At 45.8% G+C, this 57671-nt stretch carries 52 protein-coding genes and 2 riboswitches (1 of these 54 running past the window's edge); of the genes, 26 read left to right on the forward strand and 26 right to left on the reverse strand.

The window, feature by feature from the left end; all coding sequences use genetic code 11:
* From MBO_RS00450 to rsmD, 7 genes are all read right to left on the reverse strand, one after another.
* Positions 1-2015: ESPR domain-containing protein (locus tag MBO_RS00450; protein WP_036361929.1), on the reverse strand; the 2015-nt coding region annotated here is incomplete at its 3' end.
* Between the two features lie 265 nt (positions 2016-2280).
* Positions 2281-3003: a cytochrome c1 gene (locus MBO_RS00455; protein WP_036361935.1), complete on the reverse strand. Its 723-nt coding sequence runs from the start codon at positions 3001-3003 to the stop codon at positions 2281-2283.
* The gene (locus MBO_RS00460) at positions 3003-4208 is read right to left on the reverse strand and encodes a cytochrome b (RefSeq protein ID WP_173944188.1); all 1206 of its coding nucleotides are present in this window, start codon (positions 4206-4208) and stop codon (positions 3003-3005) included. Before MBO_RS00460 ends, MBO_RS00455 begins: the two co-directional genes overlap by 1 nt.
* A gap of 23 nt (positions 4209-4231) precedes the next feature.
* Positions 4232-4816 carry a ubiquinol-cytochrome c reductase iron-sulfur subunit gene (gene petA / locus MBO_RS00465; protein ID WP_036361942.1) on the reverse strand — a complete coding sequence of 195 codons (585 nt, stop codon included), beginning with the start codon at positions 4814-4816 and terminating at the stop codon, positions 4232-4234.
* Positions 4817-5304: 488 nt separating this feature from the next.
* Positions 5305-5691, reverse strand: coding sequence for a 30S ribosomal protein S9 (gene rpsI, locus MBO_RS00470; RefSeq protein WP_036361945.1), 387 nt, complete (start codon positions 5689-5691; stop codon positions 5305-5307).
* A gap of 10 nt (positions 5692-5701) precedes the next feature.
* Positions 5702-6133 (reverse strand): 50S ribosomal protein L13, encoded by a 432-nt coding sequence (gene rplM, locus MBO_RS00475; RefSeq protein ID WP_036361947.1) that lies wholly within the window; start codon positions 6131-6133, stop codon positions 5702-5704.
* A gap of 216 nt (positions 6134-6349) precedes the next feature.
* Positions 6350-6967 carry a 16S rRNA (guanine(966)-N(2))-methyltransferase RsmD gene (gene rsmD, locus MBO_RS00480; RefSeq protein WP_046696829.1) on the reverse strand — a complete coding sequence of 206 codons (618 nt, stop codon included), beginning with the start codon at positions 6965-6967 and terminating at the stop codon, positions 6350-6352.
* Between the two features lie 217 nt (positions 6968-7184).
* On the opposite strand from rsmD, the gene MBO_RS00485 reads away from it, so the two are divergent.
* The 6 genes from MBO_RS00485 (at position 7185) to adk (ending at position 13871) form a co-directional block, all read left to right on the forward strand.
* The gene (locus tag MBO_RS00485; RefSeq protein WP_036361950.1) at positions 7185-8495 is read left to right on the forward strand and encodes a membrane protein; all 1311 of its coding nucleotides are present in this window, start codon (positions 7185-7187) and stop codon (positions 8493-8495) included.
* 189 nt (positions 8496-8684) lie between these two features.
* Positions 8685-10712 (forward strand): heme lyase CcmF/NrfE family subunit, encoded by a 2028-nt coding sequence (locus MBO_RS00490; RefSeq protein ID WP_046697989.1) that lies wholly within the window; start codon positions 8685-8687, stop codon positions 10710-10712.
* Positions 10699-11280, forward strand: coding sequence for a DsbE family thiol:disulfide interchange protein (locus MBO_RS00495; protein WP_036361953.1), 582 nt, complete (start codon positions 10699-10701; stop codon positions 11278-11280). The genes MBO_RS00490 and MBO_RS00495 overlap by 14 nt, the downstream gene beginning before the upstream one ends.
* A 10-nt stretch (positions 11281-11290) precedes the next feature.
* The gene (locus MBO_RS00500) at positions 11291-11785 is read left to right on the forward strand and encodes a cytochrome c-type biogenesis protein (RefSeq protein ID WP_406812846.1); all 495 of its coding nucleotides are present in this window, start codon (positions 11291-11293) and stop codon (positions 11783-11785) included.
* Positions 11782-13041 carry a c-type cytochrome biogenesis protein CcmI gene (ccmI, locus tag MBO_RS00505; RefSeq protein ID WP_036361956.1) on the forward strand — a complete coding sequence of 420 codons (1260 nt, stop codon included), beginning with the start codon at positions 11782-11784 and terminating at the stop codon, positions 13039-13041. The genes MBO_RS00500 and ccmI overlap by 4 nt, the downstream gene beginning before the upstream one ends.
* A gap of 173 nt (positions 13042-13214) precedes the next feature.
* Positions 13215-13871, forward strand: a complete 657-nt coding sequence (gene adk, locus MBO_RS00510) for an adenylate kinase (RefSeq protein ID WP_036361959.1) — start codon at positions 13215-13217, stop codon at positions 13869-13871.
* 87 nt (positions 13872-13958) lie between these two features.
* Here adk and MBO_RS00515 read toward each other — a convergent pair whose 3' ends face one another.
* Entirely contained in the window at positions 13959-14621 is a 663-nt protein-coding gene (locus tag MBO_RS00515) for a hypothetical protein (RefSeq protein WP_052585192.1), read from the reverse strand.
* 136 nt (positions 14622-14757) lie between these two features.
* On the opposite strand from MBO_RS00515, the gene MBO_RS00520 reads away from it, so the two are divergent.
* Together MBO_RS00520 and MBO_RS00525 are read left to right on the forward strand one after the other, a co-directional pair.
* On the forward strand, positions 14758-15180 hold the full coding sequence (locus MBO_RS00520) for an HIT family protein (RefSeq protein ID WP_036361962.1): 423 nt from the start codon (positions 14758-14760) through the stop codon (positions 15178-15180).
* Positions 15181-15186: 6 nt separating this feature from the next.
* A complete protein-coding gene (locus MBO_RS00525) occupies positions 15187-15666 on the forward strand; it encodes a pyrimidine dimer DNA glycosylase/endonuclease V (RefSeq protein WP_036361964.1) in 480 nt (159 codons plus the stop codon).
* 106 nt (positions 15667-15772) lie between these two features.
* Here the strand turns inward: MBO_RS00525 and MBO_RS00530 are convergent, their stop codons facing one another.
* Positions 15773-16546 carry a ferredoxin--NADP reductase gene (locus MBO_RS00530; protein WP_036361967.1) on the reverse strand — a complete coding sequence of 258 codons (774 nt, stop codon included), beginning with the start codon at positions 16544-16546 and terminating at the stop codon, positions 15773-15775.
* Positions 16547-16715: 169 nt separating this feature from the next.
* Between MBO_RS00530 and tsaA the strand changes: the two genes are divergently transcribed.
* From tsaA to MBO_RS00545, 3 genes are all read left to right on the forward strand, one after another.
* Complete coding sequence (gene tsaA, locus MBO_RS00535; RefSeq protein WP_036361971.1) at positions 16716-17426, forward strand: tRNA (N6-threonylcarbamoyladenosine(37)-N6)-methyltransferase TrmO; 711 nt, start codon at positions 16716-16718, stop codon at positions 17424-17426.
* Between the two features lie 77 nt (positions 17427-17503).
* Positions 17504-18599, forward strand: a protein-coding gene (gene prfB, locus MBO_RS00540) for a peptide chain release factor 2 (RefSeq protein WP_118873333.1) whose coding sequence is annotated in 2 segments (ribosomal slippage) — positions 17504-17575 and positions 17577-18599 — 1095 coding nt in all. Because the reading frame shifts where the segments join, the coding sequence is not laid out codon by codon here.
* A 183-nt stretch (positions 18600-18782) separates the two neighbouring features.
* Positions 18783-20309 carry an acetyl-CoA hydrolase/transferase family protein gene (locus MBO_RS00545; RefSeq protein ID WP_080702121.1) on the forward strand — a complete coding sequence of 509 codons (1527 nt, stop codon included), beginning with the start codon at positions 18783-18785 and terminating at the stop codon, positions 20307-20309.
* A gap of 76 nt (positions 20310-20385) precedes the next feature.
* Here the strand turns inward: MBO_RS00545 and MBO_RS00550 are convergent, their stop codons facing one another.
* From MBO_RS00550 to MBO_RS00560, 3 genes are all read right to left on the reverse strand, one after another.
* Entirely contained in the window at positions 20386-20898 is a 513-nt protein-coding gene (locus MBO_RS00550; protein WP_036361980.1) for an adenine phosphoribosyltransferase, read from the reverse strand.
* A 135-nt stretch (positions 20899-21033) separates the two neighbouring features.
* Positions 21034-22632 (reverse strand): carbon starvation CstA family protein, encoded by a 1599-nt coding sequence (locus tag MBO_RS00555; protein WP_036361983.1) that lies wholly within the window; start codon positions 22630-22632, stop codon positions 21034-21036.
* Positions 22633-22918: 286 nt separating this feature from the next.
* On the reverse strand, positions 22919-24205 hold the full coding sequence (locus tag MBO_RS00560; protein WP_036361986.1) for an acetyl-CoA C-acetyltransferase: 1287 nt from the start codon (positions 24203-24205) through the stop codon (positions 22919-22921).
* 241 nt (positions 24206-24446) lie between these two features.
* Here MBO_RS00560 and MBO_RS00565 point away from each other — a divergent pair, with 241 nt between their 5' ends.
* The 4 genes from MBO_RS00565 (at position 24447) to hpt (ending at position 28698) form a co-directional block, all read left to right on the forward strand.
* Positions 24447-25808, forward strand: coding sequence for a 3-oxoacyl-ACP reductase (locus tag MBO_RS00565; protein WP_036361989.1), 1362 nt, complete (start codon positions 24447-24449; stop codon positions 25806-25808).
* A 46-nt stretch (positions 25809-25854) separates the two neighbouring features.
* Positions 25855-26733 (forward strand): MaoC/PaaZ C-terminal domain-containing protein, encoded by an 879-nt coding sequence (locus tag MBO_RS00570; RefSeq protein ID WP_036361992.1) that lies wholly within the window; start codon positions 25855-25857, stop codon positions 26731-26733.
* A 103-nt stretch (positions 26734-26836) separates the two neighbouring features.
* Positions 26837-28090, forward strand: a complete 1254-nt coding sequence (locus MBO_RS00575) for an EstA family serine hydrolase (protein ID WP_036361995.1) — start codon at positions 26837-26839, stop codon at positions 28088-28090.
* Between the two features lie 89 nt (positions 28091-28179).
* Positions 28180-28698 carry a hypoxanthine phosphoribosyltransferase gene (gene hpt / locus MBO_RS00580; RefSeq protein ID WP_406564567.1) on the forward strand — a complete coding sequence of 173 codons (519 nt, stop codon included), beginning with the start codon at positions 28180-28182 and terminating at the stop codon, positions 28696-28698.
* Between the two features lie 112 nt (positions 28699-28810).
* Here hpt and ilvD read toward each other — a convergent pair whose 3' ends face one another.
* On the reverse strand, positions 28811-30712 hold the full coding sequence (gene ilvD / locus MBO_RS00585) for a dihydroxy-acid dehydratase (protein ID WP_036362001.1): 1902 nt from the start codon (positions 30710-30712) through the stop codon (positions 28811-28813).
* Positions 30713-31209: 497 nt separating this feature from the next.
* Between ilvD and MBO_RS00590 the strand changes: the two genes are divergently transcribed.
* Positions 31210-32844 (forward strand): BCCT family transporter, encoded by a 1635-nt coding sequence (locus tag MBO_RS00590; RefSeq protein WP_036363015.1) that lies wholly within the window; start codon positions 31210-31212, stop codon positions 32842-32844.
* Between the two features lie 117 nt (positions 32845-32961).
* Positions 32962-34113, forward strand: coding sequence for an AI-2E family transporter (locus MBO_RS00595; protein WP_227712636.1), 1152 nt, complete (start codon positions 32962-32964; stop codon positions 34111-34113).
* A 124-nt stretch (positions 34114-34237) separates the two neighbouring features.
* On the opposite strand, the gene nth is transcribed toward MBO_RS00595, so the two are convergent.
* Positions 34238-34882 carry an endonuclease III gene (nth, locus tag MBO_RS00600; protein ID WP_036363017.1) on the reverse strand — a complete coding sequence of 215 codons (645 nt, stop codon included), beginning with the start codon at positions 34880-34882 and terminating at the stop codon, positions 34238-34240.
* A 214-nt stretch (positions 34883-35096) separates the two neighbouring features.
* Between nth and MBO_RS00605 the strand changes: the two genes are divergently transcribed.
* Complete coding sequence (locus MBO_RS00605; protein WP_160169645.1) at positions 35097-35705, forward strand: 4'-phosphopantetheinyl transferase family protein; 609 nt, start codon at positions 35097-35099, stop codon at positions 35703-35705.
* Positions 35706-35817: 112 nt separating this feature from the next.
* On the forward strand, positions 35818-37110 hold the full coding sequence (gene brnQ, locus MBO_RS00610; protein WP_036362007.1) for a branched-chain amino acid transport system II carrier protein: 1293 nt from the start codon (positions 35818-35820) through the stop codon (positions 37108-37110).
* Positions 37111-37225: 115 nt separating this feature from the next.
* Here the strand turns inward: brnQ and gcvP are convergent, their stop codons facing one another.
* The 5 genes from gcvP to gcvT all read right to left on the reverse strand — a co-directional run bounded on the left by gcvP (position 37226) and on the right by gcvT (position 43621).
* On the reverse strand, positions 37226-40090 hold the full coding sequence (gene gcvP, locus MBO_RS00615; RefSeq protein ID WP_036362010.1) for an aminomethyl-transferring glycine dehydrogenase: 2865 nt from the start codon (positions 40088-40090) through the stop codon (positions 37226-37228).
* Between the two features lie 228 nt (positions 40091-40318).
* Complete coding sequence (gcvH, locus tag MBO_RS00620) at positions 40319-40699, reverse strand: glycine cleavage system protein GcvH (RefSeq protein ID WP_036362012.1); 381 nt, start codon at positions 40697-40699, stop codon at positions 40319-40321.
* 66 nt (positions 40700-40765) lie between these two features.
* The gene (locus tag MBO_RS00625) at positions 40766-41521 is read right to left on the reverse strand and encodes an SDR family NAD(P)-dependent oxidoreductase (RefSeq protein WP_036362015.1); all 756 of its coding nucleotides are present in this window, start codon (positions 41519-41521) and stop codon (positions 40766-40768) included.
* A gap of 78 nt (positions 41522-41599) precedes the next feature.
* Positions 41600-41980 carry a glycine cleavage system protein GcvH gene (gene gcvH / locus MBO_RS00630; protein ID WP_036362018.1) on the reverse strand — a complete coding sequence of 127 codons (381 nt, stop codon included), beginning with the start codon at positions 41978-41980 and terminating at the stop codon, positions 41600-41602.
* A 546-nt stretch (positions 41981-42526) separates the two neighbouring features.
* On the reverse strand, positions 42527-43621 hold the full coding sequence (gene gcvT / locus MBO_RS00635) for a glycine cleavage system aminomethyltransferase GcvT (protein WP_036362021.1): 1095 nt from the start codon (positions 43619-43621) through the stop codon (positions 42527-42529).
* Positions 43622-43761: 140 nt separating this feature from the next.
* Positions 43762-43867, reverse strand: a riboswitch (glycine riboswitch).
* A 19-nt stretch (positions 43868-43886) separates the two neighbouring features.
* A riboswitch (glycine riboswitch) is annotated at positions 43887-44022 on the reverse strand.
* Positions 44023-44141: 119 nt separating this feature from the next.
* Between gcvT and MBO_RS00640 the strand changes: the two genes are divergently transcribed.
* From MBO_RS00640 to rplI, 5 genes are all read left to right on the forward strand, one after another.
* Positions 44142-44462 carry a YcgL domain-containing protein gene (locus MBO_RS00640; protein ID WP_036362024.1) on the forward strand — a complete coding sequence of 107 codons (321 nt, stop codon included), beginning with the start codon at positions 44142-44144 and terminating at the stop codon, positions 44460-44462.
* A gap of 148 nt (positions 44463-44610) precedes the next feature.
* On the forward strand, positions 44611-45096 hold the full coding sequence (locus MBO_RS00645) for a hypothetical protein (protein WP_036362026.1): 486 nt from the start codon (positions 44611-44613) through the stop codon (positions 45094-45096).
* Positions 45097-45292: 196 nt separating this feature from the next.
* Positions 45293-45694, forward strand: coding sequence for a 30S ribosomal protein S6 (rpsF, locus tag MBO_RS00650; RefSeq protein WP_036362029.1), 402 nt, complete (start codon positions 45293-45295; stop codon positions 45692-45694).
* Positions 45695-45710: 16 nt separating this feature from the next.
* Entirely contained in the window at positions 45711-45938 is a 228-nt protein-coding gene (rpsR, locus tag MBO_RS00655) for a 30S ribosomal protein S18 (RefSeq protein ID WP_036362032.1), read from the forward strand.
* A gap of 16 nt (positions 45939-45954) precedes the next feature.
* Positions 45955-46428, forward strand: coding sequence for a 50S ribosomal protein L9 (rplI, locus tag MBO_RS00660; protein ID WP_036362035.1), 474 nt, complete (start codon positions 45955-45957; stop codon positions 46426-46428).
* A 39-nt stretch (positions 46429-46467) separates the two neighbouring features.
* On the opposite strand, the gene MBO_RS00665 is transcribed toward rplI, so the two are convergent.
* The 7 genes from MBO_RS00665 to MBO_RS00695 form a co-directional block, all read right to left on the reverse strand.
* Positions 46468-46632, reverse strand: coding sequence for a hypothetical protein (locus tag MBO_RS00665; protein WP_160169646.1), 165 nt, complete (start codon positions 46630-46632; stop codon positions 46468-46470).
* Between the two features lie 52 nt (positions 46633-46684).
* Positions 46685-46825, reverse strand: a complete 141-nt coding sequence (locus MBO_RS00670) for a hypothetical protein (protein ID WP_160169647.1) — start codon at positions 46823-46825, stop codon at positions 46685-46687.
* 79 nt (positions 46826-46904) lie between these two features.
* Positions 46905-47609, reverse strand: a complete 705-nt coding sequence (locus tag MBO_RS00675) for an esterase/lipase family protein (protein WP_080702123.1) — start codon at positions 47607-47609, stop codon at positions 46905-46907.
* Positions 47606-47830 (reverse strand): hypothetical protein, encoded by a 225-nt coding sequence (locus tag MBO_RS00680; protein ID WP_152545070.1) that lies wholly within the window; start codon positions 47828-47830, stop codon positions 47606-47608. The genes MBO_RS00675 and MBO_RS00680 overlap by 4 nt, the downstream gene beginning before the upstream one ends.
* 345 nt (positions 47831-48175) lie before the next feature.
* Positions 48176-48829, reverse strand: coding sequence for a hypothetical protein (locus tag MBO_RS00685; protein WP_152545071.1), 654 nt, complete (start codon positions 48827-48829; stop codon positions 48176-48178).
* Positions 48830-48997: 168 nt separating this feature from the next.
* Positions 48998-49960, reverse strand: coding sequence for a hypothetical protein (locus MBO_RS00690; protein ID WP_152545072.1), 963 nt, complete (start codon positions 49958-49960; stop codon positions 48998-49000).
* Between the two features lie 147 nt (positions 49961-50107).
* Positions 50108-51433: an MFS transporter gene (locus MBO_RS00695; RefSeq protein WP_036362038.1), complete on the reverse strand. Its 1326-nt coding sequence runs from the start codon at positions 51431-51433 to the stop codon at positions 50108-50110.
* A gap of 146 nt (positions 51434-51579) precedes the next feature.
* On the opposite strand from MBO_RS00695, the gene MBO_RS00700 reads away from it, so the two are divergent.
* Together MBO_RS00700 and MBO_RS00705 are read left to right on the forward strand one after the other, a co-directional pair.
* On the forward strand, positions 51580-54426 hold the full coding sequence (locus MBO_RS00700) for an autotransporter assembly complex protein TamA (protein WP_052585195.1): 2847 nt from the start codon (positions 51580-51582) through the stop codon (positions 54424-54426).
* A 70-nt stretch (positions 54427-54496) separates the two neighbouring features.
* Positions 54497-57671, forward strand: partial view of a translocation/assembly module TamB domain-containing protein gene (locus MBO_RS00705; protein WP_036363030.1) — the 5' portion only. 1865 nt of this gene lie beyond the right edge of the window; only the first 3175 of its 5040 coding nucleotides appear in the window; its start codon is at positions 54497-54499; the stop codon falls past the right edge of the window.

Here is a 57671-nt window from a genome sequence, read left to right on the forward strand (position 1 = left end):
GGTTGCGGCTCAGGTTTGGTGTCTTGTGCCTTTAATTTTAGATGCACTTTATTAGCATCAGAGTAGTCCGCTTCAAAATCCACAAGTGGACTGTTGTCATCTAGGCTGGCAAATTGACCGTTTAGCGTACCTGCTGATACCACATCACGCCAGACGCTGTCTTTGGGAGCGTCTGTGATAAGCTCTTCGGCATACACTTTTAGATTGCCTTTGCTGATGTCGGCAGTGCCTGTTACGACAAGTTTGCCATATTCGTTTGTGGTATCTAGTACGCCATTTTTATTCCAATCTAAAATGCCAATAACAAAATTTTCACCATTCATGGTGTAATTGCCATTGATTTTTAGTACACCTTGTGTAACAGCAATGTCCCCTGTGAACTTTTTAGAATCTTCATTGATTTCAAGCGTGCCCGCACCCGACTTCCAAAAACCAGCTGAATCATCGGGGTTGTTTATATTAATGGCACCAACATGACCTGTCAAAACCGCATTGGGATTAATAGCGACATTTGTACCCGACTGTACATTTGCTGTTTCAAAATAAACACCCTTATTGCCAAGCTCAATTTTATTGTCTTTGGTAAAATTGGCAAATAGGTTGGGCTGATCGGTGGTAATACCAATCTCTGCCCCATTGATATAAATCTCAGACAGCCTAGAGCCGGCATTGCGGCTGATTTGGTTGGTATACAGCCCTGTCAGATAGTCATCGGTATTTTCTGCTTCGAGGCGAAGTGTGCCGCTGCCTGTGTTGCCAACAATAACTTCTTTGGTAACAAGCGTGCTGTCTTTTAGGTTGAGTGTGCCTGTGCCGCCCTGTGTCCCAGCTGTACCGCCATCGCTACCACCACCAACATAAACCGCACCTGCTCTAACGTTCCCAACATGATGAAGTGATGTTTTATCCAAAGTTAGCGAACCTGTGCCACCATTGGCAATGATTAATTCATTATCAATTTGGAAATTGGAATCACCTCCCTTGATGACCACATCGGCTTGCGAGCCATCAAAAATTCCTAAATTCATGTCCTTAACGCTCATATTGTTATTTTCAAAACTAACATTTCCTTTTGAGTCTGCCATTTGTCCAACAATTAAGCTCTTTTGAATGCGATAAGTGTCATTGCTGCTGTTTAAGTTTGCATTACCCGTTGTGGCAATGACGGCAGATTGTGCCAATATCGCACTATTCACACTCACAACATCAGCAGTCGAGCCTTCACTGTCCGCTAAAATGTAACTGTCGCTAAGATTAAGAGTGCTGCTAGTCAGTTTAGCAACACCATCACCATAAACACCTACAGCCATGGAATCAGCATCGATACTAGCATGATTGGCATTAAGTGTGCCCGTGGCTTTGTTGCCACGACCAATCAACAACTGATCAGCCTTAATATTTGCTTTATCGCTAAGCGTTAGTGTGCCTTTTGCACCTGCTTGCTCGCCAACATTGATGATTGTACCTGACAGCAATGTATCTTGCCCTGTAAGTTCAACCGTAGCAGTACTATTATCTATATTAGCAATACTCACAATGCCAGAAGCGGTAATTTTTGCACCATTTCCACCAATCAGTTTGGCAGTATTAGATGGCGTCAATCCCAAGGCTAAAATGCCGCTTTTATTTGCTAGGCTAGCATTATCAACAACAACCGTTGCGTCTTGTCCAGCAGAAATCGCAATGTCATTATTGCTTTCAACAACAGCTTGATTTGATATGGTGGCATTAGTATCATCACCGTTACCAAATACTAACTGCCCTTTAATGGTTGCTTTAGTATTGGGGTTGTTGATAAGCACCTCGCCATCAAAAGCTCTGTTGCCCTCAATGGTGTGCGTTCGCCCATCTGTGAATTCAATATTTGCCCCAAAGCTAATCCCACTCACAACAAGCGAACTTGCCAACGCCAACACCTTAATCGACTTAGTTTTGCCTTTTGCTTTGGCAAACTCTGATACGCATTGGTAAGTGCCTGTAGCGTGGTTAAAAATCACACGATAACTTTTGTTCATAACAAAATCCTTAATATTTGTAAAATAATGAAACCATATGTTAATATAGATATTGTCATAAAATCAAAAAAATTGATTTTTTTCTTAAAAAATCAAGAGAAAAGTCTGTTTTTTTTCTGGCTGCATTTTGCAAGAATGGCATCAATCTTAGATGCGCCTAAATGCCCGTTGAAAATATCTTTTTTTATGACTAAAAGGGTGGTGATTGTCTTAAAATAACAAAATAAAGCCAGTGTATTCACACTGGCTTTATAGTCACTTGGGATTATTTTATATCTTTCCAGAATTCTTTGTTGAGTAGATATACTGGAATCAGTAGGACAAGCAAAAACAAAATCACAAACGCGCCATAGATTTTACGATCATGACGGACAGGCTCTGCCATCCATGCCATGAAGTTCACAAGGTCACCAACACGTGCTTTATATTCTTCTTCACCAAGCTCTTGCTGTAGGTTATGAAGAACGTGTGGCATTGCTGCATTAGCAAGTACTAGGTTGTTCGCACCCCAAGGGCGGCTTGGATCTTCGTAGAATGATAGTAAGTAAGTATATACCCAATCATCACCACGCAGACGAGTCTCTAAAGATAGGTCTGGAGGTGCGGCACCGAACCAAGCACCTTGTAGTTCAGGATCGATGTTCGCAGTAACGTGATCACCGATCTGATCTGATGTTACCATCAAATACTTCTCAACAAGCTCTGGCGGCACGTCCAAATCCTGTGCGATACGAGAGTGACGTACGTACTGGGCTGAGTGACAGCCCACGCAGTAGTTCATGAACATGGCAGCACCACGTTGTAGTGAACCTTTGTTTGTAAGATCGATCGGAGCTTTGCTACATTCTAGAGTGGTGCTTGTACCATCAGCTTCAGTATATGTACCGCAGCCGTGACCACCTGCAGCCATTGCGCTAGGGCTTGCCACCAAAGAAGCGCCCGCCAGCAGTAGACCTGCGCCTAGTGTTTTTAGGTTAAATGCTTTCATTAGTGACCTCCCGTAACACGTTCTGGTGGTTGTTTGCATTTTTCGATAGACGTGTAGAACGGCATCAGAAGGAAATACAAGAAGTATAGAATGGTGCAAATACGACCAACGATGGTAGAAGTTGGGGTAGATGCTGTACCACCTAGGTAGCCTAGAATTAGGAAACTTACCACGAAGATTGCTAGGGCGATTTTCGATAGAATGCCTTTATAGCGAATCGAGCGTACTGGTGAGCGGTCAAGCCAAGGCAATACGAACAACACGGCAATCGCTGCACCCATTGCGATAACACCACCTAGCTTACTAGGAACGGCACGCAAGATTGCATAGAATGGCATGTAGTACCATACAGGTGCGATGTGCTCAGGCGTCTTAAGAGCGTTCGCAACTTCAAAGTTTGGTTTCTCTAGAAAGTAACCACCACCTTCAGGTGCGAAGAATACCACTGCAAAGAAGCAGATGAAGAATACCACGATACCAACCATGTCATGCACAGTGTAGTAAGGGTGGAAAGGTACTCCGTCTAGAGGCACGCCATTTTTATCTTTTAGTTTCTTGATGTCGATACCGTCTGGGTTGTTAGAACCAACGTGGTGCAGTGCAACCAAGTGCATGAATACCAAACCTACTAGGATCAATGGAATTGCAACAACGTGTAGAGCGAAGAAGCGGTTTAGTGTGATGCCGGAGATTAGGTAGTCACCTTTAACCCATTCAGCAAGACCGTCACCAATCACAGGAATGGCAGCAGGTAGGTTAAGAATAACCTGAGCACCCCAAAATGACATGTTACCCCAAGGTAGCAAGTAACCAAAGAAGCCTTCAGCCATCAAGCATAGGTAGATCGCCATACCGATCAGCCATACCAACTCACGCGGTTTTTGATATGAACCATATAGCAGACCACGGAACATGTGCAGATAGACAACAATGAAGAACGCTGAAGCACCAGTTGAGTGCATGTAGCGGATTAACCAGCCGCCTTTAACATCACGCATGATGTATTCAAGCGAGGCGAATGCACCTTCAGCGCTAGGGTTGAACATCATGGTTAGCCAGATACCAGTAACTAACTGGTTAACCAACACAACCATTGACAACACGCCAAAGAAGTACCAAAAGTTAAAGTTTTTTGGTGCGTAGTACTTTGACATGTGGTATTCGTAAGTTTCGGTCGCAGGGTAACGTGCATCTACCCAGCCCATAAATTTCTTAGCGATACTCATGATTACGCCTCCCCAACGGTCAAGATGCTGCCATCAATGCTGTATTCTGGAATAGGTAGGTTGGTAGGGGCAGGTACGCCACTATAAACACGTCCAGATAGGTCATACAAAGAACCGTGGCAAGGACAGAAGAAACCACCAAACCAATCAGCACCACCTAAGTCAGCTGCACCCACTTCAGGACGGAAGGTTGGTGCACAGCCAAGATGCGTACAAACACCCTCAACCACCAATATCTCAGGTTGGATTGAGCGAGTTTCGTTTTTGCAGTATTCAGGCTGAATTGAAGCTTCTGAATCAGGATCGCTTAGTTTTGGGGTAACTTTGCTAAGGTTTGCCACCATTTCTTCGGTGCGTTTAACGACAAAGATTGGTTTGCCACGATATTTTACAGTGATCATTTGACCATTTTCGATGCCGCTGATGTCGGTAATAACAGCAGCGCCCGCGGCTTCTGCTTTGGCGCTTGGATACCAAGAACGCACAAATGGGGTGGCTATCGCGCCCACACCAACTGCACCGATGGCAGCGGTAGTCGCGATTAAGACTCTACGGCGTTTAATATTCACGCCTTCGGCATGGCTCATTAAAACTTCCTCCAGAATAAAGAATGGGAATCTATCCCATACTGGGTGTGTGGACATGATAAAACAGTTTTATCACAAATCCACATTTGCTGTGCCTATTTTACTAGTTTACTAAACATGACTATTTTAAGCTATTTTTGTCATAAAATAAATTGTTCTATTGCGCTAATGTGAAAAAAAGTCGCAAAATTTTTAATGAATTGACAAAAAAGTGCAGTTTTTTGTAAAAACCCTGCAATATCCAAGTAGAGCGGTGGGAATTGGTAAGGGTATTAAATTAATAAAAATTAACATTTAATTTATTTTTACTAAAAAATAAATTGGCGGTTTTTATTAATTTAGATCAATATTTTGAGCAATTATTACCACTTGATAATTGTTAATTTATTAAGAATTTATCCTTTGGACAAATTATTTTAATCGTGATTAGCAGGTATAAAAAAACTCTCGCAAAACGAGAGTTTTTTGTAAATTCGCAATCGTAAGAATTAACGTTTTGAGAATTGTGGACGACGACGTGCTTTGCGTAGACCCAATTTTTTACGTTCAACTTCACGAGCATCACGAGTAACGAAGCCAGCTGCTTTTAGAGCAGGTTTTAGGCTTTCATCAGATTCGATAAGCGCACGAGTGATACCGTGACGGATTGCACCTGCTTGACCGCTTGCGCCACCACCAGTAACGGTGATGTATAGGTCATAGCTGGTAGCTACGTCTAGTAGTTCTAGTGGCTGACGAACGACCATACGAGAAGTCTCACGACCAAAGTATTCGTCTAGTGATTTACCGTTGATTACGATGTTGCCAGTGCCTTTAGACAAGAAAACACGGGCAGTAGAAGTCTTACGGCGACCTGTACCATAATTGCGTTCCATGTTTATCTCCTTAGATGTCTAAAACTTGTGGCTGCTGTGCTGCGTGTGGGTGTTCAGTACCCGCATACAGTTTTAGCTTTTTGATCATCGCATAGCCCAAAGGACCTTTTGGTAGCATACCTTTAACGGCTTTATGCAATACGTCTTCTGGCTTGTGAGCAAGAAGCTTAGTGAAGTTAGTCTCTTTGATACCGCCTGGGTAGCCAGTGTGACGATAGTACTTCTTGTCTTCTGCTTTTTTGCCAGTAACGGCGATTTTGTCAGCGTTAATAACAACGATATAATCGCCAGTATCAACGTGTGGAGTGTACGATGGCTTGTGCTTGCCACGTAGACGAGAAGCAATCTCAGAAGCTAGACGACCTAGCGTTTTGCCTTCAGCGTCCACGACATACCAGTCATGTACAACTTCAGCGGGTTTGGCACTGATAGTAGTAGTCATATAAAACCTATTTAGTTGAGTTTGAGAGTTTACAAATAAAAAATCAGCCAAAAGGCTTAATTTTACTTGCTTTAAGAGTTGGGAAACGAAGGGCTCTCAAAAAACAGTTTCGGATTATACCAAATGATATCCAATCTGGCAAGTATTTTTGATAAAAACTGCTGTGATTGCTTTTGGAGTTTTGAAGGGGGAAATGCACTGTTAATCTGCTTTATATTATAAGGTATTTAATTGAAAAATTCCTGCAAAAACTTGCCCGACTTTGGCGGATTTTACCCAATGAACATCGAAGCTGTTTAATAGCGGTTCTAGTGCCTGATCGCTTTCCACATAAAACAGTGTATCAACATGATATAACTTGTGTGTGATGATGGCATTAATAATATCATGCCATAGGTTCAGCGCGTACGGCGGATCGATAAATATGATGTCGTAAGATGAATCAAGGGTGGGTAGGGCGTTTTGGGCGGTATTATTGATAATCTGAACATCGGACTTGGTGAGCTTTAGGGTGTCGGCTGAATATTTTAATTGGCTAGCCTGTGCGGCATTTGTCTCAATCAATGTCGCAAAAGACGCGCCACGAGACAGGCATTCAAATGCCAGTGCGCCCGAACCTGCGCAAACATCCAAGACTCGAGCATCCTGAAGCTCACCCATGAGCCAATTAAAAATCGTCTCGCGTAGGCGGTCGGGGGTAGGGCGAAGACCGTCAGCGTCGATAAAGCAGATGTTACGACGCTTGAACTGCCCGCCGATGATACGAACTTGATTGGTGGGTGTATTGGATTTATTTGATTTGTTATTCTTTAGGGTTCTTGCGCTACGATTCATACTTGATATGATGGTGATTAAGATGATGCTTATTATAGCATTTATTCGATTGTAATGATGGAAAAATGGGCAAGTCTTTATATAAAATCCGTACAAGTCTGTAACGCTTGTGGGTTGGTTTATCTTATCAGAATGTGCTGATTTATCAATCAGGAAAATCTGACAGTTCGATGAAATTGTGATAAAATACCAAACGCTTTTATTTGGTTTTACTGATATGTTTACGTCCATTTGGCAAGCTCTCGCCGAACATCCTGAATTTATAGCAATGTTAACCATTCCTCCCGTCACGGCATTCGTGACTTGGGCGCATGTTTGGATGGCGCTAGAGATGCTGTTTCGCCCGATTAAGTTTTGGGGTATTCCCATTGATGGCATGCCTTTTGGCTTAAAGGGCTTGGGCTGGCAGGGCATCGTACCGGCTAAGGCTGGCAAAATCTCAGGTGTGATTGTCGATCAGACTTTGTCGAAGCTGGGCAAACTTGATGAATTTTTTCAGGCGATGGAGCCTGAAGAGATGGCGGATTTTATCACCAGTACGGTTGATAAAAATCTTGAGCAGCTGATTGATGAGATTATGCTAGAGCGCTATCAGGGAATCTGGAATAACATGCCGTATGCGATTCGCCGCCGCATCTATGCGCATGCACATAAAGAGCTTGCGACGGTGATGAAATCCTTAGTGCTGGATTTGACTTATAATGTCGAGAGACTGGTGGACATGCGTCAGATGATCGTCCGCAAGATGGAAAGCGATCGCAAGCTGATGGTTGATATGTTCTTAAGGGTGGGCAAAAAAGAAATTAACTTTATCTGGAAAATCAGTGCCTTGATTGGTTTTGGGTTTGGTATTATTCAGATGGGGATTTTTTATTTTGTACCGCAGCATTGGACAGTGCCATTTTTTGCGGCGATCTGGGGTGCGTTGACGAATTGGATTGCCATTTGGATGGTGTTTAATCCTGTTGAACCGCGCTATATTTCCTTTATTCGCATATTCCGCCGTGATGAAGAGGGTGTGCATCTGATGCTGCCGCACATTCATCGTTATTCTTGGCAGGGGGGCTTTATGAAGCGCCAAGATGAAGTATCCAGTGTGTTCGCTGAGATTGTGGTAAATGAGCTGGTCACGCTAGAAAATATCATGCATGAGATGATGTATGGCGCCAAGGCAGATGAAACTCGTACCCTGATGAAAAAGCACCTGTATGATCTGCTAGAATCACCTGTGGTTGCCACAACCCTAAAAATGGGCATGACAAGCCGTGAGCTTGATGAATTTAAAGATACAATCATTAATAAATCAATCGATGCGACCATGGTGCCAATTCGCAGTCCTGAATTGAACACATCGCGGGCAAGCAAGATATTTGGATTGTTTGAGAGTCGTATTCGTGCGCTGTCACCCCAAGAATTTCAGAATTTATTAAGACCTGCCTTTAAAGAAGACGAGATGACGCTTGTCGTACTGGGCGCGATCACGGGTCTGTTGGCAGGATGGCTGCATTTGGTGGCAGTGTTTTTCTAGAGCGCATTTTGATTTAAAGGTGTGCAACCGGGCTATGGCTTGGTTTTTATTTGATTTTATGAATAACTATAACAAGGCTGTTGGTGATGAGATTTCATTGGCTGATGGCTTTGTTTTTTGTGTTAATTTTGAAAAAAAGCCAGCATTTGCAAGCTCGCTGTTATTAATACCAAAAAGAAGGTATGTACTATGTTAATCACAGAATTGGGCTACTTTGCGCTGATTTTGGCGTTGGTGCTTGCGTTATTGCAAGCAATTTTGCCCACCGTTGGGGTCATAAAAAACCAAGTGCAGTGGCAGCGCCTTGCGCCAAGCCTCTCGGTGGCGCAGTTCTTGACGATGATGATTTCGTTTTGTGCGCTCGTAGCAGGTTTTATTTATAATGATTTTAGTCTGGTGTACGTGGCCAGTCATTCTAATAGCTTGCTGCCTTGGTATTATAAGATATCAGCGACTTGGGGTGGTCATGAGGGGTCACTGCTGCTGTGGCTGACTATTCTTGCGACTTGGTGTATGCTAGTGGCGGTGTTTAGTCGTGCCTTACCTTTGGATATGCGTGCTCGCGTGCTGTCTGTATTGGCGATGGTGCAGGTGATGATGCTGCTTATGCTGATTTTTACCTCAAATCCATTTGATCGTACATTACCAAATATTCCTGTGGACGGTACAGATTTAAATCCACTACTTCAAGACCTTGGGTTGATTTTCCATCCGCCGATGCTGTATATGGGCTATGTAGGTCTAGCGGTGCCATTTGCCTTCTGTATGGCGGCGCTGTGGGCAGGGCGACTAGATGCAGTATGGACGCGTTGGTCTCGCCCATGGACAGTGGCTGCTTGGGGCTTTTTGACATTGGGCATCGCGATCGGTTCTTGGTGGGCATATTATGAGCTTGGCTGGGGTGGCTGGTGGTTCTGGGACCCTGTGGAGAATGCTTCCTTTATGCCTTGGCTTGCGGTAACGGCTCTCATGCACTCCTTGGCAGTGACTGAGAAGCGTGGCGTGTTCAAGGCATGGACGATGATGTTGGCGATTTTCTCGTTTGCATTATCGCTTCTAGGTACTTTCTTGGTGCGTTCGGGTGCGATTACTTCAGTGCATTCTTTCGCGGCAGACCCTACACGTGGTCTTGCGATTCTGGCAATTTTGGGCATGGTGATCGGTGTGGGTCTGTTGATGTTTGCTTTACGCGGATGGCGATTGACGGTTGAGAGCACTTACCAGCTCAAATCTCGTGAGACGGTATTGGTGATTAATAACATCATCCTGCTCGTGGCGACGCTTGTGGTGCTGTTAGGTACGCTCTATCCGATGCTGGCAGATGTCTTTAAATGGGGTCAGGTGTCGGTGGGCCCTCCGTATTTTAATGCTTTATTTGTACCATTGACGTGGATTTTGCTTGCCTTTATGGGTGTTGGCTCAAACCTACGCTATAAATACGACAGCCGTCCACTATTAACGACCGTCATGACCTGTGCAGTGAGCGCACTTGTGCTTGGTGCTGTTGTGACCTATATGATGAGCATGCTAGAAGAATATGCGCATTTTGATTATGGTGCATATATCACAGCGGCGCTTTGTGTGTGGGTACTTGCCTTTATGGTGGTGGACATCAAGGATAAGATACGTCATGCTAAGAATCTTGGTGAAGGCTTAAGAAAGCTTACACCAAGCTACTATGGGATGCAGCTTGCTCACATCGGTGTGTTGGTCACTGCGCTTGGGGTGGCTGGCGTATCAGCGATGAGCCTAGAAAAGGACGTCGCCATGACCGTGGGCGATAGTGTGCATGTTCAGGGTTATGATTTTTATCTACAAGAATTTGATGAAGTTAAAGGGCCAAACTACGATGCCACACGAGCAACCGTACAAGTCAAAAAAGCCGACAAGCTCATCACCACGTTATACCCTGAGAAGCGCAATTATGTCGTATCAATGATGCCGATGACAGAAGTTGGCATCCGTCCAAGCTTATTGAACGAGCTGTACATCGCATTGGGCGAGCCGATTGTCGACGCTGCAGGTAATGCCAGCAATGACACTTGGGCTGTTCGTGTGTATGTTAAGCCAATGGTGCGCTGGCTATGGCTTGGGGCGATATTAATGGCACTCGGCGGACTGATCGCCATGTTCGATAGGCGTTATCGCATTAAGAAACTTGATAAATCTCTCATCCAATCTCGCTCGACCACAGGAGGCGATCATGGCAGCATCTAACAAACGCGCTTGGATTTTTATTTTGCCGCTTTTGATTTTTATTTTGGCAATGGTGATGTTTTATTTCCGCCTTGGTAAAGAGACGGATGTGAAGATCACTACCGCGATGAATAAGCCTTTGCCACAATTTAGCCTGCCTTTATTGTCTGATACCACGCGCACGATGACGAATGCAGACCTACCAAAGACGCCATTTTTGCTGAATGCTTGGGGTTCATGGTGTCCGACTTGCTTTGTAGAGCATCCTTTTTTGATGCAGTTGCACGCTCAAGGTGTGCCTATGATTGGCATGAATTATAAAGACGAGCTGTCTGATGCGTTAGGCTATCTCAATGAGCACAAAGATCCGTTCATCTATTCGATACAAGACTTAGATGGTAGCTACGGTCTTGATTTGGGATTGACGGGTGCACCTGAGACTTTCGTTGTGGATGGGCGTGGCATCGTGTTCAAGCACGTCACAGGCGAGATTAATCAAGAGAATTGGAAAGCTCAGATTGAGCCGTGCATGATCGCACTTGCTGATGATAAGTTGACCGACGATGCTAAAATCAACGCGTGTAACTAGGAGGCTGAAAATGAAAAAAATCATGATGGCGACTTTATTTATGGGCGTGATGATGCAAGCGTCGGCAGGTATTGAAGTGTATGAGTTTAAGACCTCCGAAGATGAGACGCGTTACCGAGCGCTTATCGAAGAGCTTAGATGTCCTAAGTGTCAAAACCAAAACTTGGCAGGTTCTGACGCGCCGATCGCTCTAGATTTAAAGCAAAAAACCTATGAGATGATTAACGACGGTCGCAGCGATACCGAGATTCGTGATTATATGTTTGAACGCTATGGTGACTTTATTAGTTATAAGCCGCCTGTGCGCCCATCGACGTGGATTTTATGGTTCTTTCCGCCGATTCTGCTTGTCTTATTGGTCATCGGCTGGCTTTATAAAGCCAAAAAAGGCCGCACGCCTGTTACTCAAGGCGTGCCCAATCAGCTAAGTAAAAGCGAAGAAGAGCAGCTTAATAAGCTTCTAAATAACCATCAACACAACAAAACGCCAGAGGATAAATCATGACGCCCAGTTTATTGTTATTTTTTACATTGTGCGCTCTGTTGTGTGTGCTGATTGCGCTTGTGGTGATCTACCCTTGGTTAAAAGGACGCGTGGTTAATGACAACCGCCTGATGTCAGTCAATGTCGAGGTGTTCAATAGTCGCATCGCTGAACTTGATGCCGATAAAGCTGTAGGGGCGATTGATGAAGTTTATTATGAAGCCCAGTCCACTGAGCTAAAGCGCCAACTATTGGCAGCACAAGCCCAATCACAAAGTTATGCGCCTGTTGGCTTTAAGTCACGTCTGATTGTGATGGTGTGGATTCCGCTGTTGGCAGCGTTGGCGTATTTGACCACGTCTGATCGCACTTCTGTGTATAAGCTGTGGGAAGCCAAAGACTCGGTAGGGCAGGTGGCTGATGATCTATTGACGGGTAAGATTGACGTGCCACCAGAGTGGGCAACCAAGGACAGTGCTGCGCTGATTTCCGCCATGCAGACCAATGTTCATGCCAATGCCTTTGATGCCAATCGTTGGATGCGTCTGTTTGAGCTGTTTACGGCGCTAGAGGCGAAACCGCAGGCATTAGAAGCCTTGTCGCGTGCGCACCGCCTAGACCCTGATAATATTGAGATTGCCATGACCTACGCGCAGTCTAGTTTTTTTGCCAATAATGGCAAGCTTGATACGACAGCGCGCAATGTCTTGATTGACATTCTGCGTAAGAATCCCGATCATGAAGGCGCGCAGATGCTGATGGCGATGGGCGAGACGCGTGCGGGTAATTTTACCAATGCTAAGGCGTGGATACATAAACTTCGCTCAAAAATCGCCGCCTCTTCGGGTAATAGAAGCGAGGCATTGGCAAGCTTGGATGAGCTATTGGCGAACATCGAATCCCAAGAAGCCAAAGCAACCCAAGGCGTTAATGTGACGGTATCGGTATCGGATCAGATGCTGCCACAGATTAAAGAATCAGATGCGTTATTCGTATCCATCTCTTCTGTTAATGGTGGCGCGCCTTATGCGGTGAAACGCTTGCCAGTAAGTAGCATTCGAGGCGGACGTGCGGTCGTGTCACTAAGCGATCTGGATGCCATGATGCCAACCCGCACGCTAACACTAGGGCGAGAAAGCGACGAGCTGGTGGTGAATGCGCGCATCAGCCATTCTGGTGGTGCGGTCTTTGAGTCAGGCGACATGGCTGCCAACCCCGTGGTGCTTAATAAGACTCAAAATGCAGTTAATCTGACCATCTCGCAAATCGTACCATAACCCAAAAAGCAGCGTTAAATGACGCTGTTTTTTTATTGTCTGTTTGCTATTGCCTAGCCTAAAGGCGAAAAATAGACAACTTATCAAAAAGCACTTGAACAATCTTAATGGGTGGTTTATAGTGTAACATTGTATTGGCGGTGAGCCGTTTTTTAATTATTTGGAGAAAGAGCATGCTTCGTATCATCTTATTAGGACCACCAGGCGCAGGTAAAGGCACACAGGCGCAACTGATTTCAAAAGAGTTCGGCATCCCACAAATTTCAACTGGTGACATGCTACGCGCTGCCATCAAAGAGGGTACTGAGCTTGGTAAACTTGCTAAAAGCGTCATGGATGCAGGTCAGCTGGTGTCTGATGAACTAATCATCAACTTGGTTAAAGAGCGTATCGCACAGCCTGACTGTGCTAATGGATGTATCTTTGATGGCTTCCCGCGCACCATCGCTCAGGCAGAAGCTCTGGCAGAAGCTGGCGTGGATATTAATCACGTGATTGAGATCAGTGTTCCTGATGATGAGATCGTAAGCCGTATGTCAGGTCGACGTGCGCACTTGGCATCAGGTCGTACTTATCACATCATTCACAATCCACCAAAGGTCGAGGGCAAGGATGATGTTACGGGCGAAGACTTAGTTCAGCGTGATGATGACAAAGAAGAAGTAGTGCGCGATCGCCTAGGTGTGTACCATGCTCAGACTGCTGCCTTGATCGATCACTACCAATCGGTTGCAAAATCAGGCGAAAATGCCCCAGAATACCACGACTTTGACGGCACTAAAGACATTAACACCGTGCGTGATGAGATCTTCGCTGTACTAAAAGGCTAATCGCAAGCTGATAAAAAGACCTTGTAAATGCAAGGTCTTTTTTGTGGGCGGTTATTTTAATTTACCAATGCATAGCTTAAGACTAAATTAACTGCCAAACTGATCGTGATAATGCGACATGATTTTATATTGGATAGATTGTTGTAGATATGACAGGGCTTGAGGGGAGTTGTCCTTTAGGGTATTGAGTGTGTACGTGGTAGATAGTGCGTGCGCATTGGGCAGGCGCGTGTAGCCATCACTGGGCTCGATGATGTATTCTTCTTCGCTAAAATCTACACTGGTGAGTGTCTTGGTGGTGCTCTTGTGCAGAACATTGACGTTGCCAGCAAACACAAAATTGCCAGCTTCAGCGCTTAGCGATTGATCGATGTCTAAATGGTAGGTCGCTTGTGACTCTTTGGCGGTATTGGTGAATGATAAATGCAGCGCCAATGGGAAGTCATCACAGACGATGACGGTTGTGCCACTAATTTTTATGTGGGTGGCGGCTTGGATCGTGCCTGCGGGCAATTCTAAAATCCGGCAGGCTTCTTGGGCGGTAACTTTCTCGTTCATCATCTTTAATAAAGACAGATCAAGCGGTTTTTGTGTCTTGATGTCATCGGGTAGACTGTCATAATGCGCCAAAAACATCATGGGGAGATTTTTTTGGATGATGAATTTATCAATTTTAACGTTGTGTGTGCGAAAGATAAAATCAGGCGTGGTTAATATGTCTTGCAAGATAAAAGAAGGCGTGTCGTTCATAAATAAATACTCAAAAATCTGTTTTTACTATATCATAAAACCAAAGAATTGGTGGTAAAAGTTCTCAAAAATTTCTCAAGCGAAATTTAAAATAATTATGCTACAATGCTAAAACCAGCCCTATAGGAGAGACAAAATGAGCTACGATACCAATAATATTTTCGCCAAAATCCTGCGTGGCGAAATCCCTTGTCATAAGGTCTATGAAGACGACAATACCCTTGCCTTTATGGATGTCATGCCGCAGGCGACAGGTCATGTGTTGGTCATTCCAAAGTGTGAAGCGGTGGAGCTGTCTGATTTGCCGTGCGAATATGCCTGTGCGGTATTCAAAACCGCCCAAAAAGTCATCACTGCCCAACGCAAAGCCCTAGGCGTGGACGGCATTGTGCAGATGCAACTTAACCACGCCAAAGCAGGGCAAAGCGTGTTCCACTATCACATGCACCTAATCCCAACGCACGTCCACGAGCTTGGCAAGCACGAGAGTGTCATGGCAGATCAAGACGAGCTGGCAGAACTGGCAAGTAAAATCCGTGCTGTGATTGACGGCAAATAGAGCATTTTGAATATTTTCTACCTTGACCATGACCCGATACGCTGTGCTAGTTTTCATGGTAATAAGCACGTGGTCAAGATGATATTGGAATACGCGCAGCTCCTTTGTACTGCTCATCATCTGTGTGACAATGTCCTTTGCGATGATGAGCAGGCGGTGCTGTATAAATGCACGCACCAAAACCACCCATGTGCGGTGTGGGTGCGTGGCTCAAAGTCGCATTATGACTGGCTTTATCGTCTGTTTATCGCCCTGTGCGATGAGTACACGCACCGCTATGGCAAGGTTCATCTGACCGACCAAAAGCTCCGCCACATTCTGCTAAACTGCCCCATCTCCACCAACACGCCTTTTATCGCACCCCCGCAGGTCATGCCCGATGAGTATCAAGGCGATGATACCGTTGGTGCCTATCGTACCTATTATCGCTGTGGCAAGGCGGATGTTTTGGCGTACACCAACCGTCCAACTCCTGATTGGTTGTGAGTGCTTAAGTATTGGAATAAAATCTAATCACAATGCTGTGAATGAAAAGCAAAAAAGACGCGCTCAACATGGCGCATCTTTTTAATTGGCACTGCAAAGCGATGGATTAACCCACAAATGCACGCTCTAGCACATAGTCAGCAGGTACGCCCATGCGTGGCGATACTGTTAGACCAAAATCATCTAGAATAGCAGCGGTGTCGGCATTCATCGCCATACTACCGCAAAGCATCGCGCGATCATCGTCTTTGTTGATCGGTGGTAGTCCGATGTCCTCGAACAGTTTGCCTGATTTTAATAGATCGGTCACACGACCTTGGTTTTTGAATTCGTCACGCGTTACAGCAGGGTAGTAGATGAACTTCTCGCGTACCCATTCGCCAAAGATTTCATCATTTGGCAGCTCATTTTCAAAGAAATCACGATAAGCAAGATCTTCGACATGGCGCACACCATGCACCAAGATCACTTTCTCAAAGCGCTCATAAACTTCTGGCTCACGCACCAACGACAAGAATGGTGCTAAGCCTGTGCCCGTGGCGAGCATGTATAAGTGCTTACCAGGTAGTAGATCATCTAATACTAGAGTGCCCGTGGGTTTTCTGCTGATTAGTAGCTCATCGCCAACTTTGATGTGCTGTAGGCGTGATGTCAAAGGACCATCTTGAACTTTAATGGAATAAAATTCAAGCTCTTCTGCCCATGCAGGACTGGCGATGGAGTAGGCACGCACCAACGGCTTACCATCCACCATTAAGCCGATCATGGCAAATTCGCCGCTGCGAAAACGCAAACTGTCGCTGCGGGTGGTTTTGATGGTGAATAAGGTGTCTGTCCAGTGGTGAACATAAGTCACGGTTTCGCTGATGAATTTTGACATGAGGATTTCCAGACTGTATAAACGAAAATGAGTTTGATTTAAAGATAAAGTTTAGCACAAAATTGGGCTAACACAAAATTTGTGCTATGATAGCGATTTTTGCCATGGAATGTTATTAACTTTTTGGCATAAGGAACTTATATTTTATCATAAACCGCCCAAAAACACCATGAACACACACCATACTCTCCCCGTCATCGGCCATCATCATTCGCCCTTAACTCAGAAATTTGGCATCCCGCGCCAGCCGAATTTGGTCGCCATAAAAAGCCATATTCGTTTTGTTGCACCTTTTAATAATCCAGATGCTTTTGTGGGCATTGAGAATTATAGCCATCTTTGGATTTTGTGGCAGTTTCACCATAATAAAGAGCAGGTGAATTTCCGCCCGCAAGTGCGTCCGCCAAGGCTAGGCGGCAACGATAAAATTGGCGTATTTGCCACGCGCAGCATGTATCGCCCAAGCCAAATCGGTCTGTCGGTGGTGCAGCTTGATAGGGTGGAGGTTGTTGATAATCAAGCGATTCTGCACATCATTGGGGCGGACATGGCGGATGGTACACCCATCTTTGATGTTAAGCCATATCTGCCGTATGTGGACGGCGTGCACGAAGCGATGGGATTTGACAAGCCAAGTGTTCGCGATGTGAAGATAAGTGAGCGGGCGGAGGGTGATTTTGAGGTGTTAATATTAAATAACACCCTACAAAACGACGACAAAGACATTATTCTAAGCCTTATCGCTCAAGATCCGCGGCCCGCCTATCGCCAAAATGAAATGGGCGTGATGTGCAGCATGAGATATAAGACGGTCGATGTTGATTTTATAAGGGCTGAAGATATGCTGGTGATCGAGCACATCAGGCGGGTCAAACCTTAAAAATACATTCTCAAAATCGCCAAGATTTGATATAATTTCTTGTTATTTATTAATTTTTTAAGCTTAAGGTAATCATCATGGAAATCGCCCCATATCAAGAACAAATTAAAGACCTGACCGAGCGCGGTCAAGACCTTCGGAGGTATCTTTGACTTCGAAAGCAAAAAAGAACGCCTAGAAGAAGTCAATCTAGAACTAGAGAACCCCGACATCTGGAACGACCCTGAGCTCGCCACTAAGATCAGCAAAGAAAAATCCGTCCTAGATGGCATCATCGGTGTTATCGAGGGGCTGGATGCTGCACTAGAAGATGCAGCCGCCATGCTTGAGCTTGTGGTCGAAGAAGATGACGAAAGCCTGCTTGCTGATGTGCAAGCCGAGCTTGATGACGCGAATGCAAAAGTCGAAGACTTGGAATTTAAGCGTATGTTTAGCGGCGAGATGGATGCTAATAACTGCTACCTAGACATCCAAGCAGGCTCTGGCGGTACCGAAGCCCAAGACTGGTCAGAGATGCTGCTACGTATGTATCTGCGCTGGTGTGAGTCGCACGGTTTTAAGGCGGAAGTTTTGGAGGTGTCTGATGGTGGTGTGGCAGGCATTAAGTCAGCAACCATCTCGGTTAAGGGCGATTATGCCTTTGGCTGGCTTCGCACTGAGATTGGTGTTCATCGTCTGGTGCGTAAGTCGCCATTTGACAGTAATAACGGTCGTCACACGTCATTCTCAGCGGTGTTTGTCTCTCCTGAGATTGATGACAATGTAGAGATTGATATTAATCCAGCTGACCTACGTATTGATACTTACCGTTCAAGCGGGGCGGGTGGTCAGCACGTTAACACCACCGACTCTGCCGTGCGTATCACGCACCAGCCTACAGGTGTGGTTGTGGCGTGCCAAAACGAGCGTTCACAGCACGCCAACAAAGACACCGCCATGAAAATGCTCCGTGCCAAGCTTTATGAGCTTGAAATGCAAAAGCGCATGGAAAAACAGCAAGCCCTAGAAGATAGCAAATCTGACATTGGCTGGGGATCGCAAATCCGCTCCTACGTGCTTGATGATTCACGCATTAAGGACTTGCGTACAGGTGTTGAGATATCTAATACAACGGCGGTGTTAAATGGCGATTTGGATAAATTTATCGTGGCAAGCCTGAAAGCGGGATTATAATTTATATGCATTTATACATTAGTTATCAATATTAATGATTGATTTTTCTGATTGAAAATCGGTACAAATGTTGTAGCGAGCTATTTATTTTATTGCCATCTAATGCTAAAATCATCATAATTTACAGTATTTGTAAATTTATCGCCATTTTATTGGAAAATTATTATCAAGAGGACAATGACTATGTCAATCGATCGTATTCGCCACGCGGGTCTGCGTGAGAAAGTAATGAGCGCTGGTCAAGCGGCTGAATTTGTTAAAGACGGTATGATGCTTGCCGTCACAGGCTTCACAGGGGCGGGCTACCCTAAGGCGCTACCAACTGCCATCGCCAACAAAGCAAAAGCGGCACATGCCAAAGGCGACAAGTTCAGCATCGGCATGGTGACAGGTGCATCTACCGCGCCTGAATGCGATGGCGTATTGGCCGAAGCGAACGCAGTACATTTCCGCTCCCCATTCCAATCTGATCCAACGCTTCGTAATGGCATTAACGCTGGTAACGTTGTTTATCAAGACATGCATCTATCGCATGTTGAACAGCAGATGCGTCAAGGTTTCTATGGCGAATTTGACATCGCCATCATCGAGGCAGCAGGCATCACTGAAGATGGCAAAATTATCTTTGCCATGGGTATCGGTCACGGCGTAGAAGCAGTTAAGAACGCCAAGAAAGTTATCATCGAGATCAACGCTGCACTAAGCGAAGGCCTAGAAGGCATGCACGACATCTATGGCGATGTTGGTCTACCACCTCATCGCAAGCCAATCCCTATCGTGGGTGCGTTTGACCGTATCGGTACGCCAGCACTGGAGTGCGATGCCGATAAGATTCTTGGTATTGTATTGACCAATGCAGGCGACCGCAACTCTAAATTTGCAGAGCCTGATGATGTGTCTAAGCGCATCGCTGCTCAAGTGATCGACTTCTTAGATCATGAAGTGAAAGCAGGCCGTCTACCTAAGAGCCTACTACCACTTCAATCAGGCGTGGGTAACGTGGCAAACGCGGTAATGGCAGGTCTGCTAGATGCGCCATTTGAAGATTTGACCGGATATACAGAAGTACTACAAGACGGTATGCTTGATCTGATCTTGGCTAAGAAGATGAAAACCGCTTCGGCGACCGCTTTGTCATTTAGCCCAGATGCGTTAGCTCGCTTCAACGAGAACATCGAATTCCTAAAAGACAAAATCATCCTACGTCCAATGGAAATCAGCAATAACCCAGAGCTTATCCGCCGCTTAGGTGTGATCGGCATGAACTCAATGATCGAAGCTGACATCTATGGTAACGTGAACTCTACCCACGTCATGGGTACTCGTATGATGAATGGCATCGGTGGTTCGGGTGACTTTACTCGTAACGGTTTCTTTAGCTTCTATGTCAGCCCATCTACTGCTAAGGGCGGTGCAATCTCTGCGATCGTGCCAATGGTATCGCATCATGACCACACTGAGCATGACGTGATGTTCATCGTGACCGAACAAGGCATGGCTGACCTACGTGGTAAGTCTCCACGTCAGCGTGCGAAGCTAATCATCGAGAACTGCTCACATCCTGACTATCGCGACATGCTGCGTGATTACTATGATCGCGCTGAAGTGGCAAGCAAAAAGGCAGGCGGTATCCACACGCCACACCTACTGCTAGAAGCGCTATCATGGCATCAACGTTTCATCGAAACTGGTGACATGCGCATCAAATAAGCCATCCGTTTAACCAATAAAAACACCCAAGTTATCGCTCGGGTGTTTTTATTTGGTGTGCTGATAAGATAAGGGGTTAATTGTGCGTCACTCGATAAACAGGTATGCCGATGTCGTCATGAAGTGCGGTTAAGTCCAATAGAACCAATGCGCCGAGCACTTCATGACCTGCTTTTTGGCACAGAGTCTTACTCGCCTTTAATGTGCCGCCAGTAGCTAACACGTCATCAACCAGTAGCACTTTAGAGGCTGGTAAATCTGCCTTAATCTCTAGCGTATCATTGCCGTATTCTAGCCCGTAACTTTCGCTAAATAAAGGTGGTGGTAGTTTGCCTTGTTTGCGAATCAGTATGAGTGACTTACCTGTGCGCCCTGATAATAAGCTACCTATCACAAAACCACGAGCTTCTGTAGCAGCGAAGCATTCGACGCTGTTCATTAAGTCGTTAGGCAAAGCCTTTAATAATTCGTCAATCAGTGCATCCACATGACCGTATAGCAGTGGTGTGATGTCATAAAAATCAATACCGTCTTTTGGGAAATTAGGAATCGTTTGAATAAACTGCCAAAATGGATGATCGTTTGTCATAAAAGTACCAAAGATAAAGTATTAAAACCGCTCAGTATACCAAAATTCTATCATGAATTTATAGAGTTATATGAGCAAGCAATAAAAAATGCAGACCTTGAAATCTGCATTTTTATAAATTTATAAAGGGGCTAACTAAGCTTTTGATGCGATCGGTTGATCATTCACCAGTGCATCAGGGTCGCCTGCGATGCCTTCGCGTTTCACGAACAAGAAGAACGCAGCGGTCGTCAGGACAGTCAAGCCAATACCGATATACAGTGACAGCGTGTAATCAAGACCGAAGCCGATTTTGTTGTAGGCGAGAAATGTATAGCATGCAGCGCTCATGAAGATGGCTGGTAGCGTACACACCCAATGCAACTTGCGATAGCGATACAGATAGCCTGCCGCTGTCCATAACATCACCACAGCAACGGTTTGGTTTGCCCAGCTAAAGTAGCGCCATAGGATTTGGAAGTCTACTTTAGAGATGACAAAGCCAATCACAAATAGCGGAATCGCGATCCAAAGACGCTTCATTAGCGTGCGTTGTTCCATGTTTAGGAATTCAGAGATGATCAGACGTGCCGCACGGAATGCTGTATCACCCGAGGTGATTGGTAGAATAACCACGCCAAGCACCGCAAATACACCACCAATCGCACCTAGGTAGCCGATAGAGCTGTCATAGACGACTTTAGAAGGTGAGCCTGCAGAGATGGCTTCTTGTAGTGATACTAGATCAGGGTAGAATGACAGACCAACTGCACACCAAATAAGGGCGATTACGCCTTCAGCAATCATCGCGCCATAGAAGATAAAGCGACCTTCGGATTCGTTCATTGCACAGCGTGCCATAAGTGGCGTCTGCGTAGCATGGAAGCCTGACAGTGCACCACAAGTAATGGTTAGGAATAATAAAGGCCAGATTGGCAGATCGCCTTTAGGTTGGAAGTTTTGGAAGAAACTCTCTACCGTCAGACCGCCCATGCTATTAAAGAAATAGCTCTCAGCGCTACCAAGCTCGTTAGCGACCAGACCGTAAGTCATGCCAAGTGACATGAACAGTAATAGACCGCCAAAGAATGGATAAACACGACCGATGATTTTGTCGATTGGTAGCAAAGTTGCGATGATGTAATATAAGAAGATGATTGCTGTCCAAGCTACGATGATACTGTCTTTAGTTAGACCAAAGGCGGTATTGGCAACATCGCCTGCAGCCACTGCCATACTTTCTGCATTATTGATAGATACCGTGCCTGTGGCTTGGGTGCCGAACACATCTAGCGTGATTGAGCTTAATAGCTGAGCTGGGCTGGCAACGAATACTACGCCAACCAGAATCAGCAGAACGACCGCAAGCAGGTTAATGAAATGCTTAACCGGTGCACCTAAGTATTTGCCCGTCAGATAAGGCATACTGGCGCCACCGTTACGCACAGACAACATGCCGCACATATAATCGTGTACCGCACCGGCAAAAATACAGCCGAGAACAATCCATAGCATCGCCACCGGCCCATAAAGCGCACCTAAAATTGGGCCGAAGATTGGACCTGTGCCAGCGATGTTTAATAATTGAATAAGCCAAATTTTGCCTTTTGACATCGGAATGTAATCCACGCCGTCAGCCATTGTGTAGGCGGGCGTGTTTTTGTTTGGGTTGATGACAAAGATTTTTTCGATGATTTTACCGTAAACGAAGTAACCGATGACCAGTACGGCAACACAAAAAAAGAACCATAACATGAGTGTTATTCCTAAAGATCTATGACGATTGTCACAATAGATAACTGCTTTATCAGCGCAGTTTAATCATTGGCTAAAATAACTAAATTTTATACAATTGTAAAGCAAAAATTAACCAAAACATAACAATTTAATTAAATAATTTTTAGACTGTCTAAATTTTAGGCAAGCTCATGATATTTATCAAAAATTCATGATTTAAACCGTTTGATACGAATTCGGTGATTGGAGTGTCAAAATAAAAACACGCACTATATTTAGTGCGTGTTTTTGGGTAAAGCGTATATCAGCGTTCTAAGATACAAGTAACGCCTTGACCGCCTGCGGCACAGATGGATATTAGCGCGCGACCTGAGCCTTTTTGGGCAAGTAGTTTGGCGGCGGTCGCAAGGATGCGTCCACCAGTGGCAGCAAAGGGATGTCCTGCTGCCAGACTTGAGCCATTAACGTTAAGCTTGCTGCGGTCAATCGAGCCAAGTGGCACATCTAGACCTAGGCGGTTTTTGCAGAATTTTTCGTCCTCCCAGGCTGCTAAGGTTGATAACACCTGAGAGGCGAAGGCTTCATGAATCTCATAAAAATCAAAATCTTGGAGGGTTAGGCCAGCGCGCTCTAGCATCTTTGGCACGGCATAGGCAGGTGCCATGAGCAGACCTTCAGTGAGACCTTGCTTGCCCACAAAATCAACCGCTGCTGTCTGCTGGTGTGTGATATAGGCAAGTGGTTCAAAGTCATGCTCTGCTGCCCATTCTTCGCTGGATAGCAGTACGCAAGAGGCGCCGTCAGTCAGAGGCGTGGAGTTTGCGGCGGTCATGGTGGGGTTGGCATTCTTTTTGCCAAATACAGGTTTTAAGCTGGCAAGTTTATCAAGAGTGGTATCAGCTCGTAAGTTATTATCACGGCTTAGACCCTTGTAGGGGCTGATGAGATCATCAAAAAAACCTTCATCATAAGCACGAGCCAAATTCTGATGGCTGGCATAAGCCAAGGCGTCTTGGTCGGCGCGATTGATGTCCCACTCTAGCGCGGTGATGGCTTGGTGTTCACCCATGGATAGGCGTGTGCGCGGTTCGCCATTTTGAGGGAAGGCGAGTAGATTTTTTGGGTTGATGCTGCTGAGTGCAGACAGACGAGATTTGGCATCTTTGGCATTGTTAAGGCGCAGTAGGGGCTTTCTGATGCCATCGCCAAGCGCGATCGGTGCATCCGAAGTGGTGTCTGTACCGCCTGCGATGCCGCTGTCGATATGGCCTAAGGCGATTTTGTTTGCAACGGCAAATGCTGCCTGCAATCCCGTTCCGCAAGCTTGTGAGATGTCGTAGGCAGGTGTGGTCGGTGCCAGAGTGGTATTTAATAGGGCTTCACGAGTAAGATTAAGATCACGGCTGTGCTTTAGAACCGTGCCTGCTACCACTTCACCGATGTCTTTATCAGACAGTTCAAATCGGCTAACCAGCCCTTCAAGAGCAGCGCTTAGCATGTCGATGTTGCTTGCGTCAGCATAGGCGCCATTCGAACGGGCGAAAGGAATGCGATTGCCACCTAGGATAGCGACTTTCTTAATAGCGGTCATGAGTTTCTCCTTAAAATTATCATGTCGATTCTGTTCAAAATCTGCCTTAGATTAGCATTATTTTTTATAAAATGGCATATTTGACTTATTTTGTAACAATAATTTTAGCAATTTACGTTAAATGATAAATTTTAGTTTATAAAAATGTGATTCTATATGGGTGGCATTGGTGAATTTTTGTGTTAGAATGGGGTACTTTCAGGTTAAATAAAGACATTAAAAACAGATAAGGATTCATGTCATGAGTGATCGTTACGGTGAATTGGTACAATCGCCACTGGGTAAAAAAGTCGCTAAAAATCTGGGTTTGCCACTACCGACCAGACTGGACCGCTACGAGGTGGGACAGCCCATCATTCGTGGCGAGGTGGTGCTTGGCGTGGCGGCAGGCGAGGATGCTTCGGTTGGTGAGGCGATTCGTGAGACATTGACCGCCCTAGATGCTAAAATCACCACACAAGACAAGCTTGAAGCCAAGCTTAGCGATGAGAATGCACGATTTAAGGTGGCGATCTTTGATGCGAGCAACATCAAGGACGTGGATGGCCTAAAGCAAGTCTATGAGTTCTTTCATGTGATTGCACGTCGTATCAAGCCATCAGGGCGTATTATTATCGTTGCACGTCCTGATTGTTGTACTGGTGGTGATATTGGTTTTGCATTGGCTCAGCGTGCGCTGCTTGGCTTTGCCAAATCGGTTGCCAAAGAATTCAAAAAAGGCATCACAGCGAACGTCCTATACACACAGGTTGGTGCTGAAGCGCATTTAGATCACGCCCTAAAATTCTTCATGTCTGCCAAGTCCGCCTACGTGTCAGGTCAGCCAATCTATATCAAGACAGGCGGTGTCATTAATGTAGGTGAATCCAGCGATGCTAAGCCACTACTGGGTAGAAAAATCCTAGTGACGGGTGCATCTCGTGGCATCGGTGCTTCTGTGGCAGAAGTGTTGGCACGCGATGGGGCACAGTTGTACTGCCTAGACGTGCCACAGAGTCTGGCTGATCTTCAGGTCGTCGCGGGTAACTTGGGTGCGCGTGCGCTACCATTAGACATCACCGCTGATAATGCCGCAAGTGAGATATTAAGTGAGTGCGGTGTGCTAGATGGCATCGTGCATAATGCAGGTGTGACGCGTGATAAGACCTTGGCGAACATGAGCGAAGATAAGTGGGATCTGGTGCTAAACATCAACCTAAAAGCAATCCATGACATCAATGAATATCTGATCGCTAATAATGGTCTTGGTGATGATGCGCGCGTGGTATGTGTGTCATCTATCTCGGGCATCGCAGGCAACCTTGGGCAGACCAACTATGCCATGAGTAAGGCGGGTGTGATCGGACTGGTTGAAGCAACCGCCAAAACCTTTAAAGACACCAACAAAACAATCAACGCTGTCGCTCCTGGATTCATCGAGACGAAGATGACAAGCTTGATGCCATTTGCCATCAGAGAGGCAGGGCGCCGCATGAACTCAATGAGTCAAGGCGGTGAACCTATCGATGTGGCAGAGACCATTTCTTGGCTGTTATCTCCAAAGGCTGCAGGGCTTAATGGCAACATCGTACGCGTCTGTGGACAAAGCGTGCTTGGTGCGTAACGCTTACTAAATACTCTATAAATATTGGAAATTAAATAGGTAACCCATGGCAGAACAACATTTTAAAGAATTGCCAAAAATGCACACCACTTATGCCAATGTCATCAAAAGCCTGATCCCTATTGGCGATAATAAGGCGACGACGTTACCAGAATCGGTGTATCAGGTGGATAGCCTTGCTATTGATGAGCATAACTTAAAGGAATATCGCAAGATCTGTGGCTTTATTAATGATGGACGTGTGCCGCCGACTTATTTTGCGGTGCTGTCTCAGACGTTGCAGATGAATATGATGGCTAAGCCCGATTTTCCTTTTGCGATGCTTGGTCTTGTGCATATCGAGAACAGTGTTACGCAGCATCGTATCATCTATGACAGCGAGACCGTCGCACTTGCCGTTCGTCTTGACAACCTAAAGGCGCACGACAAAGGACAGCAGTTCGACTTCATCACGACGGTGACCATCGATGATGAGCTGGTCTGGGAAGGGGTATCGACTTATCTGTCACGCCAAAAAAAGACCGCCGAAGAGCGTGCCCGCGCCAAATCCATCGAAGAGCCGCAGCCACGACTAGAAGCTGATGAGAATCATTGGGCGGAGCTAATTAACATCCCAGAAGACATTGGGCGTCGCTATGCTTTCGTGTCAGGCGATTTTAATTTGATTCATCTTCATCCGTTGTCAGCGCGTGCGTTCGGTTTTCCCAGAGCGATTGCGCATGGCATGTGGTCGAAGGCGGCGAGCATCGCTCAGTTCCATGATCTGCCTAAGGCTTATCGTGTGGATGTGTCTTTTAAGACGCCAATTTTCTTGCCATCTAAGATTGACTTCGTGGCACGCGCCGAGACCGATGGCCGACAGTTTGCGCTGTATGCCGCTGGCACGGACAAGCCGCACTTGTTAGGTCGCATTACATTCTTATGATGTTCTGCCACCACCTCAAAAACTGGAGCTACTCCAGTTTTTGTGTTTTTGATGATTTAATAATCGTCATTCATTATCCATAAAGATTCATAAAGAGTAAGCTATGACAAATTGGCAAGATTTTTCTGATGTTTTGAAGAGTTTGCAGTTCAATGATGCACCTGCGGGGGGTGCGCTTGTGATTTATCAAGATGGCGACGAAGTTGTAAACACCGCTGTTGGACAAGCGCTGCCAGGTCAGTCATGGTCCGATACCACGTTGTCAGTGAACTTTTCGATTGGAAAAGGGGTCATGGCGACATTAGTGGCAATCTTGGTGTCTAAGGGTTTGCTTGATTATGATGTGCCGATCGCTCGTTATTGGGAGGAATTTGGCACTAATGGTAAGCAAAATATCACGCTGCGCCACATATTAACGCACACGTCAGGGCTGTTTAACATCACAACACTCACGCAGTCGCTTGATGATTTACTTGATTGGCAAGCGATGGGCGAGCTTGTGGCAAGCATGACTATAGATACCCCGCGCGGTCAAGAGGTGCATGATTATTCCAGCGCCTACAGCGCTCTTGTCTCAGGGTGGGTGCTTGGTCATGTGGTGGAATGCGTGACGAATCTTAGCTTGCAAGAGGCGCTTGATGAATATCTGGCAGTACCGCTGGGCATTCAAGGACAGTTGTATTATGGTGCGCCCAGCGATAAAGTGGGGCAGGTCGCTAAGCCGGTACGTTATTTTGATGGCGCACCAACTGCCAAAAGAAAACCCACTTTAAAGCCTGATACGCCCTTGATACTAGAGACATTAGCAAATCTACCCGTCTTGCCACTGTGGCAAAATGCGCTGGGCGATACACCAGTCGGGACAGCAAGTGTTAACAAGCTGTATTTTGATACTTCAAAAATGAACTTGGCAAATTACAAAAACGCACTCATGCCAAACGGGCGAGATGGTGTGGAATATCATCACCCTAATGTGTTGCAAGCCATCATTCCTGCAGCGAATGGCATCTCGACGGCGCGGGCATTGGCAACCATCTATGCCATGCATGCCAATGGCGGCAAGTGGCAGGGTGATACGTTGATCACGCCCGAGGTGATAAGAGACTTGCGCGTGATTCGAGTGGATGGATTCGATGCGGTAATGCCTGCTAACATGCTGTGGCGTACGGGCTTTCATCGGTTATTTAGCCTACAGAATGCACCGAATGCTTATGGGCACATGGGTTATAATGGTTCGGTGGCGTTCTGCGACCCTGATCGTAAGCTGGCTTTTGCATTCATTCATAATTTTGACACCACGATGCTAAATGACGTGCGCCAGTTTGCCCTGTCAGAGATGGCGATAGGATTGGCTTGATTTGCCATTAAAATACTTGCCAATGTTTTTGGCATGGGTTAAAATATCCGTTTTTATTTTAAAAAAGAGTCCTTATGAGTAAACCTGTCATGAACGTGATGATTTCACAAGAAGAAATCGCAAACAAAGTCAAAGAACTGGGCGTGGCGATTGATGCGCACTATGCTAACAGCGACCGAGAGTTGGTGTTGGTTGGCTTGCTACGTGGTTCGGTGATTTTTATGGCGGATCTTTGTCGTGCCATCGATAAGCCGCACGAGCTTGACTTTATGACAGTGTCCAGCTACATCAATAAGACCACGGTGTCATCAGGTGATGTTAAAATCGTCAAGGATCTAGACAGTGAGATCAAGGGTAAGGACGTGCTGATCGTCGAAGACATCATAGATTCGGGTCGTACACTGTCTAAGGTGGTTGAGATTCTAAAGACTCGCGAGCCTAATTCTATTGAGCTGTGCACATTGGTGAGCAAGCCATCGCGCCGCGAGATTCAGATGGATGTTAGATTCTTAGGCTTTGAAGTGGAAGATAAATTTATCGTGGGCTACGGTCTAGATTACGATCAAAAATACCGCCACGTACCTTTTATTGGTGAGGTCGGTCTGTAATTATAAATAAAGAACCAGCCAGTGATTGAGGCTGGTTTTTTTGATGGCTTTATCATTAAAAACCCTGCTAATATACGATTAGTAGGGTTTTTGTTTGATGGGTTGATAATTATCAGCGTTCGACTTGGCTGACATCACGCACTGCACCTGTGTCAGCACTGGTTGCCATCGCAGCATAGGCGCGTAGGGCTTGAGAGACATGACGTTCACGATTGACAGGCTTCCACGCTTGACTGCCACGCTCATTCATGGCGGTACGACGACGCGCAAGCTCTTCATCCGATACATCTAGATGAATGCTGCGATTTGGAATGTCGATCTGAATGACGTCAAATTCTTCTACTAAGCCAATCGCACCGCCTTCGGCAGCTTCAGGGCTGGCGTGACCGATAGACAGACCAGATGTACCACCTGAGAAGCGACCATCTGTCAGCAGTGCACAGGCTTTACCAAGACCTTTTGACTTTAGGTAGCTGGTTGGGTAAAGCATCTCTTGCATGCCAGGCCCGCCTTTTGGACCTTCGTAGCGGATGATGACGATGTCGCCTGCGACGATTTGATCAGCAAGGATGGCCTCTACAGCAGAATCTTGACTTTCAAAGACTCGTGCACGCCCTGTGAATTTAAGGATGCTCTCATCCACGCCGGCGGTCTTAACCACACAGCCGCGTTCAGCGATATTGCCAAATAATACCGCCAGACCACCGTCCTGTGAATAAGCAAATTCTTTGGCGCGGATACAGCCGGATTCGCGGTTAAGGTCAAGATTGCCCCATTCTCTGTTTTGACTAAAGGCTTGAGTGGTGCGCACGCCACCAGGGGCAGCGATATAAAGATCGCGAGCGGTCTGATTGTCAGCATTCATGACATCCCATTTGCTAAGGGCGTCTGCCAATGTTGGGCTGTGTACGGTCGGAACATTGGTCTTGAGTAGTCCTGCGCGGTCAAGCTCCGCCAAAATACCAATCACGCCACCTGCACGGTGTACGTCTTCCATGTGGTATTTTTGGGTGGCGGGAGCGACTTTAGATAGGCATGGTACTTGACGAGACAGACGATCAATATCCGCCATCTTAAAGTCAACGCCTGCTTCATTGGCTGCTGCCAAAAGGTGTAGAATCGTATTGGTGCTACCACCCATGGCAATGTCAAGGCTCATGGCATTTTCAAAGGCTTCTTTGGTGGCGATGCTTCTTGGCAGTACAAAATAGTCGTCTTGTTCGTAATGGCGCTTGGCAAGCTCAACGATCAGGCGGCCTGCTTCTAAGAATAGCTCTTTACGCTTGGCGTGCGTCGCTAGTAGTGAACCGTTGCCAGGCAAAGATAGGCCAAGCGCTTCGGTTAGGCAGTTCATGGAGTTTGCGGTGAACATGCCAGAGCAAGAACCGCATGTCGGGCAAGCAGAACGCTCAACATTTGCCACGTCTTCGTCGCTGATCAGATCATCCGCCGCATCAATCATCGCATCGACCAGATCAAGCTTGCGGATTTTTTGACCGCTGTCGTCGGTAACAGTCTCATGTACCATGTGACCATCATGCGTCTCGTTTGCCAATACCTTACCAGCCTCCATCGGACCGCCTGACACGAACACCACAGGGATGTTTAGTCGCATGGCAGCCATCAGCATACCTGGGGTGATTTTATCACAGTTCGAGATACATACTAGGGCGTCTGCACAGTGTGCGTTCACCATGTATTCTACGCTGTCCGCGATCAAATCACGGCTAGGCAAGCTATACAGCATGCCGCCATGGCCCATCGCAATACCGTCATCGACCGCGATGGTGTTGAATTCTTTGGCGATGCCGCCGGCTTTTTCAATCTCGCGGGCGACAAGCTGACCCATATCTTTAAGGTGGACGTGACCAGGAACGAATTGAGTGAATGAGTTGGCGATGGCGATGATTGGCTTATTAAAATCGCCGTCTGTCATGCCTGTGGCGCGCCATAACGCGCGTGCGCCTGCCATGTTGCGACCTGATGTGGAGGTTTTTGAACGATAAACTGGCATAATACTTATCCTTTTAATTCAATAGCGATGGCTGTCTTAACGATCTAAAATTTTATCAATAAAATAAAAATTATTAAGAAAATAACCTATTTTACCACCAAACATCATATTGTTTTATAAAAATTTCTTACTTCCATAAAAACCAGTTATCCACTTATCTAAATATATTAAAAAATTTATAAATAGCCATGGTTGAATTTTTAGAATTAACTTTTGTTGAAGATTGTTACAGAATAATTAAATATTAAAAATATTATATTAGTCAATGATTTAAATAAAAATTTTGTCTAAATTATATTGGCAATGATGATATAAATTTGCAAAAGTTTGGCTATTTTGCTAAGGTTTTCTTGCTTATTTTTAACTTTTTGCGATGAGTATTGGATGGTTTTAATACAGATTTTAAGCGCAGTGGATTAACAAGGAGAAAAATAATGAGTGAAAAAGAGCATAAACTGCCCAAGCAGCAAGACAGGGCGCGGGCAGATAGACAGACGATGGCGGATGGATTGGATATTCAGCGGTTTTTGGTTTTTCCAAAGGTAAGCCGCCCTGTATTTATTGTATCGATGCTATTGATTGTCTTATTTATTGTATTTGGTACGCTGTTTACTGAGCTTGCTGGGCAGATATTTGGTGATTTGCAGGCATTTATTGCCGAGCGCTTTGGGTTCATGTTTATTATTTTGATGAACGCGGCGCTCGTTTTTTGTGTGTATGTGGCACTAAGTCGATATGGTGACATTCGACTTGGGCAGCAGACTGAAATGCCTGAGTATAGCTTTGGCTCATGGATTGGTATGCTGTTCTCCGCGGGCATCGGTATTGGACTTCTGTACTGGGGTACGGCTGAGCCTTTGTATCATTTCGTGCAGCCGCCGACCGCAGAGCCTAGCACGATTGAGAGCGCCAAAGAAGCGATGCAGTTGTCATTCTTGCATTGGGGGGTGCATGGGTGGGCGGTATATGCGGTGGTCGCGCTGTCGCTTGCGTATTTTCACTATCGCCGTGGATTGCCATTGTCGATACGCTCTGTGCTCTTTCCGATCATCGGTAAGAACATCTATGGCAAGTGGGGTCATGCGGTGGATATCTTGGCGGTGTTTGGTACGATGTTTGGAGTGGTGACGTCGCTGGGTCTTGGGGTGATGCAGCTTGAGACGGGACTTGGTTTGTTATTTGGTATTGAGCCAAGTTTGGTGTTTAAGATTGCGCTGATTGCAGCGATCACGGCTTGTGCTGCGTTCTCTGTGATGGCAGGTCTGGATAAAGGCGTAAAGCGTCTTAGTGACATCACCATCATCAGCACGATCATCATGCTTGTCTTTATGATGGTTGCAGGACCGACGCAGTTCATTTTGGATAGTTTTGTTGAGAATATCGGTAACTATGCTGGCAATCTGATTACGCTTGGACTTTGGAATGAAGCGTTCGTGGCTACCAATTGGCAGGCGTCATGGACGATTTTCTATTGGGCTTGGTGGGTGAGTTGGTCACCATTTGTGGGGATTTTTATCGCTCGCATCAGTCGTGGCCGTACGATTCGTGAGTTTGTCTTTGGGGTGCTGTTTGTGCCGATGCTGCTATTGTTCTTATGGTTTACGACCTTTGGCGGCGTGGCGATCAGCATGGAGCTCTCGGGTGACTACGGTCTATCAACAGCGGTGCTGGCCGATACAGGCAGCGCGATTTTTAAATTCATTGAATACTATCCATTCACCCAAGGTTTGGTGGTGGTGATATTGACGATGATCGTTCTTTGGTTCGTTACCAGTGCTGACAGTGCAAGCTTAGTCGTTGATATGCTGACGGCAGGCGGTAATACCAACCCGCCAAAGATTCAGCGATTGTTCTGGGTGACTTCTGAAGGTATCATCGCGGCGATTTTGTTGGCGGCAGGGGGTTTATCTGCCCTACAAGCAGCTGCGATCGTTGCAGGCTTACCGTTTGCTTTGGTGATTTTTGTGATGATGTATTGTTTGATTCGAGGGCTTGGTCGTGACCGATTGACCTTGTATCGTAACACACAATGGTACATCACCGAGGAGTCAGCCGAGCATAACAGTGCCAATGAAATGGTGGATGAGCATCTATTGCCAACCCATCCGCCTTCAAAAGTAGATAATGACTGAACTGATAAAATGCCCACCTAAGTGTGGACATTTTTTTATGGTGAAAATTGATGAGTGATTGCTGGTTTTGTGTTATTCTTTGGGTTTGTGATTATGATTTAATAAATAGGAAATCGTTTGATTAAGGCGCATAGAATAAATATCTTCATGGTATTTGCGGTTATTTTTCTGGCGATGAGTCTGTATTTTTTGACTCGAGTGTGGCTCATGATGTTCGGTGCGATACTGGTGGCGGTGCTGCTGCTTGGACTGTCGGATTATCTTAAACGTGCGCCAAAGATAGGTAAATTCATGCGCAAACTTCCCCATGCCTTATCGGTGGGGTTGGTGGCGTTGATGCTCTTGTTGGTTGTATCGGGATTCTTGGCGATGTTTGGCTCGGATCTGGTAAATCAGTTCGAAGATCTTAAAAACATGACCCCCAATGCCATACATAGTATCAACGACTACCTAAAAAGCTACCCTGTCATCTATTATTGGCTCGCCCAGAGTAAGTGGATGCAGGAGTTTATCGCTGATCCAGCGCAATTCTTGTCACAATACACCGGCGATGTGCTGGGCGTCGTGCCTATGATGGTGTCAAGCTTATTCGGTGGGATTGGCTCGTTTTTGATTATTTTGGTGGTGGGGCTGTTCTTGGCGCTAACGCCGGACATCTATACCAAGAGCTTCGTGACATTGGTGCCAAAACAGCACCGAGATAAAGCAAGATACCTCCTAAAAAGCAGCTATCAAGCACTGCGCCGCTGGTTAGTTGGTCAGTTTGCGGTGATGGCTTTTGTGGGCGTGTCGACAGGGATTGCGCTGTGGCTCATGGGTATTCCGTTTGCGCTGGCACTTGGGGTGATTGCCTTTGTGCTTGATTTTGTGCCGGTGCTTGGACCGTGGTTATCCGCGTTGCCGATTCTACTTGTGACCTTGATTGTTGCGCCTGATATGCTGCTTTGGGCACTGTTGATGATTATCGTGGTGCAACAGCTTGAGAGCTATGTTGTTGCGCCTGTGGTGCAGCAGAGATTGATTGATTTACCGCCTGTGGCGCTGCTGCTGTCGCAGATCATCATGGGCTCGCTGACGGGCATTCTTGGGGTGGCGTTGGCGATGCCATTGATAGTTGGGCTGATCGTCTGGGTGCAGATTCTGTATGTCAAATTCACCCTAAAAGACTACACTATTAAAGTCATGGGGCAAAATGAAGAAGATCTTGAGCGTGATCCTTATTACACACCTAAGGATGATCAGCAGTTATCATTATTAAAAGATGACTGATAAGTCAGGCGGCGAATCGGGTGGTTGTTAACTGCTAATATGCTTCTGCCCAATTACCAATCAATAATAAAAAACGCAAGCGAATGTCTTGCGTTCTTTGTTTGACGTATTTAGCATGAACCAATCAAAGTCCCGCCCATTTTTCTTTGTCTTTGAACATGCATTCATCAAATACCACACACGCACCGCACTTAGGGCTGCGCGCCATGCAGGTATAGCGCCCGTGCAGGATGAGATAGTGGTGAGCATCGACCAGGAATTGGGTGGGAATGCGACTCATCAGTGCTTTTTCGACCGCTAGGACGGTTTTGCCAGTGGCAAGCCCTGTGCGGTTACCCACTCGAAAAATATGCGTATCCACCGCCATCACAGGCTCGCCAAAGGCGGTATTTAGCACGACATTGGCTGTTTTACGACCGACACCTGCTAAGGCTTCAAGCTCCGCTCTGGTGCGTGGCACTTGTCCGTTGTGTTTATCCAGTAGGTCTTGACAGGTCTTGATGATGTTGACCGCCTTGGAATTATAAAGCCCGATTGAGTTGATGTAGCTTTTTAGTCCATCGACGCTCAGATCTAAGATTGCCTTGGGTGTGTTGGCTACCTTGAACAGCTTGTCGGTTGCGATATTTACGCTCTTATCGGTGGCTTGGGCAGACAGCATGACCGCGATGAGTAGCTCAAAATCCGAGGAATAATTCAGCTCAGTCACAGGTTGTTTGATGTGTTCGGATAATTTTTTAAAAAAAGCTTCGCGTTTCGGTGCTGACATCGGGCGCGATGGCGGCGTATCAGCCGTCTTGGCGGTGGCGAGTTTATTGGTTTTGGGTTTTTTGGTGGTTTTGGTCTTTTGGATTTTAATGATGGAATCTGTAGAAGTCATGGCTATTTGGCGGTCGAATAAGTCGAATAATAAGAAAAACAATAAATGGCTAGACAATCAAAAGCTGATATTATAGCATGAAATCTCTATATGAATTAAGGCGGTGCTAACAGTGATTTATCTGCATCATGCGCCACTGACGCGCATCCTAAGCTTGGTTCCTAGACGCTTGTCTTTAGATGACACAAAGGCCATCAGAAGCTATCGACATGAATTATTAAGTCAATTTTGCAAGCTTAATGACGCGCCTGTGCCTGCATATGGCAGGGATGAATTGGGTAAGCCAATCTGTATCAACATCCCAAATCTGTCATTTAACCACAGTCAATGCCCCACCGATTATGCGCTGGCTTATAGCCTTGATTTGCCGAACGTTGGTGTGGACATTGAGCATACCAGCAGGGTGCTTAACTTTGAACCTCTGGCCAGACGTTTTTATCACCCTGATGAGATGGCAAGATGGCTAAACAGTGGAGACATCACAGAGTGGTTTCGTATTTGGACGATTAAGGAAGCCGTGCTCAAGGCGTGCGGGCTTGGCGTGCGTATGACGCTGAGCGAATTAAACGCGCAATTCATCAATGATCATCAGGGTGTGGTTAGTCATGAGCGAATCGGTGCGTATCGTTTCGAGTGCGTACAGGTGGATGGTGCGATGATTACGGTGGCATACCCAAGCGAATATGGCACGCAGGATTGGCAATGGTCCTAAAAGTTTGCTATTTTTTAATATTTAAAAAAATTATTATAAATAAAAATAACCGATGTGTTTTATGGGCAAATATTGCTAAAATAATGCATTTTTATTAATTTAGATGTGCGTCATGAACAAAAATACCCTAATCATCGGCTTTATGCTCTTTGCCTTTTTCTTTGGCTCGGGCAATTTGATTTTTCCGCCCAAATTGGGCTTTGAGAGCGGGCAGTTTTTCATCCCTGCTATTTTGGGCTTTATCCTAACGGGTGTGGGCTTGCCGTTGGTGGGTTTGATGATTGGCTCAAAATATGAGGGTGGTTATCAATCTGCTCTTGCCAAGATTCATCCTTGGTTTTCAGTGGCGTTGCTATCGGCGATTTATTTGACCATTGCTCCGTTTTTTGCCATTCCACGCACAGGGGCGGTGGCGTACGAGATGGCGATTGTACCGTTTTTGGATGCGCCAAGCTGGACAAATCTACTCATCTTCACCGTGATCTATTATGGCATCTCGCTGTGGCTATCAATTAGCCCTAATAAGCTTGTTGACCGTATCGGCTCGTTGTTAACGCCTGTGCTACTCGTTACGGTGCTGGCTCTTATCGTGATGTCTTTTGTAAAATTAGGCGGTAATCCTGCCAGCATTGCCACAGACGGCTATCAAGGTAAGGCGTTCTTTGTTGGATTCTTGGAAGGGTATAATACCATGGACATGATTGCGTCTGTGGCGTTCTCGACGGTCGTGATGAGTGCCATTAGCCAAAAAGCAGGCAAGGGGGTAAATCTATTCGCCGAGACCACCAAGGCAGGTCTGATCGCCACGTCTGCGTTGGCACTCATCTATCTGTCGCTAGGCTGGGTTGGTAATCATTTGCTCATATCGGCAGATGAGCTGACGCAAGTTGCGGACAAAGGGCAGAACATCGGCACGTTTATTTTGAATAAATCGGCAGTACTAGGCTTTGGTTCGACAGGTGGCGTGGTGCTTGGATTGATTGCCTCTTTGGCGTGTCTGACCACGACTGTGGGGCTGACGGTGTCAGCGTCTGAATATTTCCATGAGACTTTCCCCAAGATTGGTGGTATCAGCCTGTCCTATAAGGCTTATGTTATTATCTTTACTCTGATTGGTTTTGTGCTTGCTAATCAAGGCTTGAGTGCGGTCATTAGCAAATCCATCCCTGTGCTATTGGTGCTGTATCCGATTACCATGACAGCGTTAATTCTATTGGGTCTAAACATCATCAAGCCCTTACCCATCATCGCCAAGCGAGTCAGTCTAGCGCTAGTTACGGTCGTGTCAGTATTGTCGGTGGCAGGCGTAAGTATTCCTTTAAAAGAATACTCTATGGAGTGGCTTCCTTTTGCCATTGCAGGTTTGATTGTTGGTTTGGTGTTTGATAAATTAATGAAAAGATAAGTCAAAATAAAAAACACCCAAAGTGATCTGGGTGTTTTTTTATTGCTAAATTACTAACAGTACCACAAGAAAATACCGCCCAAAAGAGCGGTATTTTTGATTTGATAATTAACAATCAATCTTCATAATTATCAATACTCGGACAAGAGCAAATCAGATTCTTATCTCCATACACATCATCCACACGCCCCACGCTCGGCCAGAATTTATGAGCCTTGATATAGGGTAAGGGGAACACTGCTTCTTCACGGCTGTATGGGTGCGTCCATTCGCCTTCCGTTACCACAAAGGCGGTGTGTGGGGCATTGACGAGCGGGTTGTCGTCCGCCGTCCAACCGTCTGTTCCTGCCTTGACTTTTAGGGCTTCTTGTTTGATTTGCTTCAATGCCGAGACAAAGCGGTCAAGCTCGTCCACGCTTTCGGACTCGGTTGGCTCAATCATGAGCGTACCTGCCACAGGGAATGACATGGTCGGAGCGTGAAAACCATAGTCCATCAAGCGTTTGGCAATGTCGGTTTCGCTAATGCCTGTCTCTTCTTTTAGTGGGCGAATGTCCACGATACATTCGTGAGCGACAAAGCCATTTTTGCCCGTGTACAAAATCGGATAGTCATTTTCTAGTGATTTGGCGACATAGTTGGCGTTCAATAAAGCACGTTTTGTCGCTGATAGCAGACCGTCTGCCCCCATCATCGTGATATACATCCACGAGATTGGCAAAATGCTTGCCGAACCATAAGCGGATGATGACACCGAGCCTTGACCGTCAGGGGCATTCATCACGCCTGTTACGCTGTGGCTTGGCATGAATGGGGCGAGGTGCGATTTTAGACCGATTGGACCCATACCAGGACCACCGCCACCATGTGGGATACAGAAGGTTTTGTGCAGGTTCATGTGTAGCACGTCCGCCCCCACGTCCGCAGGTTGCATAATCGCCACTTGGGCGTTCATGTTCGCCCCGTCCATGTACACCTGTCCGCCATGCTTGTGAATAAGCTCGCAAATATCACGAATGCCTTCTTCGTACACGCCATGCGTGGACGGATAGGTAATCATCAAGGCACCCAAACGCTCGCTGTACTCTTCACATTTGGCTTGTAAATCCGCCACGTCCACGTTGCCTTTGTCATCGGTTGCCACCACCACGACTTTCATGCCAAGCATTTGGGCGGTTGCAGGGTTGGTGCCATGTGCCGAGCGTGGGATTAGGCAGACATCACGTCCGCTCTCGCCACGGCTTTCATGATAACGGCGAATGAGCAACAGCCCTGCATACTCGCCAGAAGCACCAGAGTTGGCCTGCATACTAATCTCATCAAAGCCTGTGATTGCTCGCAGTTGGGCTTGTAGGCTTTCAATCATTTCATGATAGCCTGTTACTTGCTCTTTTGGGGCAAATGGGTGAACATTTGCAAACTCATTCCAAGTAATCGGCAACATCTCGCTTGTGGCGTTTAATTTCATTGTACAAGAGCCGAGTGAAATCATAGAACGGTTCATCGCCAAATCCTTATCTTCTAAGGATTTAAGATAGCGGAGCATTTCGTGTTCGGTGTGATAGCTGTTAAAAGTTGGGTGCGTGAGAATGTCATCTGTGCGAAGTAGTTCGCCCAAAATCACTTCTGCTTTGTCAAGCTCGCCTGTCGCCCCAAAAATTTTGCACAATTCATCAAATTCATCTCTTTCGGTCAATTCATGAAATGACACAGAAATGCCGTGATTGTCATGCTTCCATAGGTTATAGCCTTTTTCGCTGGCAAGGGCGTATAGCTTGTCGGCTTGTTCTTGATTGTCAAAATCCACAAGCACAGTATCAAAAAACGCGTCATGACGTACGTTTAGCCCTGCCGATTTTACCGCCTTGGCAAAAGCGACCGCTAGGGCGTGAATGCGTGTGGCAATGCGTTTTAGACCGCTCGCCCCGTGATACACCGCATACATACCTGCTAGGTTGGCAAGCAACACTTGGCTTGTACAAATGTTTGAGTTGGCTTTTTCACGGCGGATATGTTGCTCTCGGGTTTGCAGTGCCATGCGCAGGGCGGTGTTGCCTTGTGCGTCTTTTGACACGCCGATGATACGACCAGGGGCAGAGCGTTTGTCTTTGTCTTTAAAGGCAAAATAGGCAGCGTGCGGGCCCCCAAAACCCATTGGCACGCCAAAACGCTGAGTGCTACCAAGGGCAATGTCCGCCCCCATGTCGGCAGGGGATTTAAGCAGTACAAGGCTCATGATATCGCTTGCGACAATGGCATAAGCCTCTTTTTCTTTGACGCTTGCGATAATGTCGGTCAAGTCCACCACGTCGCCGTCTTTACCAACGTATTGGAAAAACGCCCCAAAGAACTCACCATTTTTGGCAACGTCAAAATCGCCCACCACCACATCAAAACCAAAATATTTGGCACGGGTACGAATGACATCAAGGGTCTGCGGATAGGTACGATCGTCCACAAAAAAGGCATTGGATTTTGATTTGCTCACACGTTTTGCCATTGCCATGGCTTCGGCACTTGCAGTTGCTTCATCAAGCAGGCTTGCCCCAGCAAGCTCCATGCCTGTTAGGTCAACGCACACTTGTTGGAAATTTAGCAGGGCTTCTAGGCGACCTTGGGCAATCTCGGCTTGATAAGGGGTGTAGGCGGTGTACCAGCCGGGGTTTTCTAGCACATTTCGCTGAATCACCGCAGGCAGGCGAGTGGGCGAGTAGCCTTGCCCGATATAGCTTTTGGCAACCGTGATTTTGTCCGCCATACCACGCAGTTTGGCAAGGGCTTCATGCTCGGTTATGGCACTTGGCAAATCAAGCGGGCGGTTAATGCGTATCGACTGGGGAACGACCGCATCAATAAAGGCATCAAGATTTTCAAAACCAACGGTTTTTAGAAGTTTGGTTTCATCGTCTTTTTTGTTGCCCAAATGACGCTCCACAAAGGCGTTTTGGTTAAACAAATCATTAAAGGTGTTTAAGGTCATGATAAAATCCTTATAATTAAGGTTGGGAATTTAATAAAAAATAGCACTTTGCAATGAGATTTTTTATTAAATTGGGCTTGAAAAGAGTGCGTATCACACACCTGTTCTGAAAATTACCTCAAAACGGCGTGTTATGCGCATTCTACTTTTGCAAGCTGTTTTTAAATTTGTAAAATCCAAAAACAAATCCAAGCATAAATCATCATGACTTACACTTGGATTTTTTACTTATAGGCTGTTTTCGTACTCATCCGCAGCCATCAAGCCGTCATAATCGGCAGGATTGGTAGGTTTGATTTTAAAGAACCACGCTTTGCCATATGGGTCTTCGTTGGCAAGCTCTGGTGCATCTATAAGCTCTTCGTTGATTTCAACGATTTCGCCTGCGATTGGGGCATAGACATCGCTCGCTGCTTTAACAGACTCTACAACGGCAATCTCTTCATCGGCAGAGACGGTGCGACCGACTTCTGGTAATTCTACAAATACCACATCGCCAAGCAAATCTTGGGCGTGGTCTGTGATGCCAACGGTGATGATACCGTCATCTTCTAGTTTTAGCCATTCGTGGCTGGCAACGTATTTTAAATCGTTTGGGATATTGCTCATAAAAAACTCCTAGCTTTGAGGCTGTCAATCAAAATCAAATCTTAAACCAAGTTTTTGGTAAATCAATCACTTCATAGATAAGTAACCGCTATCTAAGTTCAAATCAAATCCAGTAACAAATGATGATTCATCAGATGCCAAATAAATCAGGGCATTCGCCACATCATCTAGGCTGGCAATGCGTTTTAGTGGGAATATGTTTGCCAGGCTGTCGATTTGTTCTTCGGTGTAGACAGATTCTAACATCGGTGTGACGACATAGGCAGGGTTTAGGTTGTTCACTCGAATGTTGTAGCCTTTTTGGGCGTAATAACTGGCAGCTGATTTAGATAGCAGGCGTGTTGCTCCTTTTGATGTGCTATACGGCGTAGCATTGGCAAGTCCAACCATACCCGCCATAGAAGCGATATTAATAATAGAACCGCCACCATTTTTTGCCATTACTGGTGCGACAGCTTTCATACCCAAGAATGGTCCTTCGGTATTTAGTGCAAAGGACTTGCGTAAATCTTCGATGGTACTGTCTTCAATGTTTTTTGAGCAAGCCATACCCGCACTATTAATTAAAATATCAATCTTGCCAAATTGATCGGTTGCAATTTTTACAGCTTCCGCCCAACTTTGTTCATTAGTAACATCAAGGCGTGCAAAAATTGCTTGCCCGCCATCGGTATTAATAGTATTAGCTACTTGATTGCCAAGCTCTTCATTGATGTCAGTAATGATGATTTTTGCCCCTTGTTTGGCAAATGCTTTGGCACTGTATTCGCCAAGACCAGAACCTGCACCTGTAATTAGAGCAACTTTATCTAATAAACGCATAGTAAATTCCCTATATTAATAATAAGACAATTGGTGTCAAATTTGGTATGTTATAACCAAACCAAATATGGGGTAGGATTATAAACTACTCTCGTACTCATCCGCAGTCATCAAGCCGTCATAATCGGCAGGGTTTGCTGGTTTGATTTTAAAGAACCATGACTTACCATAAGGGTCTTCATTGGCAAGCTCTGGCGCATCTACAAGCTCGTCGTTAATCTCCACGATTTCGCCAGCGATTGGGGCATAGACATCGCTTGCGGCTTTGACAGACTCAACCACGGCGATTTCTTGGTCGGCTTCAACGACTGCGCCCACTTCTGGCAATTCCACAAACACCACATCGCCAAGCAGATCTTGGGCGTGGTCTGTGATACCAACAGTAATTGTGCCATCAGATTCTAAGCGTAACCATTCGTGACTGGCTACATATTTCAATTCGCTGGGAATGTTACTCATAAAAAACTCCGTTAGGGTTAAAGTTAAAAATTAGATAAATTATTTTAAGAATTAGGAAATTTTTCAATTTGAAATATGGAATTTATATTCCTCTTTTCCCTAACTCTAAATATAGCAATATGGCTAAAAAAATAAGGCCTACTCCATATATTAATACACAACAAAAGGATACAATATATACAAGTATTGTTTGTCCTTTTGTTAGATTGATATACCATTCTGATAGTTTGTTCACCAAAATTCACTCCAAAGTAAAAAAGTCAATTAGAGGGAGTTCATAACTTGCTTATATTCATTAACAGCTTCTTGATCAGCCATGCATTTTTGGTAAATTTCCAAGTCGCAAATATAAGTATCAACTTCTGTTTGAGGGTTAAATTTATAAGGCTTTGTGCAATAATGTGTTGAAACACAAGCAATAATTTTTAATTTAAACAGCAAAAAATCACCAAAGTAACAATGCTGAATTTTAAAAATTTCCCATTCTTATTTGAAATTAATTGTAAGGTATGATATTTATTTCATACCTTCAATTGTAATCAAAATTTAATCAAACTGCTTTTTACCATTTCTAACAAATGGCAATTTAAGCACACGCACTTCCACTTCTTTACCACGCATAATCACCTTTGCACGCTCGCCTGTAAAGTCAGCAGGCACACGGGCAATGGCGATGGATTGATTCAGACTTGGGGAGAATACACCACTTGTGGTAATGCCATTGCCACTCTCGGTAACGACTTCCATGCCCGCACGCAGTACACCGCCTTTGGCAAGCAATAGACCGACTTGGCGGACTTTAACACCATCATTTTTTAGGGCGACAAGGGCGGATTTACCAACAAAATCACGGTTTTCATCTTTTAAATCCACCGTCCAGCCCATGCCTGCTTCAAGGGGGCTGGTATCATCGTCCATGTCGTTGCCGTATAGGTTCATGCCTGCTTCCATTCGTAGGGTGTCTCTTGCCCCAAGTCCGCATGGGGTGACACCTGCTTTGACAAGCTCATCAAAAAATCCAACCGCTTCATCTGCTGGCATGACCACTTCCACACCGTCTTCGCCTGTGTAGCCTGTGCGAGCGACAAACCAATCACCGCCCAAGTCCACACCGACAAAGGGTTTTAGAGTGTTTACTTTCTCCGCCCATTCAGGCTTGACGGTCAGTAGCTTGGCAATGGCGTTTCGCCCTTGTATGGCAAGCATGGCGACATCATAGCGGGGGGCGAGCGTTACGCCAAATTCTTCACCAATTTTGGCAAAGTGGGCGGAGTCTTTTTCGCGAGTTGCCCCATTTGAGACGATACGATAAGCGTTCTCGGACTCGTTCATGCGATAGACGATTAGGTCATCGATGACACCGCCTTTGTCGTTTAGCATACCAGAATATAAAGCCTTGCCGACAAAGGACAATTTGGCAACATCGTTGGCGAGTAGTTTTTGTAAGAAGGCTTTGGCGTTGTCGCCCGTTACGTCTGTAACTAGCATGTGAGAGACGTCAAACATCCCTGCGTCCGTGCGGACAGCGTTGTGTTCGTCAATTTGTGAGCCATAATTGACAGGCAATTCCCAACCGCCAAAATCCACAAGTTTGCCATTATGGGCGGTGTGAGCGTCAAATAGGGGGGTGCGCTGAGTCATGAGTGTGTTTCCTTGTTTATAAAATTAACCGATGTAAATTAACTTTTGGGATTAAGATGATAATCACAAAAGTTAATTTACCCAGCAACTTCAAAATTCTTGTAAAATTCATTCCATTCATGCGATAAAACGAATTTCAACACACCCCATCTGTCCTGATACCTGAGATTTTCGTAATTCAAAAATTACTTCTTCCCTTCGGTGTTGCCACTTAAAAAAAATGGCAAGCTCTCCAGAGCGGTTAGCTTGTCTTTAGATAGATAAACTAAGTTTTTCAGTCCTTTTACCTGAGCGATTATAGGGGTTTTAAGATTGCTTTTGCAATTTTCAACATTACGCCTTCGGTGATTATGCGCCGATGCTTGCGATAAGCTGCGATAATTCTCTCCTGAAAAACACCTTTATTATGAAAAATAATGCTACAATTTACAAGTAAAATTTTTGGCTTTTTTGTAAAATAATTCCGCAAAAGCCAAAATCGGTGAATTTTCTTTAATTATATCAAGACGTGAGTGACGTTATGCATTGTGATGTTTATAAGTTTGCAAAAAATGAAGACTGGTACGTTTATATTGCTCGCCCAGATTATCCTAATGACACCGATGAGATCAAGGATTGGTTAGGCGTGCTGCCCGCCGATATTCGTAAGAAATTAGGCTTGGGAACTTTTGTCATGCATTTGGATCTAAGCGCTCGCGATAAGTTAGCCCGAGCTGATATCAATGAAGTAAAGGCAAAGCTTGCCCAACAGGGTTATTATGTCCAAGCGCCGCCTGCCGATATTTTGGCAGCGCAAGCCATGGCAAAAGCCAAAGCACTGCAAGATAAAAAATACGATTAATATCAATTGGTTGTAATAATTTACGTGGCAGAATTACGGGCGGGTAAGTCATCTGTTCTGTGGTGATTTTGTTAGCCCTTGTTGTCGGAAGATAATTTTTTGGCAAAATTGTGGTAAAATAACAGTAATTTTTTAAGAAGTTATTTGTATGGAGTGGATTAAAAACCTGCCTTTGGACTCAATCAGTGAGAGCTTGGCGACTTTTTTGATTTGGTGGGCGAAGCTCGTTGATGGTGTGCCTGATGCACAGCTGTCTGTATTGGTTTATGTTATCGCATCCTTGATTGTATTGTTGCTTTGGATGTTGTTTGCGCGTATTTTGCCGCGTGGCATTCGGGGTATTAGCCTAGCATTCGTGGCGTCGGTGTTGTTGGCACTTGGTAGTGCAGAAGGTGGATCGGGTGCGCTTGCCCCTGCGATTGTGGGTGTGTTCCATGCTTTATTAATGAAAGACTTTGCGGGCATGGTGTCAGCCAGTTTGCCGATTCTTGCAACCTTTACGGCATTTTTGGTGATTGGTGCGATTTGGCAGATGCTACGCAGCGTCATCGAAAGTGACGCCGCCAAAAAAGAAGAATTAGTACGTATCGAATCCCAAAAGCAGCTCATGGCTGATTCTGAGCAGGTGAATTAATTCGTGAATACATAAAAAGCCGCAATGTCGGCTTTTTTATTTATTGATGTATCTATAAATATTCGGCTGTAGCGCATATTTAGCTTGAAAATTTTAAATTTTTGTGTATAATATGCGCCTTGTGACTTTTATTCAAACTCACATCTCCTTGCTATCATCATAAGATGGTGGCTGTTTTAATCCGTAGGGAGTCCTTATGAGACATTATGAAGTGGTGCTACTGGTTCATCCAGATCAAAGCAACCAAGTTGCCGACATGGTAACTAAATACCGTACACTAGTAGAAGAAAATGGTGGTTCTAACCATCGTCTAGAAGACTGGGGTCGCCGTCAATTGGCTTACCCAATCAATAAAATCCACAAAGCACACTACGTGCTACTGAACATCGAATGTGATGAAGCAACTCTAGCACAGCTAGAAGAGCTATTCAAATACAACGATGCGATCATCCGTAGCCTAGTTATCCGCCGTGACAGCGCCATCACTGAACAATCGCCACTGGCGAAAGAAGCAGAAGACAAGCGCACTCGCAAAGCCAACCGTCGTAACGACGTTCGCACTACTGAAAGTGAGAACGGCGCTGCTGACAGCGAATAATTTAAGGAGATAACTCATGGCACGTTTCTATCGTCGTCGTAAATTCTGCCGTTTCACAGCTGAAGGCATCACTCACATCGATTTCAAAGATGTAGAACTTCTAAAGCAATACATCAGCGAAAATGGTAAAATCGTTCCTAGCCGTATCACTGGTACTTCTAACAAATACCAACGTCAGCTAGCCGTTGCTATCAAACAAGCTCGTTACTTGGCACTATTGCCATACACCGACAATCACAAGTAATTAACGGAGAAAAATCATGCAAGTTATTCTATTACAGCGTGTCGTTAATCTTGGCAAACTTGGCGAGACTGTTGAAGTAAAAGCGGGTTATGGTCGTAACTACCTAATCCCACAAGGCAAAGCGCTACCTGCAAACGAAGCGAACATCGCTAAATTCGAAGCACGTCGTGCAGAGCTAGAAGCTCAAGAAGCTAAAGAGCTACAAGAAGCTCAAAAACGTGCTGATGCTCTAGCGGATGTTAACGTTATCATGCGCGCTAAGTCTGGCGACGAAGGTAAGCTATTCGGCTCTATCGGTACTCGCGATATCGCAGACGCATTGACTAAGTCTGGTCTAGAGGTTGACCGCGTTGAAGTTAAACTACCTGAAGGTCCATTCCGTCAAGTAGGTGAGTACAAAGTTACCATCCAACTTCACCACGACATCTCTGCAGAGATCTTGGTTACCATCCTATCTGAAGATGCACCAGCTGAAGAAGATGATGAATAATTATTGATTGACAAAAAACCCTGAGAATCTCGGGGTTTTTTATTTTATCGTAAGCGAATCTTGTAAAGACTCTGTAACTTCCTCTGAAATTTCCAAATCTTCCAAATCTTCCAAATTTTCTAAACCATTTAGGCTTTCTGATTCATTTAAAATATCTAATCTTCCTGATTCTTTTGTAATTTCCAATTCTTCTAGATCATCCATATTCTGCTCGTCAGGTGCTAAGCTGTCTTTTGGTGATTCAGGCTTATTTGCATTAGGTCTGGGTGTATCGATCTCTTCGGGTAGAATTTTGCGCAGCTAAAGGGATGGTTTTTGGGTTTTCGTGAATATTGTGTCTGCCTGTGATGATGGTCTGGCTATTGGCATTCTCAAGATGCGAGCTGGTATAAGGCACGATACCATCCGACAGATCTCCTGTGCGCACAGTACGATGGTGTGATAACGAATACCATCTTTGATGTTGATGTCGGCGGTTAATTTAACAAAAGCAGAGCAATCAGAAAGCTGATCGGCACCGTTTGTAGGTATAGCGATCCTAATAGGTTGTTTTCGATATTGTCTTCTACGCCGATGTTTGTGATGGTTTCGGTGATGCTTTTGGTCAGATTAAGCGGCAGGCGAATGACACGACGTGCTGCACGGGTAAACCATCGGTCGGCATAATCCGTTCCGTGAAATGGCGCAAAGATAAATACAGCAGTGCCGACCTGTGGCAGAGATCTTAGTGTGAATCTCTCGCTTAACTCATCGTTATAGGCCTTGGTGAGCAGTTTAGAGGCGGCGAGGTTTTGTTCGTGGCTCATCGCTAATTCATCGGTGTCGGTTGCAGCTTTGACGGTGTCTTCGATGATTTCGCTGCCAGACGGGTCTGTATTTTCTAATGTGCTAAGTTTTGGCAAAAGCTCATCATCGGACAGCAGCATCCTTGAGATAACACCGCCCATGCTTTGTCCAATCAATATCGAGTTCTGGCTGACAGGATTGGTGCCCGTTGGATCAGTGTTAGTGAAACTTTGATTAATGAGCTTATGGATTTGATAGCGGTTTTTGAGGATGGGTAAGTTCTTCGCATAAAAGACCTGCCACACTTGATAATTGTCACGCAGAATAGGATCTGCAAACAGATTATTGGTTAGATTCACCCAAGTGGTAGGACTGGAGGCGAGCTCATGAATCATGATGGTAACTTTTTGATTTGGGTTGTATGGTGATAACATGAACAGCTTAGGCGTCGTCGCGCTATCTTTTTTTTGGCGATCATGTTTAATAGACTGGCACGTTGTAGGTTATTCTCTGACAGCCATGTCGCATAGGTGGATGAGAAGCTGGCAGAAAGTGGATAGCTCTTACCCAGAATGTTCACTTCCTTGGTGGCATAAGGGTCAAAAAAAATACGCATCAAATTCATCAGCGAGCAAGACATCTTAATGTATTGCCCTTTGGGGTGATGATGGCAGTCAGTAGCAGATGACCCATTGGGTGAATTCGTGATTTGATGTCGTCATTATCCGCGTCCGCATTGGCGGTTAGACTGCTTAATGTCGGCGCGCTGTATCGATCTTGTAGTTAACCAACAAAGCCAACACCAATACCTAAGCGCATACTATTCACCTGTAAATCTGCCAAGCGATAATCATAAATTGAAATAAGATCTGACAGTGCACCGACTTTGGAATTCTGTAGGCCGTGCAGCCCTTGATGCTCTTTGGCGATATTTAGGTTGAGTGTTTGAGTGTCGCCACCTTTACTCTGAGGGGTAAGCGTAAAGATGTTGATTTGATTGAATATTGGTTGAGCTGGTTTTTGTTTTGTTGATCGGCGTCGCCAAAAGCACCATCTTGCTGCTTATGGACCTCTTGGATGAGTGCTTTAGTGAGACGTAGTAGAGGTCTTGGGCGCGTATGCCGCTGTCAGTGATGATGGGTTTTTGGGTGTTTTGGTTGGTGAGGCTATCAAAGAATAGATAGCCATAGCTAAAAGCGATGGTTTTGTACAATGTATCGCGATGGCCTTCAAGGCAGTCTTTGCGTGCTTTGGCTTGAGCCTGCTTGGTCTCTTCGTCAATGGGTGCATTGGCGTAATAGTCATCGATGGCCGGTCGATTTAAGGCAGGTTCGCACTCCATTTTTTCGGCCAAATGCAATGCTTGCGTGTAGTGTAATCCTGCCAATAGTACCAAGCCTTCACGGTCAAATTGATCACCAAAGAAAGCTGAACCTAAATCGTTCAAACAAGCATCAAAGTCCGCCATGTAGCTGTCTTGGGTCAGACCCGAAGCTAATAATATTGAATTGGATGAGCTAATAACCCTAGGTGTGGTCGTGATGTTATTATGCGTGGTCTTAATGATGCGCACTTGCATCTGCTTAGGTGGGGTAAGGCTTGCACATCCTGTCATGATAAGGGCGCCCAAGCTAAGTGTTAATGCTGATTTGGTGAGTTGTTTTTCATAAATTTTAATAAAAACCGATTGGCTGGTTGGTATGTTTTGTAAAATAAAAAATCCGTCTTCGGTATGATACCCAAAGACGGATTGGTGTGTAAAGTATTATTTACTGCTACACGTTTATTCTTGGCTGACTGGCTTGATGTTCAACGGCGTTTTGTCGTTAGAGCGCCAGATATAATAGCCGCCTTCTTCGATGATGCGGAGTTGCTCAGCGATTTGGGTGTTATTAGGGTGCTGTGCTTGTAGTTGTCTTAGGCGGTTTAGTGCGCCTTGTTTATTGTCGGTCAGCAGGTCAGACTGAGCAAGGCTTTGCTCTGCTTCGGTGTAACCTAATGAGGCTGCTTTTTCTAGGTATTTTTTACCTTCATTAAAGCCGCCTGCCTCACTGATCATCATGCCAAGTAGGAAGTTGGCTTCAGGGTGCTTTGGGTTTAGGCGCAGGGCTTTTTGCATGTGATTAGATGCGCGAACCGAGTATTCTGCGCCGACGTTTAGGTTGCGAGCGATGCCGTTAAGTTTGGCTGCACGCAGTACCACATCAAACGAAGCGTCAGGCGCGCTGGCATAGGGCTCGATCCAATCAGCCAAGTGCTTCACGTTCTGAGTAGATAGATATTCAGCGGTTGCATTTGGGAAGCTTGGCGGATAGTGGCGTGCATTCGGCGATACCACAGCAATGAATTCATCCATGAGTGTGGTGTCCAGCAGAATCGTGCCTGCTTTGTTAGCGGGGGTGTGAACGGTTGGAACGTTCTCAACGTCGCTTACCGATACGGCAGGTGTTGGCAGACCTTTGACAGGTGATCTCAGTAGGTCAGCGGCGTTATTATTAATGATTGTGGTTGTGATCTCGCTGCGCATCTTTGGGCTTTGAGGGGTGCTGACACCTGCGGTCAATTGCTCAACAGTTGGCGCAGCTTCTGATACAGCTGGTGCTTTGGCTTTGGGCGCTGCTTTTTTTGCCGGTGTCTTAGCGGTTTTGGTGGTTTTTGCCTTGGTGTTTTTGGCTTGGGCGTGAGCCTGTGCACTGCCAAAGCCTAATAAGGTCAGACTTAGAGCCAGAACGGTAAGTTTTTTCATGTTGATGTCCTTAATAAACGCTAAATAAGAAATTTTGCCAATCATAACAGATTTATCTTAATAAGTTCATAAATTTTTCACAGTTTTTGGTGGCAAAATATTGCTTAGTTGTAACTTTAAAATATGATCCACTAAGCAGATCGATACTCATAATGGCAAATCGTTATTACTTGGGGTCATGGTGTTTTGGTATTTTTTAAGTTTCTTGTATAAGAAAATTCCAAAGATGGCATTTAGAACGCCTGTGATCAAAAATAGCTGCGGCAAGCTTAATTTTAACATTGTCAAAATGATGATCGAAAATACCGCCGAGCCTACCATAAAGATGGCGTTAAAGATGTTATTCGCACCAACGACACGCGAACGATGGCTGATCGGTGCGTAAGCTTGCATGAACGCATACATGGGGACGATGTACACGCCACCGGCAAAGCCCAAAAAGAACAAATCAGCAAACACACGCCAAGTGCCGTCCATGTCCATTAGCGCACTGATGCCGTAAGGGGTTCTTGGTGCTTGAATGGCGATGCTTGATAATGACAGATATAGATCGATGGCAAATACGCTAAGACCTAGAATACCGATGGGTAGCAGCTTTAGGCTGACTTGGTTTTTGGTTAGGGTCTTGCATAGCAGTGAACCCAATGCCGTGCCCACCGAGAACAGCGTGAGCAATAAGATAACCACTGACTCATCGCCATGAAGGATGACTTTGCTAAATTCAGGCGTCTGGGTTAAGAAGGTCGCACCATAAAGCCAAAACCAGCTATTACCAATAATCACAAAGAACAGCAAGGGTAAGCTGTACAAATATTTAATAATATCAAAGCTGGTACTAAAGATGTTCCAATTAATCGCTAAGTCTTTGGCTTGCGGGGTAGTCTTGGGTAGATGTCGTGAGGCGATGTAACCAAGGGTTGCCACAAAGAGTGTCGATACGATGAGCCATAAGGTTGAATGATCAAGCTGCGTTAGCACGCCGGCCGCCATCATACCGGTTAAGATGGCAAGGCTGGTACCGGTTTGGAATAAGCCATTGGCGCCGACCAGCTCATCTTTATGCATGGCTTCTGGCAGATAGCCGTATTTGATGGGTCCAAAAAAAGTCGATTGTGTTCCCATCAGGAATAACGCCACGAATAACAACCAATAAAGCTCAAACCAAAACCCAATCGCCGCCAACGCCATGATGCAGATCTCTAGTAGTTTGATGCCTTGGGTGAGTTTTGATTTTTCATATTTGTCCGCAATTTGTCCCGCCAACGCCGAGAATAGGAAGTATGGCAGAATAAAAAGCAATGCCGCCAAATTATTCAGCAGGCTAATCTCCATACCCATCTTGGCGGCCGCGACATAAGTCAAAATTAAAATCAATGCCTGCTTAAAAACGTTATCGTTAAATGCGCCCAAAAACTGCGTAAAAAACATGGCGCTAAAACGGCGATGCTTAAATAGAGAAAATTGCGAAGCCATAGAATAAATGGTTGTTAATATTGATTGGTTTGTTATAATAGCAAGTATTTTTATTTTAAGCTTTAATTTTTAAGAAATTTTTACATCTTTTTGATGTTTATGGCGACAATAAAAAACCACGATTTCAAAATCAAAAGGGCTACATAATGGCGATGGCAAACATCGGACGACCGAGCGTGAACCACATAAAATCTGTGCGTACGGCAGTATCTGTGTCAGTACTGATGGCATTGTCGTCTTATGCGTCGGCACAAGTTGCTGTCCTTGAACAACCAGCCAATCCAAATCAGGGTGCGAATATTAATGGTGTAGCAGTTAGTGCATCAGATGAGCAATTTGGCAGTCAATCCAATGACAAGTCTGTCGCACCGACTCTCATCGACCAAAAAACCATCGAATCTGCACAGCTTGTCGCAGAAGTGCCGCTCTATACACCCGCGCAAATCGAGGCAAGACTACAAGAGGCCAACCAGCAAAACACCCTGATGGCGCGGTCGTCAAATGCCGATCTGATCTCAAGAATTGATCAAGAAAGTACGCCAATGGGGCTTGATGTCACTGCCATCACTAAGATTCCAACGCCTGATACGCTGCAGACGCTAGGCATTAACGAGGAGGGTGATCGCACCGAAGGCATCGACCCAACGGCATACATCCCAGAATATGAATATGTCGAGAGCGATGGCGCTACCGAGGTGGTGGTTGAAGAGGAAGAAATCAAGCGCCCGAATGTCGCCAAACGTCTGTATAATCGACTGTTTAATGACGGCGTAGAAGCAGTAGCGCGAGTGGAGGCTGAGTTTTATCAAAATAATACGCCTATCATCAGCAATACTGAATCGCGTGCCAAAGTCACCAAAATTAACAAGTCTACTTTAAAGCAAGAGCCCTTTGCCAACATCAAGGCTGCACTAGAGGACATCACTGCTGAGAGTATTACAGACTTTAATAGCGCATTGCCGCGACTTCGTCAGACGGCGGATTCGGCAGCGCGTGCGGTAGGTTATTATGATGTAGACATGCAGATTACCAAGGTTGGTGCTGGCAGAGTTAATGTGATTATTAACGACATTGGCGAGCCTGTACGTGTCGCAACTCAAGTGTTTGAAGTGCGCGGAGAGGGTGCTGATAACCCATCTTACCAAAAGGCGATGAACGATGCCAAGCTCAACCAAGATGAGATATTCCATCATGGTAATTACGAAGCGGCGAAATCGAGCGTCCTTGATGTGAGTGCTGAAGAGGGTTATTTTGATGGCAAATGGCTGAATAATTCAGTCGATGTCATCTTGCCTGACGGCGTTGCCGATGTCAGCTTGGTTTATGACAGCGGTAAGCAATATGAATTTGACGAGGTGGTGTTTTTTACCCTTGATGATGAGACGGGTAAGCTGACCACCGATCCTGCCAAATTGCCCGTTAAATCAGAGCTACTAAAAAAACTCGTCACCTTTAATATGGGTGATGCCTATAACCGCACCGCTGCCCGCAATTTAAGTAATAATCTGCTCGCGACGGGATATTTTAATGCGGTGAATACTGAGCTGGTGCTGCCAAGCCCTGTACCTGCCAGTAACGAGGTCGCTTTTGAGAGTGCGGCGAGCAACTCTGACGATGCTGGTGAGATTATCGATCTGGGCGATGGTGTAAGCATGGAAGTGACGCCGATTGAATTTACCACTTCTGAGGTCATTCAAGATAAGCTTGCGCGCGTCACCCAAAAGGCCCAAAGGCTATACAGCATGCCCGATGATCGCCTGCTGGTGACTGACACCCGCAAAAAATCGCGCAGCATTCTAGGGCGCATCAGTGATGCGGTGAGTAGTGTGGCGAAGATGATTTTGCCTGATGAATCGGCGGATGAATTAAACATTCCTGAAGATGTAGAATTGCCAGTGTTGGAAGGACGTAAGTCTCGGCAGGATGTCTATGCTGATAAGAAAGTGCCACTGTATATATTCGTGATGTCAGATAAACCAAGAGATGCGCAGATCGGTATGGGTTGGGGTTCTGACAGTGGTGTGCGACTCATTACCAAATTTGAGCATAATCTCATCAATAAAAGTGGCTACCAAGCAGGTGCAGACGTTCGTTACTCAGAAAATAAAAAAGGTCTAAGCCTATACGCCACGAAGCCAATGAGCCATCCTTTAAATGATAAATTGCGGGCTTTTTTGAGTTATGACGAAGAGAAGATTGGCGGCGCCTTGGGAACCTTTGATCTAAGCACAAGAACGCTGCAACATGGCATCAGCCGCAATATCGTCAGAGAATCGGGCTGGAACAGAAGCTATTCATTGCGTTATCGCTTGGATAAGCTTGGGACGGGCGCACCTGTTGAATCTTGGGAAGATTTGCCGGTACGATTCATTGATGGTAAGCCAACCCAAGAAGCGCTGCTGGCGGGATTTGCGATTAATAAAACAGTTGTGGATAATCCGGTAAATCCGATGCGAGGTTATCGTCAGAATTATTCGCTTGAGGTCGGTGCCAAAGGTGTAATCAGCGATACGAACATGGCGATCTTGCGCGCAGGCGTGGGCGGTGTCTATAGCTTTGGTGATAATGCTTATGGTAAGGATCGCGCCCATCAAGTGATTGGTAGTCTCAATGCTGGCTATCTGTGGTCGGATAATTTTGATGATGTGCCATATAAGCTGCGTTTCTTCGCTGGCGGCGATCAGAGCATTCGCGGCTATAATTATGACAGTTTGTCCCCCATCTCAGATAAAGGCTATCTGACAGGCGGGCAGGCGCTGGCTGTGGCAAGTGGTGAATATAACTACGAGGTACTCAAGGGGCTGCGTTTGGCAGCGTTCGCGGATGTGGGTAACGCCTACGATAAAAACTTCAAGAACGACACCAAAATCGGCGCAGGTCTTGGCATTCGATGGGCGTCACCGGTTGGGCAAGTGCGGGTTGATGTAGCGACAGGGGTCAAGGAAGAAGGGCATCCGATTAAGCTGCATTTCTTTATCGGAACGCCATTTTAATGCATGATTGAAAAACCAGGCGTCTTATGGTTTAATGGCGCGTTATTTTGATATTTTTGATGATTTTGATATGACTGACAAATCCAATCACAGCCCTGATGATCATAACGCCCAGCGCGCGCATGGGGCGGATTTGCTCACACCTAAAGAACCCGTCAGCGTGCTAGCACCAAAATCGCCCAAGCTACCAAAAAAACGCAGCTGGCTGGCGTATCTGTTTTATCTTGTTTTAACGCTTCTCGTCGTGCTTGCGTTATTGCTGGTATTGCTATTTTATGCGATGGGCACGCAAGGCGGCACCAAGTTTTTATTAGAAAAAATCGCCTTAGAAACCGGCACACAGCTCAAATACTCAGAAGGAAATCTAAGAGACGGCGTGTGGGTATCAGACGTCAAAATCGCCCAAGGCGAGAACATTGAGATCCAAGTCGATAAGGCGTATGTGCAACTTGGTTGGCGTGCGGTGTTGGCGCGCCAAGTGCATCTGGTCAACAGCCAAATTGATACTTTAAACATCATCAATAAAAAACCACCCACTGGCGAGCCTTTTGATTATGCGACGATCGATTTGCCAGTGACGCTAAAGTTTGATAACACCAGCGCTAAACAGATCATCTATAGCCAAGTCACCAAAAACCCCATCTATCTGCACGACATCCATGTGCAAGATGGCACTTGGGCTGGCACGAAGATTAAGCTAAATGACGCCAAAATTCGATATGATGATGACGTTGCTGTCAGTCACATCCATGGCGAAATCAATCTGACAGGCGACTATCCGCTCAATGCGACCGCCGATGTGGAAGTAACCGCCATCAACAAAGCCTATTTCGGCGTGCTGCATGTCCAAGCATCAGGCACGCTAAAGCGCACATTCGGTACGTTAACTTCAAAGTATAACGAACGCGACATTCAGGGCGAATTTATCGCACAAGGATTGGATGAAAATTCACCGTTTAGCGCAAGGCTCAATTTCGATGAAGTGGTGCTACCCTATGCCGCCGAGCAGAACATCACCCTAAAAGACGGTACCATTACCGCTGATGGCGTGGTGAGTAATATCGAACTTCGCATTAACACAGACCTTATCGCCAAAGACATCCCTTCTGGCAGATATCGCGGTCGTGGGGTGGTACGCGATGGCGGCATGGACATTCCGTATTTGCGTGCGGACACGCCAAGCGGTGCCTTGACCGCCAAAGGCCGCATGGAGTGGTCGGATGAATTTGAGCTGCATGCGACATTAAGCGGTAATGGCTATAAAGTTCGTGAAGTCTTGCCGATTGAGTATCAAGATTACCAAGCATACTTGCCTAAGACATTAACGGGCGATCTGGGCGTCAATTATTATTATCTAGACGATGACAATCACACCCGCTTTGAATTTGACCTGAACCAAAAAGACGGCGAAGAGATCCGCGCAACGCTGTCGCAATCACAGGATAATCCTAACTCGCCTTGGCTGATTCATGCTGATTGGCGCAATATTATTCGTGCTAATGTTCCGAATATAGATAATATTCATTCCACTCACGGCACGGCTGACATTCGCCTAGAAGAGGGGCGCACCTACATCGATGCACGCGGTCACATTAAGCAGCTGTCTGTTGCACCGCAAGGTGATTATGTGGTGCAAGCGAACATCGAAAAAGGCGAGCGCATTCATCTAACTGACTTTAAGTATGATGGCGTACTAGGCGATCTGTCGGGTGTGGGGCGCATTGATTTGGCAACTGCTCAAAAACCTTTGGCGTGGCAATTTGACCTGACGACCAATAGGTTCATTCCCAATGCGTATTTTGACACACCTGACAAAACCCCATTTCAGGCGATCTCAGGGCATGTTACTGCCATGGGTAGAATGCGCAGCGATCGTTCAAATCACAAGCTAAACATTCACGACATCGACCTAAAACACACCGACCTGACAGCGACATTAGCGGATAACGAGACAGTATCTATCAAAGGCTTGGGCAATGCGCAAGTGCGCTTGATGGGTAGTGATGTGAAATATTTTGATGCCAAATTCGACGGTGATGTCAATCAGAGCATGCTGCCACAAGTAGGGCTTGCCAAGGTGGATATCGAAGCGTCAGGTGATCTGAATCTAATGACGATCAGTCGCTTGAATGTGGACACGACTTCTGGCAAGGCATCGGCGACTGGCAAGATTGATTTGACCCAAGGCATTGGATGGGATGTGCGCGCTCGTCTTGATGAGATTGATACGAAGAATTTCGTCGGGGATAACGCCAACCTCATTGCTGTGATTACGGGCGACTTGGTCACCAAAGGTCGCTATGACAATCAAAAACTATCAGATGTGACGGCGCAATTTGATGGCGAAGTCATTCATGATAAGCTGCCAAAAGGCGCGTTGTCTTTTGATGTGGCAGGTCAAGATGAGCGGTATGATGTGCGTTCATTTGACTACAAGGGCGATGCTGGGGGACTTCACGCAAACGGCTTCATAGACATCTCACAAGGCTATACATGGGATGCGTCTGCCACCATGAACCGCTTTAATGTCGGTGCTTTTGTGCAGGATTTGCCAAGCGACTTGACGGGCGGTTTTAGAGTGCGCGGGGATTGGCGCAAGCAGTCTCAGGCGGTAAATATAGATCAGCTGGATCTTAAAGGCACGCTTCGTGGTCAGTCATTTAGTGCAGAAGGTTCGCTGATTGCAGATTTGGCGTTACCAAGCGATTTGAAAGCCTACATGAATCAAATCACTACTCAAGCCCCGACCAATGTCGATGAATTGCTGGCTCTGCGTGGACAAATTGACAATAGCGCCCGCCAAACTCAAAGCATCATCAAAAAGCTTAGTGCTGATAATTTAAACATCCGCTTAGGCGATAATGCCTTGGCGATTAATGGCGATAAATCAGAGCTGACCACCAGTGTGTCCATCACAGACCTAAGTCAAATCCTGCCAAATGCGCAAGGCGCGATTAAAGGCGGCGTGATCTTGATGGACGATGGTAATTCGCTGCCGACATTGTATGTGGATGTGGCAGCCGGTGGTGTTCGTACGGCTGATTTTGTCGCTCAGGAGGTGCGCGCCCTTGGTAAGATTGTCAATCTTGGCAATTCAGACAGTCAGCTACTTGTTGATGTCAAGGACATCATCGCTCTGGGTCGTGTGATCCGTTCAGCGCGTTTGGACTTCCGTGGTACAGAACAAAGCCATATCATGACCATCAACACGCAATCGCCTGATAATGGGGTGAATGCCAAGGTCG

Source organism: Moraxella bovoculi 237 (assembly GCF_000696305.2).
Taxonomy (GTDB): domain Bacteria; phylum Pseudomonadota; class Gammaproteobacteria; order Pseudomonadales; family Moraxellaceae; genus Moraxella; species Moraxella bovoculi.

Bases quoted from the DNA above. Each gene is read 5' to 3' on its own strand.
- MBO_RS00675 (WP_080702123.1), bottom strand. From the start codon at position 47,609: ATGATTCATGAGCTCGCCTCCAGTCCTACCACTTGGGTGAATCTAACC.
- MBO_RS00625 (WP_036362015.1), bottom strand. From the start codon at position 41,521: ATGCGTTTATTAGATAAAGTTGCTCTAATTACAGGTGCAGGTTCTGGT.
- MBO_RS00590 (WP_036363015.1), top strand. From the start codon at position 31,210: ATGGCGGATGGATTGGATATTCAGCGGTTTTTGGTTTTTCCAAAGGTA.
- nth (WP_036363017.1), bottom strand. From the start codon at position 34,882: ATGTCAGCACCGAAACGCGAAGCTTTTTTTAAAAAATTATCCGAACAC.
- rpsI (WP_036361945.1), bottom strand. From the start codon at position 5,691: ATGGAACGCAATTATGGTACAGGTCGCCGTAAGACTTCTACTGCCCGT.
- MBO_RS00640 (WP_036362024.1), top strand. From the start codon at position 44,142: ATGCATTGTGATGTTTATAAGTTTGCAAAAAATGAAGACTGGTACGTT.
- MBO_RS00495 (WP_036361953.1), top strand. From the start codon at position 10,699: ATGGCAGCATCTAACAAACGCGCTTGGATTTTTATTTTGCCGCTTTTG.
- rplM (WP_036361947.1), bottom strand. From the start codon at position 6,133: ATGACTACTACTATCAGTGCCAAACCCGCTGAAGTTGTACATGACTGG.
- hpt (WP_406564567.1), top strand. From the start codon at position 28,180: ATGAACGTGATGATTTCACAAGAAGAAATCGCAAACAAAGTCAAAGAA.
- tsaA (WP_036361971.1), top strand. From the start codon at position 16,716: ATGAACACACACCATACTCTCCCCGTCATCGGCCATCATCATTCGCCC.
- MBO_RS00490 (WP_046697989.1), top strand. From the start codon at position 8,685: ATGTTAATCACAGAATTGGGCTACTTTGCGCTGATTTTGGCGTTGGTG.
- MBO_RS00665 (WP_160169646.1), bottom strand. From the start codon at position 46,632: ATGGATGATCTAGAAGAATTGGAAATTACAAAAGAATCAGGAAGATTA.
- petA (WP_036361942.1), bottom strand. From the start codon at position 4,816: ATGAGCCATGCCGAAGGCGTGAATATTAAACGCCGTAGAGTCTTAATC.
- MBO_RS00685 (WP_152545071.1), bottom strand. From the start codon at position 48,829: ATGACAGGATGTGCAAGCCTTACCCCACCTAAGCAGATGCAAGTGCGC.
- ccmI (WP_036361956.1), top strand. From the start codon at position 11,782: ATGACGCCCAGTTTATTGTTATTTTTTACATTGTGCGCTCTGTTGTGT.
- MBO_RS00570 (WP_036361992.1), top strand. From the start codon at position 25,855: ATGGCAGAACAACATTTTAAAGAATTGCCAAAAATGCACACCACTTAT.
- MBO_RS00645 (WP_036362026.1), top strand. From the start codon at position 44,611: ATGGAGTGGATTAAAAACCTGCCTTTGGACTCAATCAGTGAGAGCTTG.
- ilvD (WP_036362001.1), bottom strand. From the start codon at position 30,712: ATGCCAGTTTATCGTTCAAAAACCTCCACATCAGGTCGCAACATGGCA.
- MBO_RS00695 (WP_036362038.1), bottom strand. From the start codon at position 51,433: ATGGCTTCGCAATTTTCTCTATTTAAGCATCGCCGTTTTAGCGCCATG.
- MBO_RS00515 (WP_052585192.1), bottom strand. From the start codon at position 14,621: ATGAACGACACGCCTTCTTTTATCTTGCAAGACATATTAACCACGCCT.
- MBO_RS00530 (WP_036361967.1), bottom strand. From the start codon at position 16,546: ATGTCAAAATTCATCAGCGAAACCGTGACTTATGTTCACCACTGGACA.
- MBO_RS00500 (WP_406812846.1), top strand. From the start codon at position 11,291: ATGAAAAAAATCATGATGGCGACTTTATTTATGGGCGTGATGATGCAA.
- rsmD (WP_046696829.1), bottom strand. From the start codon at position 6,967: ATGAATCGTAGCGCAAGAACCCTAAAGAATAACAAATCAAATAAATCC.
- rplI (WP_036362035.1), top strand. From the start codon at position 45,955: ATGCAAGTTATTCTATTACAGCGTGTCGTTAATCTTGGCAAACTTGGC.
- MBO_RS00700 (WP_052585195.1), top strand. From the start codon at position 51,580: ATGGCGATGGCAAACATCGGACGACCGAGCGTGAACCACATAAAATCT.
- adk (WP_036361959.1), top strand. From the start codon at position 13,215: ATGCTTCGTATCATCTTATTAGGACCACCAGGCGCAGGTAAAGGCACA.
- gcvP (WP_036362010.1), bottom strand. From the start codon at position 40,090: ATGACCTTAAACACCTTTAATGATTTGTTTAACCAAAACGCCTTTGTG.
- MBO_RS00460 (WP_173944188.1), bottom strand. From the start codon at position 4,208: ATGGGCTGGGTAGATGCACGTTACCCTGCGACCGAAACTTACGAATAC.
- rpsF (WP_036362029.1), top strand. From the start codon at position 45,293: ATGAGACATTATGAAGTGGTGCTACTGGTTCATCCAGATCAAAGCAAC.
- gcvT (WP_036362021.1), bottom strand. From the start codon at position 43,621: ATGACTCAGCGCACCCCCCTATTTGACGCTCACACCGCCCATAATGGC.
- brnQ (WP_036362007.1), top strand. From the start codon at position 35,818: ATGAACAAAAATACCCTAATCATCGGCTTTATGCTCTTTGCCTTTTTC.
- MBO_RS00520 (WP_036361962.1), top strand. From the start codon at position 14,758: ATGAGCTACGATACCAATAATATTTTCGCCAAAATCCTGCGTGGCGAA.
- gcvH (WP_036362018.1), bottom strand. From the start codon at position 41,980: ATGAGTAACATTCCCAGCGAATTGAAATATGTAGCCAGTCACGAATGG.
- MBO_RS00550 (WP_036361980.1), bottom strand. From the start codon at position 20,898: ATGACAAACGATCATCCATTTTGGCAGTTTATTCAAACGATTCCTAAT.
- MBO_RS00455 (WP_036361935.1), bottom strand. From the start codon at position 3,003: ATGAAAGCATTTAACCTAAAAACACTAGGCGCAGGTCTACTGCTGGCG.
- MBO_RS00690 (WP_152545072.1), bottom strand. From the start codon at position 49,960: ATGAAAAAACTTACCGTTCTGGCTCTAAGTCTGACCTTATTAGGCTTT.
- MBO_RS00565 (WP_036361989.1), top strand. From the start codon at position 24,447: ATGAGTGATCGTTACGGTGAATTGGTACAATCGCCACTGGGTAAAAAA.
- MBO_RS00560 (WP_036361986.1), bottom strand. From the start codon at position 24,205: ATGACCGCTATTAAGAAAGTCGCTATCCTAGGTGGCAATCGCATTCCT.
- MBO_RS00545 (WP_080702121.1), top strand. From the start codon at position 18,783: ATGTCAATCGATCGTATTCGCCACGCGGGTCTGCGTGAGAAAGTAATG.
- rpsR (WP_036362032.1), top strand. From the start codon at position 45,711: ATGGCACGTTTCTATCGTCGTCGTAAATTCTGCCGTTTCACAGCTGAA.
- gcvH (WP_036362012.1), bottom strand. From the start codon at position 40,699: ATGAGCAATATCCCAAACGATTTAAAATACGTTGCCAGCCACGAATGG.
- MBO_RS00575 (WP_036361995.1), top strand. From the start codon at position 26,837: ATGACAAATTGGCAAGATTTTTCTGATGTTTTGAAGAGTTTGCAGTTC.
- MBO_RS00485 (WP_036361950.1), top strand. From the start codon at position 7,185: ATGTTTACGTCCATTTGGCAAGCTCTCGCCGAACATCCTGAATTTATA.
- MBO_RS00680 (WP_152545070.1), bottom strand. From the start codon at position 47,830: ATGCGTATTTTTTTTGACCCTTATGCCACCAAGGAAGTGAACATTCTG.
- MBO_RS00555 (WP_036361983.1), bottom strand. From the start codon at position 22,632: ATGTTATGGTTCTTTTTTTGTGTTGCCGTACTGGTCATCGGTTACTTC.